The sequence below is a fragment of the Jiulongibacter sediminis genome, from assembly GCF_001306455.1.
Lineage (GTDB): Bacteria > Bacteroidota > Bacteroidia > Cytophagales > Spirosomataceae > Jiulongibacter > Jiulongibacter sediminis.
Map to the genome: position 1 here is coordinate 172,600 of NZ_LGTQ01000012.1, position 57,671 is coordinate 230,270.

Here is a 57,671-nt window from a genome sequence, read left to right on the forward strand (position 1 = left end):
ATTACGTCAAACCATGCTATTTTTTCTCGAAAAGTGCCACCTGCTTCTCCATCAAATCGCTGATTTTTGAGAGTAATTCAATGTCTTTTGGAGTAGGGACAGTAGTGTTTTCCGGGTCGTCGGCTTTCTTTTTGAGGGAATTCATGGCTTTTATCATTAGAAAAACCGTAAAAGCAATGATCAGAAAATCAATGCCGGATTCCAGCAAAGCTCCGTAACCGATGGCCACCTCTTCATGCAGTACTTCCTGACCTTGTAAAACAGCTTCACGGAGCACCCAGTTCTTGTTTTCCAGTTTGACGTCATCAGTGAGTAAACTAAGTGGCGGCATAAAAATCTGCTTCACCAGCGAGTCGATCACCCGGTTAAACGCCGCCCCAATAATCACCCCAATGGCGATATCGATCATATTGCCTTTGACAGCAAAGTCCTTGAAGTCTTTAAGAAATTTGAAAGTCATGAATGTCTTTTCTTTTAATATTCGTTTTTGATCAACTAAGGGATGAAGTAGTTCCTATACTTTTCATCAATGCTTTAATAAAACTCACATACCGGTCTGCAAGAAAGCAAGCAAATCCGCCAGCTCCTGCACAGAAAGCGAATTTTCAAGCCCCTCCATCATCAGAGAGGAGCCAGTAGATCGAAATGATTTCAAATTGCTTTTCTTCAAAGTCACTTTTTCACCCCCCATTTGGGTCAAAGTGATACTGATATCTGTTTCTCCCGAAACCACACCACTGTAAACCTCTCCGGTGGTCGATTCTGCGACATGATTAATGTATTTGGGATCTGCCGCGGCATTGGGGTCCAGAATATCATGAAGCAGCGTGGCTTTACTTTTTCGGCTGATTTCGGTCAAGATCGGTCCTACTTCCACGCCGTATTTGCCGTAGGTATGACAGCTACTGCAGGTGTTATTAAATACGGTCAAACCTTTCACTGAATTGCCTTCTAACTCCAAGGCCGGCTTCATTTGATCAATGGCTTCCTGGCGATTGGTTACCCCACTGTCAGTAAAAAGCTTTTCTGCCCGACGGCGGGTTTGCAGGTTGTCTGTCCACCAAAGTAGCGTTCGCCGACGCTCAAGGTCAAAATTCATCTCACCAATATTGATCTTTTTCTCTTCCAAAGCACTCAACAGAGCATCATGATGAATTTCATTATAAAGGAGTAGGTCTCCGGCGTACTTCCGAGTTTGCGGACTAAGCTCTGGCCAAAGCGATACCAGATTCTTCCCAATCTCTAACTCTTTAACTCCATTTAGTTGTCTTAACGCAGCTTCCTGAAGTTTAAGTGGCTGTGAGTTCTGGAGACAGGCAAAGAGCAAATCAGATTTTTCTTTGTAAGGGACAAACTCCATGATTTTCAGGTACTGAATTCTCAAAGAGTCCGGAAGAGTGGTATCCAAAATTTGAGAAGCAGCATCTTTGCTGTAAGCTATAAATTTGGCCGAGGTCGGCAATCCCAGTTTATTCCGAAGAGAAGCGAGTGAAGTGAGCAAACTGAGATCATCGGTTTCCTCCATTTTTTCAATGGCCACGATTGCTGCACTTGACACTGGCTTTTGAATATTTTGAGTCAATTGATCAATGATAAAGGCCTTATCAGCTATTTCTGACTCGGACAAGCTTTGCAGCATGTAGGCAGCTACTTCCTTATCGTCAGCATTGTGCAAGGCAAGGGTGGCCAAAAGCCTGGAATCTGCATCTTTCGTCTGGCAAAGCTTGTGAAACACCGTTTGGCTTTGACTCTGCACCGCCAAAGCCAATGCAGATACCGTGTAGGCATCATTCTTCAAATCGGAGGCTTCAAAGACTTTTTGTATCAAGTTTTCTTTCAATTGATCTGATAAAACGGCCGCTACCCCAGGTAATCCAAGACTCAAAGCCGCATGCATTCTTACCCGCTGATTTTGGTCTGTCAATAGATTTATCACCGTCCCGGCCAACTCTTCATTTCCGTCGATGTACTTTTCAGAGATTTGAAGAGCATTCTCACGCAATCCGGGATTCGGGTCAATCATAGCTTTCATTAAAGCTTCGCCAGACAGGTTTCCTGAATTTGACAAAACATGAAGGGCATGTAAACGGGCAAAAACGCGTTCACTCGACAGCAATTCTACTAATCGATCGATTGGAAGTTTTTCCGTCTTTTCAGAAAGCAAAATACGCTGAGCAGTCATTCGTACCCATTGGTTCGGGTGACCTAAGGCCTTTACCAATGATTCGGGGGTGCTGAAATCATAGGGTTCAGATTGCTTATTTCTACTGATTTTGTAAATCCGACCTTTGGTTTTGCCGGCATTCAAATCCATGGCCTCTTCCATTTCATCCGGAATCCACTCGGGATGCTCTATCACTTTACGTTGCATATCCAGCACATATAGAGCTCCATCTGGCCCAACCGTCATATTTACCGGCCGGAATGCCCGGTCTTCGCTGGCCAGAACATCTTGTTTTTCCAGAACTCTTTTGGCTTGAAAAGATGATCCATTTGGCTCCAAACGATCAGCATGCAGCAGATTTAACACCACATCTGCCACCCAAACTGTATTGTCGAATTCTGGCCCAAATGCTCCGCCTCCATAAAAAGTGATTCCGCAGGAACCGGAGAAATAGCCCGACTGCTCGGGGTGATTAACACGTTCTTCCTGCTCCCCAATAGGGTAAATGCGGGCGAGCCCGTTTTCCTCATGATCAGAAATATTTTCCAGGGTATGGTCCGTTAAAATCGGTCTGTCTTTCAAATACCGGCTTGCAAAAACCAGGTGTGAAATATGTTGAGTATTATGGGTTTCAAAGAAACGCCCGAAGGCATCCATGGCGAGTCCGAAACCACCGGAAGACTCTCCAAGGCGTTCCATTTCATGGGTTTTCAGATTAAACCGAAAATCCTGATTTCGTAAAGGAAGAGCATTGGCACTATCACCCCACCAATATGGATTTCCATCGTTGCCTCCGTTCGCTGCATAAATCCAACCATCCAGTCCAAGCGTTAAAGAGTTATAATTGTGTTGAAGATTTCCGGTGGCAAAACCACCCATCAAGGTATCAATCTTATCTGCTTTTTCATCATGATCTGTATCGTACAGCTGGAGCAGATAAGGTGGTGCGGCTACCAGCACACCTTCTTCATAGAGCATGAATGAATTCGCCAGTTGAAGTCCTTCGGCATAGACTGAACTTTGATCAAAGACACCATCCATATCGTTGTCTTTTAGGAGCATCAGACGACTTTTCGCATCCTCCTGAGGATAACCCGGCATTTCCAAAACAAGGGCATCACCATTCTTCCAGAAAGCCATATCCACGGGATCTTTGATCAGGGGCTCTGAAGCGACAAGGCTTAAATCGAGGTCGCCGGCTAACTCAAATCCATCCGGTAACTCATTTTTCCGACAAGCCAAAACAGACCAAAAGAGCAATAATGCAGCAGTAAAACGTATCATCTCAGACTAAGGTTGAATCTTAGGTAAATCTACATTTCTGAGGCGAGAGTGGCAAGGTGGGCTAGAAAGGGGACTTTGTGAAACTTCGTGTCTTGGTGACTTTGTGGCTGTTCTTTTGCCACGAAGGCTCGAAGACGCTAAGCTGCACGAAGGGGAGGTTTAGGAACAATAACCTACAAATGGTCTGAAGACCAACGGACGTTTTCCGCATAGTCGAAAATACGATGCGGAAAGGGGGATTTCCATCAATTCAAAAAAGACTATTTGGAGAGGACTTAGTTCAATTATTCATTTTGAGAAGAAGACTTATTTATTTCACTACCACTTTTTCCCGAACTGGATTGGTTAATAGGAATTGGATGAGTTATTTCAGGTAGAAGAGTATTGGTAAGTTTGGTTTGACCTGACCATACAAAACCTCCCCAAGTAAATAGAAGTATGAGTGCCATAAATAAGCCTCCCATAATGTTTGGCTCTTTATCCTTATCATCATTCCTTAGAAGATCTATTAGAACCGCTTTACCACAGAATATTAATACAATTATGCCTGAACCATAAAATATTAAATCATGAGCAGATGTGAAGGTTGATTGGCTGAAAGCTCTCGGAGGAGCTAGATAAATCATCAATACGGTAGAAAAATTAGTTAAAGATATAGCAATAACAGAAGTAAAAAATGCCGCCAGGCTATGTTTTCGGGCCACGAACCTAATAATTCTTGCTGTTAAAAATGTAATCGCCAAGAAATAGGCAACGATTAGTAAAAGATTCCTAACATTCATACCTCCCTCACTGATAAAATTGTTTACTGAAGGGTAAGTCGCTGAAGATTCCGAATGGAAACTAAACCAAGCTATAAATAGACTTGTTCCTGCAATCAGAACTCCAACTCCGCTAGAAATGGTAGCAATTGGTGAACGGTTGAACTCTTCTTTAGCTTGGTTCAGTATCGACATCAATTTTGTTTAAAAGTTTGAAGAAATGAAAGTTATGAATAATCTAAGTATCTTAATTAAAATAGATTACATAAGTAAAGAATACCTCAGTTTTTTTTCTTACTTCAAACTACTCCTCTTAGCCCCACTCAAAAACTCGGCTTTGGTTTCTATGCCTTCCATTTTTGTGTTTTGGATGCTGATGTCTTTTGAGCGGTCGCCGTTGACTTCTATGAAGACTTTTTTACCGGTGGTGTATTCCAACTGATCAATCGAAAGACCTGAAACATTATTCAGCTGAACCAGTTTGCTTTCATCTTTACTGAAGACACTCACATTTCTGAGAGAAATATCTTTGGCTTCGGTGATTGAAATGGCTTTATCACTATAGATTACCGCGTCTGTAATTTCAATATTCTCTACCTGAGATTCTGGGATACCCTTCATCATAATGGCCATAGCTGCACCTTTGCAGTAAATGCGTTCCATTTTGAAATTCCTGAAAACAGGAGTGCCAGCATCCACCGGCTTAAACTCCATCGCCGGCAATCCGCGAACCTCACCGGCCAAAGGAACCGGGTCCTTTTCTTCATAATACATATTGAAACGGATAGCGTCGCCCAGTATATTATTCATGTTAATATCCGAGATGTAAATGTCTTCCACTACCCCGCCACGCCCACGGGTCGTCTTAAACCGAAGCCCGATATCTGTGCCGAGGAAATTACAATTATTGACAAAGAGATTATTCACTCCGCCACTCATCTCTGAGCCAATCACAAAACCACCATGCCCATGAAAAACGGTGGTATTGGTCACAATAAACTGCGAAGTCGGTACGCCCCGCTCACGCCCCTGTTCATCCCGACCACTCTTAATGGTAATGGCATCATCACCGGTATCAAAAGTGCAACCATCCAGAATCCCGTAAGTGCAGGATTCCACATCGATAGCGTCATTGTTCTGGCCATACCACGGGTTTTTCACATTTACGTTTTTAATGGTAATATGCTTGCAAAGTAAAGGATGCAGCGTCCAGGCCGGAGAATTCAGAATGGTGATGCCTTCGAGCAATACATTCCGGCAGTTTGTCAAACTCACCATATTTGGTCGTAGAAAATCACGGATAGCTTCGTAATCGGCTTTCGCTTTGCCGGGTACTAATTTGTTCGTCCATTCTCGGTTTTCATTACCGAATTTAGAAGCCTCTGACGGGTACCAGGCGGTGCCTTTATCGTCAACCACTCCTCCGCTGGCAATCAGATTCTGCCATTGAGAGTTCGTCAATTTTTCTTTTTTAACCTGTTTCCAGACTTGCCCGGCTCCGTCCATAATGCCGTTTCCTGTGATGGCGACATTCACCAAATCCACACCCCAGATGGGAGCATGGCAACGGTAAGCGTCCTGTCCTTCCCAGGTGGTTAGTACCACAGGGTAATCTTCACGGTTATCTGAAAACTGGATGAAGGAACCATCTTCAAGATGCAGATTGACATTGCTTTTCAAATCTATGGGGCCACTGAGCCAGAAACCCGTAGGTACCAGCACCACACCTCCACCATTTTGCGAAGCCATGGCAATCGCTTGATTAATGGCCGTGTGACAAAGCACTTTTCCGCCGCTCACAGCTCCATAATTTCGGATATCAAAAGTATCCTTTTTAAAAACCGGAGTATTTACCGTAGGCAATTCGTATTCGTACTTACCGGGGTACACCGATTTCTTGAGGAAGTTTTTCAGCGGACTCGAAGTTTTTCGTAAACCTTCTGCGGCCAGCTTGGCCATTACATTGGCACCATAATTTGTGAAATGGGTATTGTCCGAAGCTCCTTCCGGATAACGAGCGAATAATCCCGGGTCAAGATTGAGGTATAAATCAGCTGAGGCTTCAATACCCAACTCATTAATTTTGTTCAAACTCAATGCATAATGGTCTATTAAGGGCACCTGCATTTCTTTAGCCAGGCTTCTGACAGCATCAGGGTACTCGCCATGTTGATCCACAAAGACACCGTTCTCATCAAATTTCCGGCGATTGACCGGTGTCAAAAGAATGGGATGTGCCCCCTTTGCTTTGGTTTCTTCCACATACCTTTTGAGATTGGCCTTATAAGCCCCATGCGGACCGGCATATCTCGAAGAGTCTTTTATTTTCTGATCATTATGACCGAATTGAATAAAGACAAAATCGCCGGGTTGCAATTGCCTCTCTACTGCATCCCACAAACCTTCTGACCGGAAGGACTTGGTACTCCTTCCGTTTTTAGCTTGGTTTTGAATCTTGACGACATCGGTAAAATATTGACCAAAAACCTGTCCCCAACCTGTCTCCGGAGCCGCCCATGCATCCTTATTAGCCATGGTGCTGTCTCCAATCATAAAAACCCGAACAGTCTTTTCTGAGCTTTTAAATGCCACCAGAAAAGAGATCAATAGAAGTGCAAGTACTGATTTCTTCATTTTTATATTGCTTTCGGCTGTCAGCTTTCTGCTTTCAGCTGTTGTTTTTTAAACCTATTCAGGATATGACACAATTCTCAATGGTCCTTTCTCTTTATGACTTAATTTCTTACCTCAAAAAATTAAGATTCACATGATCCATGTCTGTAAAATCCTTGTTCTCTCCGGCCATAGCCCAGATGAAAGAATAGTTCGCCGTACCACTTCCGGCATGAATTGACCAGGGTGGCGAAATGATGGCTTGTTCGTTTTGTACCCAAAGGTGCCGTGTTTCATCAGGCTTACCCATAAAATGCATTACACCCTGATTCTCAGGCACATCAAAATAACAGTAAATCTCACTTCTTCGATCATGAGTATGAGGTGGCATGGTATTCCAGACGCTACCCGTCTGTAAAACGGTTAGCCCCATCACCAGTTGGCAGCTCATGATACCATCGTTATGAATATATTTATAGATGGTTCGGCAGTTCGAGGTTTCCGAATCACCGAGCGTTACCGGCAAAGCCTGCTCTTTAGTATAAAGTGTATTTGGATACTCCTTATGTGCCGGTGTAGACAGCAAAAAGAACTTTGCCGGACTGCCTGCACTATCGGAAGAAAAACTGACACTTTGGGTACCTTTCCCCAAATAAACACAACCAAGTTTTTCCAACTCATAGGTTTCTCCATCGGCCACTATTGTACCAGAACCTCCTATATTGATAATTCCAAGTTCTCTTCTTTCCAAAAAGAAATTCGCCTTTAAATCTTCCGGATTCCCGAGCTCAACAGCTTTGCCGATCGGCATTACCCCACCAGTTACCATGCGGTCATAATGAGTATGGGTAAGTAAAACTTGATTTTCTTTAAACAGGGACGACACCAAAAATTCGGCTCTCATCTCTGTGGTGTTCATCCGTTCAAATTCTCTTGGACTGGTTTCGTATCTTGAGGTCATTGTTTTCTGGTTAATGGTTGAAAGTTACAGGCTATCGGTAGATTAATTTTTTGGGAAATTAGTGATTGGTTGACTGGTTTATTCGTGGTTGGTGAACTGGGAGTTGGTTTTTCTTCAATTGAACTTTTAAACATTTTTAGCAAAACTGATCGGTTCTTTATCATCCGTATCTGGCCCTAAAGCATCGGTCTTCGGTCACCGGTCTCCAGTCCTCAAACTCCAAACATCAAGCACCCTGCATCAAACAATACCCGCTAGTTGAGCTTGTCGAAACTAAATCACCTCCCCATCCAACCACCGTCCACAGTCAGGATTTCTCCATGAACATAATTGGCAAGATCAGAGGTCAGGAAAACAGTCGGGCCTTTGAAATCCTCAGGCTCACCCCATCTTCCGGCCGGGATTCGACTTAGAATAGAGGAACTCCGTCCTTCATCATTTCTTAAGGCTTCAGTGTTATCGGTTGCGATATAACCAGGGGCAATGCCATTCACATTGACTCCTTTACCAGCCCACTCATTGGCAAAAGCCTTAACTAAACTGCCTATGGCTCCTTTACTGGCCGCATACCCCGGAACCGTAATTCCACCCTGAAAGGTAAGTAGCGAGGCCGTGAAAACTATCTTACCCTTTCCTCTGGCCACCATTTCTTTTCCAATTTCGCGGGTAAGAATAAACTGTGCATTCAGATTGACATCAATGACCTGATCCCAATATTCATCCGGATGTTCAGCAGCAGGTTTCCTGAGAATGGTTCCTGCATTATTGACAAGAATATCAATGACCGAATGCTCAGTCTTTACTTTTTCTATAAAACTGTAAAGCGATTTCCGATCTGAAAAATCGGCCTGATAGGCATGAAACTTCCTTCCAAAAGACTCGACAGCTTTTTGAATTTCACTTCCCTCTGCTTCCAGACTCGCTGATACACCTATGATATCTGCCCCCACCTCTGCCAAACCAGCAGCCATGGCAAAGCCAATCCCACGTTTACAACCTGTTACCAGAGCCGTCTGCCCCTTTAAATCTATATTTATCATTGAAGAATTGCTTTTTTGACCTAATATTCAACTTTTCCAGATAGTAGGAATTAAATCTTGACAGCCTGGCGAGCAAAAAGAACCCAGCCTTTTTTCTGTTTTAGCCAAACCGTCATAATTCTTAGGTTTATACTAGTTGGTTTCCCTAAACTCAGGGCTTTGGCTTTCATATCATGCCTTACAATGGCGGTTTTATCAATAATCTCAATACTTTGATTGCTGATATCAATTTCCTGAAAGTCAAAATCCGCCTTTAATAAAGCTGCTATAAATTCATCCCGGTTCTCAACTAAACCGGATGAATGACCATAGCTTAGTTTAAAATGGCTTAATGACTGTAAATCTCCCTTATTGGGGTTAATCAGAAGTTCGGTAAGTTCTTCAACACTGGCTTCAAGACTTTTCAATTGTGCCTGACTGTTTAGTGTCGTCAAAAGGAGAATAACTGCAAAAAGGCGAAAGAATCGTTTCATACTACATTTAATTTTAAAATTTAGAGAAGAATAACACCTTTTACCAGATCGGGTTTTTCCCTGAGCGTGGCAAAAAAGGCGGGTGTTTCATCGAAAGTAACTTTATGGGTTATTACCTCTGAAAGCTCAAGTTTTCCAGACTCCATTAAGTTTATAATTCGGGTAAAATCAGCTGGCAAAGCATTCCTGCTCGACAATAGGGTGGTCTCTTTTTTATGAAAATACGGATCGTTAAAACTGTAATCTCCCTGAAATAAGCCGATAAATACAAGCCTGCCTCCATGTGCCAGATAATTCAAAGCCCTTTTCATACTCTGGGAATTTCCGGTGGCGTCAAAAACGACATCATATTCATTTTCCGGGGGGTCTTCTCTCAAAAAGACATCGCCTTTGAGATGAGTTTCACAAAAATCCAGACGGTTTTGACTCAGGTCGTAAACATGAACTTCAGCACCTTCAATTTTGGCAAAGTCAATGGCCGTAATACCGATAGGCCCTGCTCCGATAAGCAATACCTTATCCCCGGCTTTTACCCCTGCCCTGCTTACTGCATGGCAGCCTATGCCATAAGTTTCAACGATTGACAACTCTTCATAACCAAGTCCCTCGGCTTTGTGTAACTTATTCTCAGGCAAAACAAGGTACTCAGTCATTCCACCGTCAGTGTGCACACCTAAAACTTGCAGGCTTTCACAACAATTCGATTTCCCTTTCAAACATGCTTGGCAATTTCCACAGTTCAGATATGGCTCCACAGAGCACCGATCTCCGAGTTTCAAGTCTTTCACCGCAGACCCTGTTTCTATAACCTCCACGCCCAGCTCATGTCCTAAAATTCTCGGATAAGAAAAGAAAGGCTGATTACCGCCAAAGGCATGAATATCGGTCCCACAAATTCCGATAGCCTTGATTTTAACCAAAACCTGATCGGGTTGCTCCAACCGAGGTTTTTCAATTTCTGTCCAATTAAATTCACCCCGTTGGGTTAGTTGCAATGCTTTCATTAAAAGTTGTTTATTAATTCAATAAGGGCTTCATTACCCATAACCGCGGTGTCTGGCCTCGGATATTGTTCAGTATAGACACTTAAAAATTCAGGAGTTAATATGGTATTCCTTGTTTCATCCACTTCTCCGTTTACCAGAACAGTATCAATATCGAGCTCTAAATGTCTGGCAAGAAAATGATAGGCCGCCTGCCTTTTTGATGGACCATAATCATGTTTTTCCTCGGGGAAGTGAGCATTTTCAAATTGATCCCCGGCCTCAAAAAAAGAATAAATTCTTCGGATATGTGGAGCTTCCATTTCTGGGACAAAGCGTGTCCAGTCACCACCATCCGAAATCAACATCAAAGGCTTAGGGGCCATGCAAGCCGCAACTTCCACGTTGGTAGTGGCAGGTAAACAAGACGTATGTACCGGCATTCCGCTTTCACACTGACAGCCCCCAAAGAAATAACCCGAAACCATTACCGTAGGTACGGAAACGGCGATGCGATCATCAATTGCTGAAAGCATAAACGTTTGCGTACCGCCGCCAGACTCTCCCGTAATGGCTATACGCCCGGAATCAACCTCTTCCATTTGACTCAAAAAATCAACAATCCGAACTGAGTTTAACAGCTGAATTTTAAAGACATTTTCAATCTTATGATCAGCCTGTTTAAAATCACCATACCCTAACATATCATAAGCAAAAACCACAGCTCCCATTCTTGCCAACGTGGCACATCTTTGTTGGGTATATTCCATAAAGCGGTTGTTTTGATCACGTCCATGCCCGTGCGGGCAAAGAACCGCTGGAGCTTTTTCCGTCGGGTTAAGCGGTGTATATAAATTACCGGAAACATAAACACCCGGAATGGACTCAAAAAAAACATTCTCAACGCTATAGCCATCCATTACTTTTTTGCTGTGAATGGTAGCGTTTACAGGTAGACCAAACTGAATTTGTTTGATTCCCGCTCCATCAAGAATGCTTTGACGAATAGCAGCAGCTCTGTTTTGCCACTCTTCCTTTGAGTTGTAGAGTTGAGCCAGGTCCTTATGCTCTTCAATAGCTTGTTCAGGAGTAAAGAAATCGCTTTGGCGTAGGGGTTGGCCAAAAACCAACACGGGCAAAAAGAAAATAAGGATAAAATATTTCATAGTAGGGTTGAAAAGAGAATGCCCGAATTTAAAAATAAACCCGGGCATTCATTCCTTTATGGAAAGTAGATTTAATTACTCCAACTCCAGCATGACTACTGAAACGGCAGGCACTTTCAGGGTAATGCTGTTTTTATTCAGCTTTGCACCATTGAATACCGAAGCTTTAACCTTGTTCGGCTCATCAAATGTGTTGTGGTCTTGAACTTTACCTGACTTAAGAATTCTTCCACTTACAGATTTAAAATCTTCGCCTCTGAGGTCAATGGTAATCTCATGTTCTTTATTCAAGTCAATGTTGGTTAAAGACACATGTACTTTCCCATTCTCATCTTTTGATGCAGAAGCCGAAATAGCCGGAAGTTTTTTGCCATTATGCTCGTAGTCAGCCGTCTTTAGATTCATTGGAATCAAGGTAGCATCCTGATGTACCTTGTACATTTCCATCACATGATAGGTAGGTGTCAAAATAATACGTTCCTCATCAGTAAGAATTACGGCTTGCAATACATTCACTACCTGAGCCAGGTTCGCCATCTTTACCCGATCCGCATGATTGTTAAAGATGTTCAGGGTCATTCCGGCTAAAACTGCATCACGCATGGTATTTTGCTGATACAGAAAGCCACCATTGGTGCCCGGTTCTACATCATACCATCCACCCCACTCGTCGACCATCATCCCTACCTTCTTTTCAGGGTCATATTTATCCATGATGGCCTCATGACCACTTACAATTCGCTCCATATCCCAGGCACGGGTCATGGTGGTAAAGTATTGATCCTCGTTAAAATCTGTGGCAGATCCTTTATTGCTCCAGTCAATTACAGAATAATGGTGTACCCCTACACCATCAAGCATGTTGTGAGGAATATCTCTCATCAAAACTTCTGTCCAGTGGTAATCATCATCACTGGCTCCTGAAGCAATTTTAAAAACTCTTGAATCTTTCTCCCATGAAGTATTGATGTAAGTCGCATACTGGCGATAGACATTGGCATAATACTCAGCCGTCATATGACCTCCACAACCCCAGGCTTCATTACCCACGCCCCAGTATTTTACTTTAAATGGCTCGGGGTGACCGTTCTGTGCTCTCAGGTCAGACATTGGGCTTTTGCCTTCAAAATTCATGTACTGAACCCAGTCAGAAAACTCCTGAACAGTCCCACTACCTACATTTCCGGAAATGTAGGGCTCGGTATCAAGCTGTTTAATTAACTCCATAAATTCATGAGAGCCGAAAGAGTTATCCTCTGTTACATTGCCCCACCACGAGTTCACAATTGTCGGACGGTCTTCTTTCGGTCCGATACCATCCTTCCAGTGATACGTATCAGCAAAACATCCCCCCGGCCATCTCAGGTTAGGAATATCCAGTTTTTTCAGAGCTTCCACCACATCAGTACGCATTCCATTGATATGAGGTACAAGTTTAGTTTCTTCACCCACATACAAGCCGCCATAAATGCATCGGCCAAGGTGCTCTGAAAAGTGTCCGTAAATGTGACGACTGATTTGAGTTTCTCCCAGATCGGTGTTCAGAACTAACTTATTTTGAGCATTGACGGCCAAACTGACCATCATAAAGAACAGAAATATTCCTTTTTTCATAGTTTATTATTTTAACAGGCAATGGTTTTATTGTTTCAAACAAATATCGAAAATAATATTATTGTGTCAAATATACACAATCTTTCTTCATCAATAAATTCGACTAAATTTGAGTAAAACATCCCTGTATTGAAAATATGAGTGCAGTATTGTATGAACAAATAGACGAAAATATCGCTCTCGTTCGCCTTAACAGACCTGAGGCTTATAATGCTATAAATGGTGAAGTGACAGAGCAAATGGCAGAAATTGTAAGCAAAACTGAAGCCGATCCAAAAATCAGAGCAGTGATTTTGACCGGGAACGGTGAAAAGGCTTTCTGTGCAGGTGCCGATCTCAAACTCATTTCAGCTGGGAAAGGTGAGCTTCTGCAATCAGATCAATATGGTTTTGCCGGTTTTGTTTATGCCAAAAGAAACAAACCCTGGATAGCCGCCGTCAATGGTTTTGCTTTAGCTGGCGGAATGGAATTATGCCTGGCCTGCGATCTTATTCTGGCCTCTGCTGGTTCAAAGTTTGGTTTACCCGAGGTTACCAGAGGACTAATCGCAGGGGCTGGTGGACTCTTTCGTTTACCGAAAGCACTTCCGTCAAGAATTGCCACCGAGTTAATCCTTACCGGGCGGCAACTTACAGCTGAAGAAGCTCTTTCTTTTGGTATGATCAACAAACTGACCTCAAAAGAAGAACTGATAGAAGAAGCCATTATACTGGCCAAAATGATTGCCAAAAATTCGCCAAATTCTATCAAAGAGAGTCTAAGTTTCATGCGAAATGCTGAAGGAAAGACGGAAGATGAACTTATCCCAGTATCTGATGAGTTATTCAGAGCAATACAATTAACCGACGACGCCAAAGAAGGCACCCTGGCTTTTGTGGAAAAGAGGGCTCCGGTTTGGAAATAAAATCTTATGCAAAACATCAACGAACTCATTGACCTTCTTCATTTAGAAAAGGCAGAAACTAATGTTTACATCGGGCAGAACTATCAGGCACCCTGGAATCGCGTTTTTGGTGGACAGGTGCTGTCACAGGCTCTGAGTGCAGCCTATAAAACTGTTCCTTCGGACCGCTTTGTGCACTCCATGCACGCCTATTTTCTTCTTGCCGGTGATATCTCTATTCCCATCCGTTTTGAAGTTGATGACGTCAGAGATGGCGGAAGCTTTACGACCAGAAGAGTAGTTGCGAAGCAAAATGAGGCTGTCATTTTCATTACCTCAATCTCATTTCAGCTCAAACAGGAGGGCTTCGACCACCAGATTGATATGCCAAATGTTGTGGGACCAGAAGGCCTGAAATCTGACGAAGATATTGTCAATAAGTACAAACTCTTTGTTCCACAAAACATACTTCAGGGAATCAAATCACGCCCATTTGAATTCAGACCCGTAGAAAAAGTAAGTCTGATGGATAGAGGCACCAAGCCTCCTTTCAGGCATTATTGGTTTAAAGCGAAAGAAAAAGTAGAAGGTGACCTCAGCGTGCACCAGAAGCTGCTTACTTATGTATCAGATTACAACCTTTTGACCACCGCTACCCTGCCGCATGTCAAAGGACCTATCCCGAAAGGAATTTTCATGGCCAGCCTTGACCACGCCATGTGGTTTCACCGCGATTTCAGAATTGATGAATGGTTACTTTATGCCTTAGACAGTCCGAGTGCATCAAATACAAGAGGTTTTACCCGCGGAAATATTTTCACCCAGCACGGTAAGCTGGTGGCTTCAGTTGTTCAGGAAGGATTGATCAGAAAGAGTAAAAAGTGAGTGAAGAATTAGTTGTATCTTCAAACCACAATCAACAAAACCTATGAACCCATTTAAAGACTTAAAACTACCTCTGGTAGCAGCTCCTATGTTTCTGATTTCCGGCCCCGAGCTGGTGATTGAATGCTGTAAAAACGGAATTGTCGGCACCTTCCCCGCATTGAACCAGCGAAGCACTGAAGGCTTTGAAGAGTGGGTGGTCCAAATCAAAACGGAATTAGAAGCTTTTGAAAAAGAAACGGGCAAGAAAGCTGCTCCATTTGGTGTTAACCTCATCGTTCATCAGACCAATCCCAGAATAATGGCTGATCTTCAGGTGGTGATCAAGCATAAAGTACCTTTAGTAATTACCTCTCTTGGAGCTGTGTCAGATTTAGTGAATGCTGTTCATGCTTATGGTGGATTGGTTTTTCATGATGTCATCAAACGACGCCATGCAGAAAAAGCCGCCGAGGCCGGAGTAGATGGCTTGATTTTGGTTTCTGCCGGTGCAGGTGGCCATGGCGGTACACTCAATCCTATTCCATTTGTGCAGGAGGTCAGAAGCTTTTTTGACAAAACAATTCTTCTTTCGGGTACTTTAAGTAACGGTCAGGATATTGCCACAGCTATGCAAATGGGTGCCGACCTGGCCTATATGGGCACACGATTTATCAATACCAAAGAGGCCCTTGCAGAGGAAGACTATCAAAAAATGATCTCAGAAAGTGGCACTACGGATGTGGTCTATACCGCAGCGGTTTCAGGAGTTAATGCTAATTTCATGCAGAAATCGCTTGAGAACAATGGTATAACACAGGAGATGTGGGGTCAATCAAAGAAAATTGATGTTTCCACAGAACTGGATGCTGCAAAAGCTGAAGCAAAGGCCTGGAAAACCATTTGGTCTGCGGGGCAGGGTGTGGCCACTATTCATGACACGGTTGGGGTGAAAGACCTGGTTGACCGAATGAAAAAAGAGTTCATTGCGGCCATTAAAGAACAACAAAAACTACTTGAGAAATATGCATAGGTTGGCTATTCTGCTTTTATTTCTTGCCTCATGTAATAGCTCCGAATCCTCTACTAATAGTATTACTGAACAAACCGAGAATACGATTGAAATGGAAGCTCCTGAAAAAATTGAGGAGAAAAAACTTCCACTTGAATCCTTTACTGTTGAAGAGTTCCCGAAGGAAATAAACGGCTGTGCCTGTTACTACTGGCTGCCAGATCAAAGTGAGAAGTTCATTTATGTGGATGATTACGCCCGAACTGCTTTCGTTAAAATCAAAGGGCATTTTGAAGAGATGGAGATTTATGATGTCTATGCAGATGGCGACGTCATTCAGCAAAAATGCCGTGGGGAGCATTGGGGCTTAACGGTGGATTTGAAAAAAGTAAGTCAGATGGATGAAACTTCCCAGTATGCCGGAACATTGGAAATTGATGGAATTGACGGCACTAGTCAAACTCTGGATGTAAAAGGAGAGTGTGGTTGTTAATCCACACTCTCTTTCTATTTCAACTACATAATTTCATCTTTATCGATAACGCCACAGCCTACTCTGGCACCAGCTGCTCCTGAGGGTTGACTGGTGAAATCATCAGGTCCTGCATGTATGATGATGGCTTTGTTCAAGATGTTCTTGTTTTCATCATCACAGCTCAGGCACCACTCATCAGTTGTTAAACTTAAAACGGTAATGCTATCACCGGGAGACTCCAGATTTCCGATGTCTCCGGCATGATGAGGCTCCATTCCCCACTGACCGTGATCTACACCAGTTGGGTTCCAGTGCCCACCAGCACTTTTACCGTCTACAGCACTACAATCACCCGTTTCGTGAATATGAATTGCATGTTTCCCTTTTGGCAAGCCAATGATATTTGCTTCCATGGTAACCATACCATCTGCCTCTGTGAAAGCAACAGTTCCGCTAACATCCATGTCACTTTTCCCTTCAATATCGGCAACAGCGGTTTCCAAAGAAACTCCTTCCACCGCTTCTATTTCGGTTGGTACATTATCGTCATATTGTTCTTCAACTGTATTATTGCAAGCCATCATTATGCCTCCGGCCAAAACGATCATAAGTAACTTTTTCATTCTGTTTTATGGTTTTAGATTATTAACACTATTTTGTTCTTAAAGCTTAAAAGAACGTTCCGCAAAACCTTGTAGAGTCAAATCCACAAAAAAAGCCCGGCAAAACCGGGCTTTCAGATATCTAAGATTCGCTACTTCGTCGAGAATTTATACATCGTTGAGGTTGTATAAGTTTCCCCTGGTCTCAGTAAAGTACTTGCATACTCCGGCTTGTTTGGGGCATCTGGAAAATGCTCGGTCTCTAAACAAAAACCCCAGCGATTGTCATATTTAACATCATCATGTCCGACAAGACTTCCATTCAGGAAGTTACCTGTGTAAAATTGAACGGCCGGTTCCGTCGTATACATTTGCATAAAGCGACCCGTGGCAGGATGGTAAACTTCTGCTCCTAATTTCATTTCATCGGAACTATCGGTAAATACCCAGGCGTGGTCATACCCACCACCCGTAGCAATCTGAACATCGGTAGTGTCATTAATACGCTCACCTATTGCATGAGATGTTGTGAAATCAAATGGAGTACCCTCTACCGCCGCAGGCTCACCAAAAGGAATCAGGCCGCTGTCTACAGGCAAATACTTATCGGCATAAATGGTCACTTCATGATTAAGAACATTTTCTGACATACCACTCAAATTGAAATAAGCGTGATTAGTAAGGTTAACATGTGTTGCCTTGTCAGTTGTTGCTTTGTAATCAATTTTCAAAGCGTCATCAGCCTGAAGTGTGTAAACCACTTCAATACTCAAATTGCCCGGAAAACCACCGGCTCCGTCAGGAGAAACAGTCGTCAATTTCAAGGTTGGATTTTCCGCCTCTACGATTTCTGCTTCCCAGAGCTGGCCATCAATACCGGCTCCACTACTATGAAGACTATTTTCACCATCGTTAGCCACCAGATTATACTCCTCGCCATCGATTGTAAATTTGGCACCTCCTATTCGGTTTCCAAAACGACCAACAAGAGTTCCAAAGAAAGCTGCCCCGCTGAAATACTCCGGAAGTGTCTTCATACCAAGATTGATATTTTCGTAATTTCCATCTTTATCTGGGGCTGTCCAAGTCACAATTTTACCACCATAATTGGTGATGGTAACTGTCATGCCGTTGGCATTTTTGAGCGTAAATAAAGAAGCTTCGGAGCCATCTTCTAATTGACCCCAAACTTCTTCAGAAATACTTGAAGTCATTGAATCCGATTCCTCGGTTGTTGCATTTTTACAAGCCACGAAACCCATCGAAAGAGCAAGTAGCAGAACTAGTTTTTTCATTTCTATAGATGTTGAATATTAAAGAAAAGAGTCCCTTTGCAAAGCAAAAGGACTCCCATAATTTCTAACTAAAATAAGCCATCACATATATCACGATCGCCACAATAAACAAACTCGTGAAGATATCAATCATGTTAAAGCTTTGGTTATTCTCCTGACGCTGCTCCGGTGTTACAGTACTTATTGTCAAACCAGTTAACTGAGCCTTATCAGGTGCCGGTGAGAACAATGAAACCAAAATAGTAGCCGCCACACAGTACAGGAAGAAGAAAGCAGAGAACTTCAGGAAGTTCATGCTCGCAAACTCATAAAGGAAACTATCAGCTGGCAAAGAGTCTTCATAGACTTCGAGAATCAGACGGATAGCGGCAATAATTATACCCGTAAACAGGGTAAACAGGGCACCTTTTGAATTAATTCGGCTGGAGAAAATCCCCAATAAGAATACAGCAGTGATCGGCGGAGCTATATAAGACTGAACATTTTGAAGATATTCATACAGAGTACCTCCGGCTAGTCTTTCAATAATGGGCACCCAAAGAACACCAAGCAATACCACAACTCCGGTAGCGATTCTACCTACCTGAACCATACGAGCTTCGGAGGCATCTGGTCTTAGTTTTTTATAGATATCAATGGTGAATAAGGTTGAGCAGCTATTAAAAACTGATGCCAATGATGACATCAAAGCGGCCATCAAACCGGCAGCCACCAAACCTCTCAAACCTGCCGGCAAAATTGCCATCATTAAAGACGGGAACGCCTGATCAGGAGTATCCCACTGCAGTTCACCTCTCATTTTCAAAACCAGGGCAATGATCCCTGGAATTAGGAACAAAAACAAAGGCATCAATTTCAGGAAAGCACCGAAAATACTTCCTCTTCTACCCTCTTTGATATTTTTTGCGGTAAGTACACGCTGTACAATCACCTGATCAGTACACCAGTACCAGATCCCCACAATGGTAGAAGAAAGCACCAGCCAGTGCCACGGATAATCAGCATCATCCATATCACGCCACATATTCATATACTCCGGCCCTACTGTTTCGCGGATACTCTCCCAGCCACCGGCGGCATCAAGACCCATGAACGTCAAACAGGCCGCACCGACTACCAGAATAATAGCCTGTAGTGTCTCGGTATAAACCACCGCTCTCATACCGCCAAGAACTGTGTAAATACCCGTTAGAATCACCGTGGCCAAAGCCCCCTGCATAAACGTTACACCAAGCAAAGTAGAGATAACAATACCACCGGCGTATAGCGTTACAGACACCTTGGTCAATACATACGCAGCAAGACTGAATAAACTCAAAAACCATCTTGCTCTAGGGTCAAAACGCTTTTCAAGAAACTCAGGCATAGTGAAAACCCCGCTTCTCACGTAGAACGGAAGGAACAACCAACCAAGTAGCACTACTACCCATGCATGAAGTTCATAAATTAATAGGGGAAACTTATTTCCAGCCCCTGAACCTGCTAAACCTACAACATGCTCTGAACCGATGTTAGAGGCAAAAATGGAAGCACCTACCACAAACCAGCCCATGTTTCGGCCTGCCAGAAAATAGTCTTCACTATTACTTTGTTTTTGAGAAACCACCCACCAGGCTACACCCAGCAGCAGGGCAAAATAGCCCGCAATAACTACCCAATCCAGGGTAACTAACGACTCTTGCATTGTTTTTTAAGGTTAAGGTTTTGTACCCTGAAGGCACTTTACTTACAAATCAGACGCAAAAAAGTGAATTTTCTTCCGCTCACGCCTCAATTATTGTGATTAATTGAGAAATAATTGAATTCAACAATTTGTGTCTTTTCGACACAATTCTACAAAATTATTATTTCAATATTGACAAACCGAACACTTTTTCCTTTTCGGTATTCCTCATCAGCTTAAACCGAAACAAACATCTTTATCGCCGAAACAGCAATTACTACAATCAAAACTCTGTAAATCCAAACTTCTGAATTCGGGATTTTTGAAATAAACCGCACACCAAGCCAGGCACCAATGGATTGAAAAACACCCATGAGAATGCCATACGCGAAATGAACCTTGTCATAGTATATGAATAAGAGAAGAGCCGGAATGGTGAAACAAAGCACCATTAGCAACTTAATTCCATTAGCTTGCTTCAGATTATATTGTGAAACCAGAACCATGGCCGCCAATAAAAAAACACCAACACCTGCCTGAAGGAAACCGCCATAGACTCCGATTACGAAAAAGATCAAAATACTTTTCCAGCTTTTTCGATTAGATCCTCCCTCCCCTTCTGCTTTTAACCACCGTGAAGGCTTCAATAAAAGAACAATCAGCATAATGACCATCAGCGTACCAATGCTGTAGTTCATCAACTTTTCATTCAGATCAACCGCGATTTTAGACCCGATTAGGGCACCCACCACCGCGGGTATGGCCAGCCATTCGACTCCCTTAAAGAGACCAGGGAAGGTCTTATTGAAGCGTTGCGTAGCCACAGCTGATTGCATAAAAACACCAATACGATTTGTAGCATTTGCCACCGAAGGTGGCAGCCCGCAGATAAACATAAAAATGGGAAGTGTAATCAAAGAACCACTCCCGGCCAAGGTGTTAATAATACCCGTAAAAATACCGGCAAAAACAAAAAGGACGAACTCCCCGAGGCTAAGATCTATTTCCATAATTATGCTAAGTTAATGGAAATTATCATCCCTGATTTATACGATAACTCAGGGTCAGATTAAACTGTCTTCTTCTGAACTGACGGTTACTTTCTGTGTAAAAACCTTCGCCTGTATTGATGGTTCGCATCCAGCGGGTATTGAAAATATCTAGCACCGCAAAATTGACGGTTCCTTTGCGTTTCAGCACATCTTTTTTCAACGCGAAATCAAAGAAATAAATGGCCTTTCGACTGCCCTGAGCAATTTTTTGAGCAGCATCATAATTGGCTCTCAGCTGCAGATCAAGATTATCCGGCAACAAGAATCTTGTGGTATATCTGGCAAACCATGTATTGGTCTCTGTTTTATATTGTTCAGAAATGTTACTTCCGTCAATATTGGCATGAAAAAGATTGAAGTTAACATCCATTTTCCACCATTTATAGGGCGAGTAATTCGTAGTAAATTCTACGCCGTAGGCAGTTTCGCCATTCAGGTTTTGAGGTAAGGTAGTCGCAAATCCGTTTTCATCTACTTCGCGGATTCGCTCAATATTATCTGTGGTATTCCGATAGTAAACCGAAGAAGTCAATGAACCCTTTTCAAAGTTTTTGAGATGACCTATTTCGTAAACATCACTGTATTCAGGATTGAGATCAGGATTGCCACTGAAGAAATTCCGACTATCAGAAACCGTCATAAAAGGACTCAAATCATTATAAACCGGTCTTCTGATACGGCGGCTGTAACTTAATTGCAATGAATTGTCATTGCCCACATCATAAGTCAGGTGAGCACTCGGGAAGAAATTGAAGTAGTTTCTGGGGTTAACTTGATTCGTTTTCTCAAGTGTGGTTGACACATCCGTCCACTCAGCTCTGAGCCCCGCCTGATAGCTAAAGCGATTATTTTTGTTTCCTAAAATACCGTAAACCGCTGAGATGTTTTCATCATATAGAAAAACGTTATCCAACTCCGGAATTGGTGTTTCTATTCCTCCATCGCTAACATCATTCACCACATAGTCATTCTCCATGTCACGAAGAGAGATTCTTGCTCCCAGCTCTACTTTTCCTTCTTTTGAGAAAGGCTGAACATAGTCTAACTGATAAAGGAATTGTTTCTCAAACTCATCGTTAACCGAGTGCTGTACAAAGGTATTCACCTGATCCACAGAACCATCAGCTAAAGTACCTGCTTGTGTAAAAAGCTGGTCACTGTTCTCCCAATGGTCAAGGAAACGGAAGGTAGCATTAAGCTCATGGCCTTTTCGTTCAAACTGCCTTTTCCAGGTCACTACTGTTTCTGAAAGTGGTTCTACTTCATCTTCATCCTGGTTCCTGATAATTGTGGTCAGGGGATTTGAGAATGAATTGATATAATCGTTATAAACGTTCTCCGTTAATCGCTTTCCATCAGCCCGGCTGAGCATATAGGAGGCCGTTAAAATACTTTTCTCAGAGAAGTAAAAATCCAAGCCTCCACGAACGTTATTATTGAATCCAATAACATGGCCACTATTGGTTTGATCTAAAATTCGGGTTACACCTTCATCAAAAACTTCCTGGTATAAATCACCACGATAAGGTGTTTTATCATAGGTAAGAGCATAATTGACAAAGAAATTAATTTTCCTGTGGCGGTAATTCAAATTAACTGCTGCCCCATAATTTGCCGGCACGCCGGTAATCAATTGAAAAGAGCCGTTAAAACCCTGCCTGTTTTCCTTTTTAAGAATAATATTGATAATTCCAGCCATACCCTCGGCCTCATATCTGGCAGAAGGGTTCGTGATAATTTCTACTCTCTCTACCATACTGGCCTGTAAGGAGGCAAGTCCGGCACCACCTTTAAAGGTCACCAGACCGGATGGTTTTCCGTCGATCAGGATGCGGACGTTATTGCTCCCACGCAATTTCACTGTTCCGTCAGGGTCAACTGTCACCGAAGGTATATTAACCAATATTTGCTGAGCAGAGCCACCTGCATTGGCTAAATCTTTACCGACATTAAAAACACGTTTATCCAGGCTTAACTCCATTGAGCTTCGCTCAGCCTGAACTACGACTTCGTCAAGGTTTTGAGAGGATGAAGCTAATTCAAGGTCACCAAGATCGACCTCACTATTTTCTTCATTTATAACAAAGAAGGGCGTGTTCAACGGATTATAGCCAATGAACTCAATATTGGCGTAATACTGACCATACGGAACCTGGAGATTAAACTTCCCGGCTTCATCGGTAATATTGCCATCAACAAGGGTACTGTCACTAGTTTTAAAAATTCTGATACTGGAGAAAGCCAGGGGAGAATCACCCTCAGCATCTACCACCCGGCCAGTCACACGCCCGGTTTGAGCCAAAGATACCAGTGAGCAAAGAATGAGAATTAACGATTTTAATAGGGTTAAATACTTCATTGGTAAGATTAAATTCAAGCAAATAACGCAAGAAAGTCAGTCATAACCGTACTAAAGCAGCATATGGAGCCCTTATTATCGACGGGTGCAAACTTTAAGAAGATGATTTTACCAAGCTTATGATAAAACCTTTGGATTTACGCAGTGAATCATGGTGCCATTTTCAAGATACTGAAGAAGGTTGGCCGCCGCCAGTCGAGACATTTCATCACGAGCTTCCACAGTAGCTGACCCAATATGTGGCAAAACGCAGACATTTGGCATCTGAAGTAAAGGGTTATCTGGTTTCATTGGTTCAGGATCAGTAACATCTAAACCAGCACCCCAGATTTGTCCTTCTTTTAAGGCATTGATCAGGTCGGTTTCCTGATGCACTTTTCCCCGAGATGTATTGACAAAAATGGCCGTCTTTTTCATTTGAGTGAAAGCGGATTTATTGAAAATGTGCTTTGTTTCTTCACTCAGATTAGAATGAACAGAGATTACATCGCTTAATTCAAGCAACTCCTCAAAATTCACCTTTTGGGCACCTAAGTCCTTCTCAGCTTTAGCGTTGACAGATCGATTGCAATAGATAATATCCATCTGATAGGCTGCCTTACATTTTCTAGCCATTTCAAAACCGATGGCACCCAGTCCAAAAACGCCCAAGGTTTTACCATATAGCTCCTGCCCAAGATCAGCTCTGGGTCTGAAACCACCCCAGTTACTGGCTTCAATTTTCTTGTTCAACTGAAAAAAGTTTCTTGAAACAGCAATCATCAGCCCGAATGCAATGTCTGAGGTCGCCTTATTCATGGCCTGAGGAGTATGACCAACAGGTATTCCAAATTCATTGGCGGCTTGAATATCAATATGATCAAAGCCCGCAGAAAAGGTAGAAATAACCTTAAGTTGCCTGTTATTCTCCAGAAAATTCCGATCGATTTTATCTTTGCTGGATGGAATAATGTACTCAAAATCATGCGTCAATTTCAAAAGTTCCTCATAGGAGAATGGACTGGCAGAATCACCTACTGTCAGCTCAAACCTTGCGTTGCGAAGCATTTGAAGTCCTTTTTCAGGAATATCGAGAGTGACTAGTACTTTTTTTGACATTGGGAGGGTTGGTTTCTTTCAAAATTATCGATTAGGGTTTAACCATAACACTTAAATCGCTGCAAATGTCAGAACTTTGATTTTTTCTGATTTACTTGATTGCCTGATTTATTCACACTTATGATTGATAACCAATATAAATTCTCAGAAGAAACCTCAAAAATTATTGGCTCGGCAATGAAAGTTCATTCTGCCTTGGGTAACGGCTTCCAAGAAGTCATTTATCAAAGAGCCCTGGAAATCGAATTCACCTTTGATAAAATCCCTTTTCAACGGGAATTTGAAATGCCCATTTATTACCGAAACATTCAAATCGGCACTCAACGGGCTGATTTCTTAGTTTATGACAAAATTTCTGTAGAGCTCAAGGCTGTCATTCGATTAGAAGACGTTCACCTTGCCCAGGCCATTAATTATTTAGAGGCCTACAATCTTGAGGTCGGGCTGTTGATCAATTTTGGGGAGCGTAGCCTAAGTTTTAAACGGCTCTTAAATAAAAAATATCACCCTGAATAATCAGACCTATTCAAAAGAATCATTAAAATCAAGGTTTAGACTTGAACTTCATGAAAACCCTCTTTCAGAAAATAGGTCCAGGGCTGCTGGTTGCGGCGGCCGGAATCGGTGCGGGCGATATGATTATCAGCATTCAAACCGGCCTCGAATTTCGGTGGATTTATCCTTTGGTGGTAATTCTGGCTTGTGTATTAAAATACACTATTACTGAGGGCATTGCCAGGCATCAGCTGGCGTCAGGAAAATCGTTAATTGAAAGGTGGAACCTGATTATGCCCCTTTGGGCTCGACTCCTCTTCATGGCCTTCTTTATCGTTTGGTCATACATGGTGGGGGCTGCACTTATTTCCACAACAGGCCTTGCAGCTTCAACCATTTTCACCGGTCTCACGAAAGAATGGTGGGCAGCCTTGAGCAGTTTGTTAGCCTTCGTTTTAGTGTTTATTGGCAAGTATGATTTGATTGAGAAGCTCACCACCGCACTTATTTTGCTGATGTTCGGAATATTAGTGCCAGCGGCCGTTTATTATTTAATCGCAGACAAGATCACACTAGTTACCGAAAACCAATACGAACCTCTTACACTCATCATGTCAATGCTTGGCGGTGTGGGCGGTAGTGTAACCATGCTCAGTTATAGCTATTGGGCCAGCGAGAAGAAATGGTCTGCGGAAGAAGGAATTCAGAAAAGCCGCACAGATCTGAGACTCTCCTACATTATTACCGGGATCTTCATTCTTAGTCTGATGTGCATCACTTTTAAAATGCAAAAGACTGGCGAATTGAAAAGTGGAACTGACCTGATTTTAGGCCTTGCTTCGGCCTTTGAACGACTATACGGCAAGTCGGGAGACATACTACTTAAAGTATGTTTCTGGGGTGTTGCCTTTTCTTCATTACTAGCCGTCTGGAGCGGGGTTCCTTATCTTTTTGAGGATTTCTTAAATGGACTGAAAACCGGAAGCAACAACTCAGAACCTTCGAGAACTTCAAAGACTTATCGCCTCTTTCTTGCCTTTCTTTCTCTGGCCCCCTTGGCCACCGCTATTTTTCAAAGTGCCATTAGGTCAGTCATCAATTATACACTGATCTCTTCCTTTTTTGTGCTTGGTATTTCTCTAAGTCTGCTTATTATCAACAATAACAAAAATTGGATGGGCAAGTGGACCAATACAACTGCCAACAAGATAATCTTATCTCTTTCTTTGGTTGTTTTTGGAGGATTGTTGATTTGGCAGCTTCTTAAATAGAGATGGTCCTCTTCATCTTAAGGTATTAATCCATTTTGGGTGGGCAAAAGAATCACCAATTATCGATGTAAATGTTTTGATCAGAAAGGTAGACCTTTTGATTAACCTCTGAGACTTCATGCAATGCCAGTCGATAGAACCCCGCACTAACCGCCTCTTGAAAATACTTATCAGCCGAAATAAACATAGTCGGAACAACTTCTTGTGTAGCCGGATTGATAAAAAAACGATGGTCAATATTATACAGAACACCTATGAAGTAGCTTTCCAGTGTTTTTGTGTTTATCATACTTGCAAAATATTCGGTATCTGAATTTGAAGGGAGTATTTCTTCCTGGATAAATATTTCGATATAATCATGAGATACAGAATCCACTGTAAACATAGAATTAACCTTTACGGTGTCCCATTCGGAAATTTGATGCGAGGCAAGGTTAAATATCCCGTGGTCCACAAAATCATGAGTTATTTCATTGAATCTGTGATAATTCGACCAACCGATTTGTGAATCCATCAATGACCACTTATTGTTTTTTTGATAATTCATCAAATCAGCTTTTAAGCCAGAGCTGACATGACTTGCTCTTGGAATGTTACGTGTGTAGGATTTGTACAAGTTCTTCACTCCAATAAGAGCAAATAAGAGTAACAGAGCAATTTTGAACTTTGGACTTGTCTGACTGAAATTCTCGTATAGAAACAATAAAGTAATTACGAAAAAGAGCAACGAATACTGATTATACCATGAAGGAATGGAAAAGTTATGAATGGCCCGAACCAAGGCTACTTTAGACGCTGTACCACATACAAATAAAAAAGAACCAAGGAGAAAGTCGGAGTATTTGACGTTTTTGACCACCACTCTCAGCCACAAACTAACGTTCATGGCAATTAATAGAACGGTCAACCACCAGCGAATCATATGACTCTCAGCCTCGTAAAAACCACCTAAAAAATCAATTCCAAAGCTTATTGTGCTTAGATCCAGTGTTAGTTCACCAGTGTCAAACTCATAATTCTGGAAATAGGCGAAAATCGTAATAAGGCTCACGCCCAACACAATCAAAAACTTTTTCAAATACCCCCTTAAAAGATATAGGAAAGATAGAATCGGTAAAACAAGGAGTCCATTTCCATTACTGAAAGTGGCGGCTATGCCAACCAGTATGGCCGGAGTAAAATGATTTTTGTCTGCGAGGTAAAATGCAAGAAAAGAGAAGAATATTACGGCCATATTTGGCAAGCCGTAACTCAGGATACTGTTATGAAAAAATGAGAAATTGAAGAGCAGAAAATTCACCGGCACCAGTATAAAAATATCCATTTTACGACTGATACAGTAGTAATTCAAAAGACCGGCCAAAAGAAACAAACTAATATTCCCTACCCAAACATAGGTTCTGAAATTGATTTCACCGGTAAGCTTGAGCAGTGAAACCATTACTAGTTTTGAGTAAATAATACGATGCTGATTAAACTGCTGATAAATTAACTTCAATTGTTCAATAAAAGAATCAGCCTCCAGAAAATCATTTATAAAACCAAAAGACCAAAAAAAGTCGTCAAAGTATGGACTGTTGACAGCGAACCGATGAACAGAAATCACATAGATTGTGAAAGCGAAAAAACAAAGGAACGACACTACAAGGAGTTTGAGTAAACCCTCTTGATAGTGCAATTTCTTAGTAATCTGATCAGCCTTTTTCATTCCGCGATTGGCTCCCGAAAAAAGGGCGTTTGTAGTTCTCAATAACCGAAAGCGGATTAACTTTCGTTGATCCTAAAAAAATATCCAGAATGGAAATCTCAAAATCCTGAAGATTAGAAAACGATTAGATTTTGTCTGAAACAAAAAAAGACCCACCACTTGGCAGGTCTCTTGTCTCATGTCTTTCCGCAGGACTCTGTGAGAAATCTCATGTCTCGGTGACTGAGCTTGTCCGCAGAACTCAGTGAGTCGAAGTCACACCCTCTTCGAAATGTTATCGTACATCTGCGTCAAGGTCGTCTTCAGATCGTATTTCCAATCCCAGTTCGGGTAGTGCTCTTTGAATTTACTGAGGTCTGAGATATACCAGATATGATCACCGATACGATTTTCGTCAGACAGACTATAATTCATTTTGTTTCCGGTAATCTCTTCGCAAAGGGCTATCCCCTCTGTCATCGAGCAGTTTGAGAAACGACCTCCACCGGCATTATAAACTTCAGCAACACGCGGGTTTTGATAAAAATGCCAGAACATATTCACCAGATCCCAGCTATGGATATTATCCCGCACCTGCTTACCCTTATAACCAAAAATGGTATAATGATTTCCGGTAATGGCACATTTCATCAAATAGGCCAGGAAACCGTGTAGCTGAGCACCAGAGTGATTCGGACCCGTCAGACAACCGCCACGGAAAACCCCGGTTTTCATTCCGAAATAGCGTCCATACTCCTGCACCAGCACATCAGCAGCTACTTTTGAAGCTCCGAAAAGTGAGTGCTTGGTATGGTCAATGCTCATTTGCTCGTCAATACCATTCTTGAAATAGGCATGGTCTTCGGCGATTTCCCAACGGGTTTCTTTCTCAACCAATGGAAGGAAATTCGGGTTATCTCCGTACACTTTATTGGTTGAAGTAAAAATAAAAACCGCCTCAGGACAATGTTGACGAGTCATTTCTAACATCACAAGGGTTCCGTTAGCATTCACCGTAAAATCCATGAAAGGCTCACGGGCAGCCCAGTCATGAGATGGCTGAGCAGCAGTGTGAATTATCAGCTTGATATCTTTGCCGTATTCAGCAAAAATCTTCCCGATTTCCTCTTCAGAGCGAATGTCAGCCTGATAATGTCTGTAGTTGGCGTATTGATCTTCAATTCTTTTTTTGTTCCACTCTGTCGAAGCCTCGTCTCCGAAAAAATAAGCTCTGAGATTATTGTCAATCCCGATAACGAGATCAAACTTATCGGCCATAAAGGCAACTGATTCGCTTCCGATCAAACCGGCAGACCCGGTTACGATTGCTACGTTCATTTGATTGAAATGTAATTAAGCAAAAAAGCGAACGGCTGTATAAACCATTCGCACTTTAAAAATATTATTATTTAAATGCAGGATTAATTACCATAAAGCTTTTCCTTGATGGCCGTAGGTCTGGCAGCATCTTCAGGTGAAGCTTCATATTGTTGCTTTAATTGACGAGCTGGTGCATCAGGACCATCCCCGTAAATTCTTTCACTTCCGGCATTTACATCCTTCTGCTTAATCGTATTGTTCTTTTGATAATCACAAGAGCTTAGTGCTACCACGCCAGCCAGAAGGAATAAAAATCCTAATCGTTTCATTCGTATTTGTCTTAGTATAAATTTGCACAAATTTAAGTTCAGGGGTCTTAACAGCCAAAATTTATTGGACATAATCTTTAAAGTAAGATTTAAGACAAAAGACGTAAGACATTAGACAAAGGACTTAGGGCTGCTAAATGTCGGCCTTCTGAAAAATAACTTCTGACACCAGTTAATTGGCATCAGGCACCAAAAGAAATACATGAGATACGACGTTATTATCATCGGCGGTGGCATTGTAGGGTTAGCCACGGCATTGAAAATCAAAGAGCAAAAACCCAACACCCGCCTTCTGGTTCTTGAAAAAGAAGACGCTCCAGCCAAACACCAGACCGGCAATAACAGTGGTGTTATTCACTCTGGCCTCTATTATAAGCCGGGCAGTCTGAAAGCCAAAAACTGTATTGGCGGCTACCATATGTTACTCGATTTCTGTGATAAGGAAGGCATAGAGTATGATCTCTGTGGTAAAATAGTGGTGGCAACCAGAGAAGAGCAAATCCCTATTCTGGAGACACTTTATCAAAGAGGAAACGAAAATGGCTTGGAGAATCTGGAGTACCTCAATGTGGATCAAATGAGGGAAATTGAGCCCCACGTAGCCGGAATAAAAGGAATTAAAGTACCTCAAACTGGTATTATTGACTATACAGCCGTCACCAAAAAATACGCGGAGAAAGTACAGGAAATGGATGGGGAAATACGATTCAATGAACGTGTTTATTCTGTTTCTGAAGTAAACGGAGTTTCAACGGTGGTTACTTCAAAAGGCAGTTATGATACTACTTTGGTGGTCAATTGCGGAGGACTTTATTCAGATAAAGTAGCTCAAATGACGCAGCAGGATAAAATAGATGTGAAAATAGTACCTTTCAGAGGCGAGTATTACGAACTCAAAGCTGAAAAGCAGCATTTGGTAAAACATCTCATTTACCCTGTACCAGACCCTAATTTCCCGTTTTTAGGGGTGCATTTTACCCGAATGATTAACGGAGGTGTTGAAGCCGGACCAAATGCAGTTCTGGCTTTCAGGCGTGAAGGTTATAAGAAAACAGATTTTAAGTTTTCAGAGCTTAAGGAAACACTTCTTTGGCCTGGTTTTCAAAAAGTAGCAGCAAAATATTGGCGTACCGGCTTGGGCGAATACTACCGCTCTTTTTCAAAAGCAGCCTTCACCAAAGCGTTGCAGGAACTGATTCCTGAAATAAAAGAGGATGACTTAATTCCAGGAGGTGCCGGTGTGCGGGCACAAGCCTGTGATTATTCCGGTGGTTTGCTTGACGATTTTGCTATAATAGAAAACACCCAGGCTATCAATGTCTGCAATGCTCCTTCTCCAGCGGCTACCAGTTCGTTATCCATTGGTCAGTCGGTTAGTGAAATGGTTTTAAAACGTCTAAACTGATACAGACAGAATTTGATGGCCATTTGACCTCAAAATCTGTAAATTGCCCACGAAACGAAAACAATACTCTACTAAATTGGTAGAGTAATAACAAACAGCTTACTTTGCGTCGTCAAAAAAAGCGTTATGCAGGCAGCTCAGCTCATTTTTAGTAATCTCACCGCGTACCTTCTTGGTTTTGCCTTGCTGATACTTTTCAGAAATAAGCTTAGCGAGACACTCACCAATCTCCTCAGTATTTTCATTAATCTGGCAGGTCTTATCCTCTCTATACTGCTGATTCTAGGTTTCCAAAATGATCAGGTTCTGCGTTTTGATTGGGTTAAAATGGGTCAATCGTCATTTGAAGTGAGTTTACTGGTCAACCGGCTAACCATTCTAATGTTTACATTAGTGCAATTCATAGCCTTGCTGGTACAGGTATTCTCTACTAAATACATGAAGGGTGAGCTCCGCTTTAGTAACTATTTCAGCTATCTCAACCTTTTTGTTTTCTCCATGCTCGGGCTGGTTGTCTCAGGCAATCTCCTGTTCCTTTTTGTTTTTTGGGAGCTCGTAGGTTTCTGTTCATACCTGTTGATCGGCTTCTGGTTTGAGAAAAAGTCGGCCACAGACGCTTCATTGAAAGCTTTCCTGATGAACAGAATTGGCGATGCCGGTTTTCTTATCGGAATAGGACTAGTCTATTTCCAATTCCAAACACTTGACCTTACCGAGCTATCTGCTTTAAATGCCACCAATAATTCGTTACTCACCATAACGGCATTGACTCTTTTTTGCGGATGCATGGGTAAGTCAGCTCAGTTTCCGCTTCAGGTTTGGTTACCTGATGCCATGGAAGGCCCCACACCCGTTTCGGCCCTGATTCATGCGGCAACCATGGTGGCAGCTGGTATTTTTTTGTTGGCCAGAATTGATTTCATCATTACACCTGATGCGGGTATTGTCATCGCTACCATTGGTGCAGTCACATCCGTTTTGGCAGCGTACTCGGCCATTTTTCAGTTTGATATTAAAAAGGTTTTAGCCTACTCCACAGTTTCACAGTTAGGTCTTTTGGTGATGGCCATGGGAGTGGGAGCTACAAACGTGGCCATCTTTCACTTATTTACTCATGCTTTCTTTAAAGCCGGTTTATTTCTGATTGCGGGTGCTGTGATTCACCATTTTCATCATAAGCAAGATATGCGTGAGATGGGCGGACTTTTGAAATCAAAACCCTGGCTGGCTGTAGCCTACATTATTTTCGGGGCGGCTTTAGCCGGACTTCCGTTAAGCTCAGGTTTTCTTTCAAAAGACGCCGTTATTCTATCTGTATATAATTGGGCTGCCGGACAAAGCAACCCTCTGCTTATGCTGATTCCATTAATGGGAATTGTTGCCTCTGTGATGACTGCCTTTTATGTGGCTCGCCAATTTACCATGGTATTTTTAAGAGGAGACGATCAGAAAATTCAATGGAAACTTCCTGACCTTTTTGAGCTTACGCTAATTCCCTTACTGCTGGCTTCTTTCTGGTTTATGCATTCCGCCAACCCATTGAGTTTTGAGGATAGTTATTTCTCAAGCTGGTTTGCCATTGAGCATCAGCAAAATCATTGGGTGGCTTACACTTTGCTAGCCTTTGCTGTTTTGGCAATGCTGTTGGCCTATTTGAGATTCAAAAAAGAGAAAACCTTCCCCCTTTCTTTATGGCAAAAAATTGGTCTTGAACATTTTGGAATCGATCATTTCTATGTCAAAAAAGTGGCTCCAGCTCTGGTTGGCAATCATTGTCCCGCAGATGAATTGTGCTTAGAACCGGAGTCAAAAGGCATCGCTGATGTAGTCAGTAGTTTTGATACTAAAGCTCTTGATGGCATAGTCAATGAAATAGGTGTGAGTCAAAAAAACCTTTCAAAGGGACTTCATAATTTTGATAACGGTATCGTCGATGGCTCTGTGAATCTATTGATCAAAGGAGTGATTGGTTTAGGTAAAACTGGCTCATTTATGGATACCAAACTGGTGGATGGTTTAATCAAATTCATTAGTGGCCTGGTAGAGCAAACCGGCAAACAATTACGCAAAATCCAAAGCGGACAGATACAATCATATTTGATGGTATTAATCATCATCTTTGTGGCATTATTGATATTTTTGGCAAGTTTATGACAGACTATTTGTTATCGATTCTCATATTTCTGCCGCTTTTGGCTGGCTTTATAGTGGTTTTACTGCCCAAAAGTCTGGAGCCAAAATCCAAATTTATCGCTCTTGCAGTCTCCATTATTAATTTGCTGATCAGCATCTATCTTTTCCGTGCTTTTGACGGCAGTGCTACCGGCTATCAGTTTATGGAGCAAAAACCCTGGATCAATCTTGATCTCGGCAATTTTGGCACTTTTTCTATTCAATACCTACTGGGCGTAGACGGAATCAGCTTGCCCATGGTGCTTCTGGCTGGCATTGTAATGCTGGCAGGAGCGGTTTCTTCCATGAGCATTGACCGAAGACCTAAAGCGTTTTATACGTTTTTTCTGCTTCTCACCAGCTCTATATTCGGTTGTTTCGTATCGCTTGACTTCTTCCTTTTCTTCCTGTTTTTTGAGTTTATGCTATTGCCAATGTACTTTCTCATTGGTATCTGGGGTGGTGAGCGGCGTGAGTATGCCGCCATGAAATTTATCATTTACACGCTGGTAGGCTCGGTATTCATCTTGGTAGTGATGCTGGCTATGGGACTATCAGTAAATGCTCCGATGAATTCTGAAACGCCAACTTTTACTTTTGATTTCAGACATTTGGCTGATGCCAAAAACTATATTTCAGGCTCTGTTCTTGATCAGTCTTCTTCCATTGAATGGCTTGGCTGGCCAGTGAGAAGTATTCTTTTCATTCTCTTGCTGGTAGGCTTCGGCATCAAATTACCTGCGGTACCATTTCACACCTGGCTACCTGACGCCCACGTAGAAGCCCCGACTTCCATTTCGGTGGTTTTGGCAGGTATTCTTTTGAAAGTGGGAGGTTACGGATTTTTGAGAATCGGAATCGGCTTTTTCCCCGAAGAAGCTCTGAATTTTGCTCCCTGGATAGCAGGTCTGGGAGTAGTTTCCATCATTTATGGGGCTTTTAATGCCATTGCACAGGATGATTTAAAGAAACTCATTGCCTACTCTTCGGTATCTCACATGGGCTTTGTATTCCTCGGTTTTGCCGCCTTTAATAATGAAGGTTTCAATGGTGCCATTTACCAAATGTTTAGTCACGGTCTGCTGTCATCAATGCTTTTCCTTGTGGTGGGTGTCATTTATGATCGTACACACAATCGCTTGATCCAAAACTACCGAGGGTTGGCAGGAAAAATGCCACTCTACACCGGAGCAGTGATTATTGCCTTTTTTGGCTCGCTTGGTTTACCTGGAATTTCAGGTTTCATTGGAGAATTTTTCTCATTGCTGGGAGGTTTTAGCAGTCCGCACCTATCCAAGTGGTTTCCAAGCATAGCTGTTTTGGGAATTGTTTTATCGGCGGTCTATTTATTATGGGCTTTACAACGTATGTTTTTCGGGAATTTCTGGGTCAATCGGGACCTAAAAGATCAAATGCATGACCTGAACATCAAAGAAAGCATTCTGCTATACGGCCTTGGTGCACTAGCAATTCTTTATGGTGTATGGCCGGCACTTTTATTAGACGTTACCAATAAGAGCGTGGAGTTCTTTCTTCAATCCATAGGTCAATAAATGCAGCAGCAGCTCTCACATATCCTGGAAAGCGGAAGCAAGCTTAGTGTAGAACTCCTACTTTTTGCCGGCCTCATCTCGCTTATACTTCTTATTTCATTTCTTAAAAAAAACGAAAAGGCCCGAAATGTCATCTGGCTCGTCAGCCTTATCGTGACAGTGGTTTCATTCTTTGCTCTAACACAGACTTTTGTCTCAGATGCACTTCTTTTTAATGGTCTGATACAAAACAGTAGTTTTAGCCATTTTGGTAAAAGCCTTGTTCTCATCTCTACGGCTATCATTTTGCTCCATATTAAAGTCATGAAATATGACCTTGAAGGTGAGTATTATGTTCTCATTCTGGGTATTGCGTTTAGTTTGAGTTTTCTACTGATGTCCAGTCATCTGCTCAGCATGTTTGTGGCCATGGAGGCCGTGTCTTTATCGTCTTATATGTTGGTGGCCTTCCGTCAAAAGGCTCACAACCTGGAAGCCGGCATTAAGTACCTGATTTTTGGAGCCACCTCCACAGCTCTAATGCTTTATGGAGCATCCTTTTTGTATGGTATAACGGGCAGTCTAAGTTTTGCAGGTATTCAACAAGGGCTTACCTCTGGAACTTCTGATGGTAATATGGTGCAAATCGCTCTGCTAATGACCTTAGCCGGTCCACTATTTAAACTCTCTGCCGCACCTTTCCATATCTGGGCACCAGATGTTTACGAGGCCACACCTACCCCATTAATTTCTTATCTGGCTATTGCACCTAAAATCGGTGGTCTGTATATCGCTTTCAGATTGTTGGAAACAGTTCCTTATGATCATACAATCATCCTTTCCATAATTATTCTACTCTCCATTCTGATTGGCAACTTCTCTGCGTTGACACAAAAGAATGCCAAGAGAATGATGGGTTACTCAGGAATTGCACAGTCTGGCTTTCTACTGGTTGGGTTACTCGGACTTGAAATTACCGGATTGAGGGCATCAGGGTTTTATATGGCTGTGTATATCTTTATGACTTCAGGGGCCTTTTTGCTGCTGGATATGGTGGAGAAACAAACCAAAAGCTTCCAATTTTCAGACATGTCCGGGCTGAGTCAAAAGTTCGTTTTCTTTGGAATCATAGGTCTTATTTTCATGGTCGGACTTACCGGCTTACCGCCAACGGCTGGCTTTACGGCCAAGTTTCTCGTATTCACTAATGTTTGGGAACAATACAGTGGTGGAGGGCACAAAATTCTGCTTTGGGTCCTGCTTTTCGGTCTTATCAATACGGCCATATCGATCTACTATTATTTCAAGATTCCGTATTTCATGTTCTTAAAAACCCCTCCGGAAAACAAGTCAGAAAACTCGTTGAATATGACTCAACTGAGTCTTTTGACCATACTGGCATTTGCGGTTTTAGCTCTTTTCTTTGCACCGCAATGGGTGCAAAACCAGTTATTCTGATTGCTTTGCTACGTATTTAAAGAAAGAGGCGTCAGCCGGAGCGAGATATTGTTCTATAGGCCAATCATTTTCCTTAGCTGCATGAGGCATTGATTTCACATCTTCAATTTTCAAAGGATTAAAGCCCAGAATTCCTTTTGATTCTTTAAGACCCGTTATCCAATAGGTCAATGAATCTGCCGAAGAAACGGCAATCAAAAGTATGGCAATATATTTCAAATAGGATTTTGACTCCTTAATTCCACGTATAAGCCAAATCCACAACAGGAAAAGAGAAGGCATAGAAACCCGCTGCACCCAGTCGTTATATTTACCCAGTTTATAGAGAGGAAGAGCCATTAATACGAGAAGTGAAAGCCCGAACCAAATTCGATGCTCCCTGAGAAACATTGAATTTTTGAGCAATAAATAGACAATAACAAACCAGATCAACACCTCAAAGAGTACAAACCAACTGTAGTTAAAGACGACCTGAAGAAACTGCCCTTTTGAAGCAATGCTCCGAAAGATATTCCCCTGATCGAGCTCAGCGACTCCAACTGAAGTCACAAACCAAACCAAAAGAAAAGTGGGAATCAGGAGTAAAAAGTTGTCAATTTTAAGAAGACTTCTAAAATTCCCAATGACAGCTTTCAAAGCAAAATAAGGCAATAAGCCCACCAGAATAAAAGGCGTCCAGAACACCAATGGAAATAAATAGACCGGTGACCAACTGATCTCTTTTTGCTTAAATAAATCATAGAAAAAAACACCTGAAGCCACCCAGGCAGGCAGGGCATGCGGAGCTGCCCAGAACAAAAGGTTACTGCTTCCATGATACAGCAAATAGTCGTTCGAATTGAGTGAATTCCACCAGTAGAATTGCGGCATTCCCTCAGAAAAACTTAAGCCATTTCTGAAAATGTAACCGGCAACATCAAAACCTCCGACAAAGATGAAAATGACAACGGCCCAGAAAGCCCTTACTCCTGTTAAAACCATAAGCCATAGTAACCCTATTATCAGAGCCAAAAAACCATATAGAAACAGGAAAATATGAATCGCTTTGTAAGATATCCAACCCACTAAAACTGGGGCTGATATAAAGTAGCCCAGATAAGAAGAAAGGAAATAGTTTTTACCCTCAAACTGATAGCTCACCGGCCAGGCGTTTTCACTGATATCCTTGGCCAGACAATAGATTTTGTAATGATCATGTATTTTAATCCCAAAGCCTCCTACCCCCGAGTACGAGAGCCAAAGCAAAGCGAGCAGTAAGACTCCGAAAAAATGAAACCGGTTAATCTCGAAAGCTTTCTCTTCGGTAAGACTTTGTGAATAACGAAAAGAAACATAGAAAAGAAGAAGAACTACCGGAAGCCCAATCCAGACTTTCACCCAGGTCAAAAAGAACACGAATACCGGCAGGATCAGATAGCACAAACTGACCAGTTTAAGCAGCCTTATGTTGAGTTTTATCATTGGGCTTTTTCTTTGGCCAAATATTTAAAAAAGAACGTGTCGTCAGGAGCTACAAACTGTGTTATCGGATAACCCACACAAATCTCAGGCAAAGATAAAACCTGCTGCTCTTCAGGGCTCAAAAAGTTGGGCCTGTAACCTGCATGCTTTGCAGACCCGCCAATAGCGACCAAAGAAGCTTTGCCCCCCATAATAAGGATAACAAAAAGAGCTACCTTCTTATAACCATTCCCTGAAATCAGAGCTTTGTACCCAAACAGTGCCAGCGTCAAAAGGCATCCCATTGACACCCTGGTGCACCAGTCATTCCAAAGACCGAACCGGTAAAGCGGAATAACAGAAAGCATGAAAACGACGTAGAACAGTAGTTTGAGCTCAACCTTTTCAAGTTGATTTCTCAAAATCAAATAAACCGGAACAGCCCAAATGAAGACCTCAAAAAACAGAAAATAGAGATATATCCCCACCTGCTTCAAAATACTTACTCCTTCAGCAGACATATCGGTAAAAATGAAATTTTTCACCAATTCCTCGGATTCTATAGAAAGGAGGTATGAAGCCTGTACCAGAAAAAGAACTGGAGCTATCAGAAGGTTATTGTAATTCCAAAAGCCTGAAAACTTAAATTTCAACAAAACAAAAACCAGCAATGGAAACAGCCCGACAAGCACCATTGGCGACCACATGGCCAGAAGCGATAATACAAAAGGCAAATAGCGAATATCGTCATCGACAAAACCATCATTCAGAATCAGGCCGACACCCAAAAAAGCCGCCAAAGCATGTTGTGGGGTCCAGTAAAGCATGTCTGTCACAGACATAAAATTGAGCGGGATCGTCTCCCAACTATTCAACCAGAATAAGTAGCCGTGGTTTAGAATCTTATCCTTCAAAACCTCGAAGACACCAGTATCCTGCGACAACAATATAGAGAGTGTGGTCACACCGCCAAATACGATCAGGAAGAAAGAAAAACCAATGAGATTTCCTTTAACAAAACGATACATCCAGAAAAAACTCAACACTACTCCCAAATAGGTGTAGAAAAATAAGGCGAACTGTGCCGCTTTAAAACCCAGAAAGCCAAACAGCGTTGGCGTAGCGATATAATAGGATAAGTAATGTGCGAGATACATTGTATTTCCATCCACATCATAATCCAGCGGCCAGCTTCTATTGGTTAGTTCTTTTACCAGAGTATTACTCTTATAAAGGTCAGAAACCTGGTAGCCCATACCGCCTGAACCGGAGAAACTAACCCATAAAAACAGAATAAGTAGAAATCCAATAAGTTGTTTAGTTGGATAAAACTCTCTTTTCGTAAAATCGAGATCTTTGAAATGCTGATACAAACCCCATACTAGTAAAAGGCTTAGCGGTATTCCATAAACCGGGCGTACCCAACCCAGAAAAAAGGGAAAAAGCGAAAAAGAAATATAAAGAACCGTTATCACCCGTATCAGGGAAATCGGAATTCGCATAACAGTGAATAATTTCTGCGAATATAATACATATCACCTCCTGAAAGCTAAACCTTATTTTACGGCAGTCTCTATCTTTTGAAGTAGGTAGGCGTCAATTTTTTCAAACGGAAAATCCAAATACTGCACCGGTTTAGGTGCATAAAAGCGGTCAACCTGATCAGGAACAATACCCAAACGAAGGCCTAACAATTTCAAAGCAGCTTTTATTAAGTACATGGTCACCTTTGGGATAGGAAGCAAAATCGGCTTTTGACCTGTATAAGAAGCAATTTTTCGAATGAGCTCCTGGTAAGTAAAACCGTCTGGCCCATTGACTGTAATAATTTCACCAAAGCATCTTTTCTCAAAAGTCCATTCATATATCACACGAGCCGTATCATTCAAACTCACAGGATACATTTGGCTTTTTCCGCCGGGGTAAACCACAAATTTCTTTTGAATGGCGTCATCGATCAAAGATTCAATTCCTTCAGACTTTATACCTCCAAAGATTTCACCCGGTTTAAAAACTATCCAATTTTTGAAGGACTTCTGAACGTACTTCTCAGCTGCTAGTTTTGACTCTCCATACCCTCCTGAACCCTCAACAGCCGCACGACTACTGATAAGGACAAACTGCTTAACTCCATATTTCAAGGCCTCATTAACAAGCAGCTTTGTCCCTTCAAAATTGACTTTGTAGTAATCTTCCTCTTTGGTTGTATGAGTAAGAGCCGCACCATGGATTACAAAAGAAACACCCGCTAAACTTTGAGAATAACTTGCAGGGTTCTCCAGTTGTCCTTTGACCCACTTTACATTCTTTACCTGAGGAGGCAGGTCTTTTCTTGTAAGTCCAATGATTTCATACTGATCTTCAGACAGAAAATCAGCTACTTTTTGAAGCAAAGAAGACGAGAGCCCGGTTATAAAAACTTTAAGCTTCGCTGACATCTTTACTTAAATCTATATTTGAAGAGGTTTTTCAAAAACTCGATAATGGCACTTGGCTTAACGAAAGACTGTCGACCGGCCAGCTTCTCAAACTCAACCGGCAACTCGGCAATTTTTACTCCCTGTTTACCGATATTGATCATGATCTCCGCATCGATAAACCAATCATCTGATTTCAAATTAAGTTTTGAGTAGCACTCTCTGGTCAGAATCTTTGGCTTTGAATTGATATCCTTTGCTCTGATGTGAGGAAATAAGATTTTGAAGAGCGTATTGTAAATTTTTGAAATGACCGTTCTGTATAAACCATCACCACGGGTGGTTCTGTAGGTTTTCACTAATCCGTAACCACCTTCTTTTATTTTTTCAAAACAACGCGAGATACTGTCAATTGGAAACTGGCCATCGCCATCCATAACGCAAATATATTCGCCACGGGAATGCTCAAGCCCCTTTCGCATATCCCAACCCATCATTCCTTCTTTGGGCAAGCAAATCCCTCTGTAAACGGCGTCTTCTTTTTCAAGTTGAGAAATGTAATCTTTGGTTCTGTCGTCGGAGTTCTCAAAATAATTACCCACCAGAACGATCTCGAAACTATCAGTCAGGGAAGAAATGAGTTGTTTGGTTTGACGTGCAAAATCCAAAATGGACTCACCGGAACGGTAACAAAGGATTACAATGGATAACTCAGGGATTGTCTTATCAGTCATTCGAAAATAATAATGCGGTGATATCAGATGTTCACCTTTGAGGCCAAAATTACATGATTAATCAGACATATAGCCATTCTTTAAATCACAATTTGACAGGGATTTCTGATTCCCAACGGATTAATGGTCTAAACATTTGATTAAAAGCCCTGTTAATGACTAGAATAATTCGTTACCGCTTCTTTTGCCTGAGTAGAAAAACCTCTTCCTAAAAAAAGAACTTTTCCTTGCCACAGGCACTTATTATCCTGACCTTTGTTCTTTAAAATCTCAATAGAACTTTTACGTTCTTCTTACAGGTTTTTACTAATATGAGTGACGCTATAAAACATGAATGTGGCATTGCCCTCATTCGTCTCAGAAAGCCGTTAGATTATTATATCGAAAAGTACGGCACTCCCCTCTACCCCATCAACAAGATGTATATCTTAATGGAAAAGCAGTCAAACCGCGGACAAGACGGTGCCGGGCTTGCTAACGTTAAGATTGATGTTCCTGCCGGAAACAGGTATATATCGAGGTACAGGTCAGTGGAAAACAGACCTATTGTTGACATTTTCAGCAGGGTGAACGAAAAATACAGGTCGGTTCTGAAAAGTGATCCCGACAAGTTCACGGATGCGGATTGGCTTCAAAAAAACCTTGCATTTACGGGTGAAGTATGGCTTGGCCACCTACGATACGGTACGCACGGCAAAAATGAAATTGAAAACTGCCACCCGATGCTTCGCCAAAGCAATTGGCGTAGCCGAAATCTGGTATGTGCAGGTAATTTCAACATGACCAATGCCGATGAACTCTTTCGCAAATTGGTTACACTTGGACAGCACCCGAAAGATCAGGGTGACACGGTAACTGTCATGGAGAAAATAGGGCACTTTTTGGACGAAGAAAACCAACGAGTGTTTGAGCGTTTCAAAGGCATATACGACAATCCGGCCCTATCAGATATCATTGAAGACAACATGGATCTTCAACGTGTTCTTCACAGAGCCTGCCGCGATTTTGATGGCGGTTATGCTCTAGCGGGTATTACAGGTTACGGTTCTTCCTTCGTGGTGAGAGACCCGGCCGGAATCAGACCTGCCTATTACTGGGCTGACGACGAAGTGGTGGTAGTTGCCTCAGAAAGACCTCCGCTAAAGGCCGCCTTCGGAGCCAAATTTGAAGACATCAAGGAGCTTCAGCCGGGCAACGCTGTATTGATTGACAAATACGGAGAATACGGCGAGTTTAATATTATTGAACCAACCGAGCGAAAAGCCTGTAGTTTTGAACGTATCTACTTCTCAAGAGGTGCTGACGACGAGATTTATCAGGAGAGAAAACAGCTCGGCAAATTACTCGTCCCTCAGATTCTGGAAGAGATAGATCACGATTTAGAAAATACCATCTTCTCCTATATCCCAAATACGGCTGAAGCCTCTTTCTTCGGTCTTATGGAAGGGATGGAAGAGCATTTGACCAAGTGGCGTAAAGAACAACTGAAGGGCAACGATATTTCAGATGAGCGAATTGAGAAAATCCTCAACTTCAAGCCTCGTTTTGAGAAATTAGTCTCTAAAGATGTTAAACTGAGAACTTTCATCACCAATGATAATGACAGAGGTGAGATGGTATCCCATGTTTATGAAATGACTCAGGGCGTGGTTAGAAAAGGAAAGGATACGATTGTGGTGATTGACGACTCTATTGTCCGGGGTACAACCTTGGAAAAGTCTATTCTTAAGTTGCTGGATAAATTAGAACCGAAAAAGATTGTTGTAGTTTCTTCTGCTCCGCAGATTCGTTATCCTGATTGTTATGGCATTGATATGTCAAAGGTGAAGGAGTTTGTGGCCTACAGAGCCATGCTGGCTCTTCTGAAAGAGAAAGGCCTTGAGTACATGAAAGAGGAAGTGTATAACGAAACAATGCGAAGCTTCTCGAATAAGAAAGCTCATAAAAAGAATTTTGTTCAAACGCTATACAATACGTTTGACTACCATGAGGTTTCGGCAAAGATTGCAGAAATTTTAAAACCGGAAGATTTGAAAGCAGAGTTGGCTGTGATTTATCAGACCGTAGAAAACCTCCACAAGGCATGTCCGAAAAACCTTGGTGACTGGTATTTCACTGGAAATTACCCAACCAAAGGTGGTAATAAGGTTGTAAATAAAGCCTTTATCAATTTTATGGAAGGTAAAGAGGTCAGAGCTTATTAGGCTTAGCTTTTTCTGATATGAGTTGAGTAAACGTTTGCCGTTATCTCTTTCATACCAATCAGCTTAAGACAATCATGAATGGTAAGCTCATCAGAAACGTCTTTTACTTTCCCCTTGTTTGAATTCTTGTTCATAATTGAAACTATTTTGGTGTTCGTTGATTCATTGAAATAAAAGTAGGAATTGCCTTGTGGACCAGAAAATGCGTCTGACTCAATTTATTTTACGGTAGATTTACCTTCTGAAACTCTAAGCAAAAATGAGAAAAGTCCAAATTTTACTTCTTTTAATTATTCCAATCTTCAAAAGCCATGCCCAAAATATGGATGAGCAATCTCAAAACCTCATCAAAAGAGCTGAGATGGCTATGGGTGGACAGGAAGCTTTTGATAATATTCAACATATCAGCTGGAACTTCTTCGGGGTAAGGAACTTAACATGGGATAAATACTCCGGCGATGTCAGAATTGACCTGAATAATGAAAACACCGTTTATTTTGTAAATACCCAGACCAAAGAGGGTCGGGTCTTTAAAAACGGTGAAGAATACACCCAACCAGACTCGCTTCAAAAGTACCTGAAGACCGCCTATGAAATCTGGATCAACGACTCTTACTGGCTTGTTATGCCTTTTAAAATGGATGACCCGGGGGTAAGCAGCAAATATTTGAAAGAAAAGGCCACCCAAAATGGAGAAGCCGCTGATGTTATTGAATTAACCTTTAATGAAACCGGTGTAACGCCTGACAATAAGTATCATATCTATTTTGATAAAAACACGGGCCTCGTTACACAATGGGATTTTTTCAGAAACTATTCTGATGAAAAACCGATGTTCTCTTTGCCGTGGCAAAACTATGTTCGTTACGGTTCGGTTTTACTTAGTGGCGACCGTGGTGAGCGAAAACTATCTAATATTAAAGTATTCAAAAAACTTCCGAAAACGGTTTACACCGAATTCAAAAGACCTTTTTACCTGAAATAAATGAAGCATTTTAAGACCGGGGTTTTACTGGTAAATCTTGGTACACCTGACAGCCCGGAGACTCCTGACGTTCGAAAATACCTTCGTGAATTCCTGATGGATGGCCGGGTAATTGATTATCCATTTATTCCAAGATGGATGCTGGTTAACCTAATTATAGCCCCTTTCAGATCACCAAAATCTGCGAAAGTATATAAAGAGCTATGGACAGAACAGGGCTCTCCACTTAAGATATATGGCGAAAAGAATGAAAGGCAGCTCCAGGAAGCACTTGGTAATGAGTATGTGGTAAAACTTGCCATGCGGTACCAGAGCCCTTCCATTGAGTCAAAACTGGATGAACTGAAAAAAGCAGGTGTTTCCAGAATAACCGTAATCCCTTTCTTCCCGCAATACGCTTCAGCTACCACAGGTTCTGTATATGAAGAAGTAAATAGAGTAATTAATACCTGGCAGACAATCCCTGAAATCAGGATGGTTAATAATTTTTATGCACATCCTTTATTTATCAAAGGCTTTGTGGAGAATGGTCGCAAATACCTTGAGAAAGAGAAATTTGATCATGTTATCTTCTCCTATCATGGCGTACCCGCCAGGCAAATAAAAAAAGGAGATCATACCGGAAATTACTGTAAACTGGGAAGCTGCTGCAATCAAATCAGTAAAGTAAACCAATTCTGTTACAGAGCCCAGTGTTTTGAAACCACCAGATTACTGGTAAAAGAATTGGGATTGCAAGAAGGCACATATACTACCTGTTTTCAGTCAAGATTAGGCCGGGAGGAATGGATTCAGCCCTATACAGAGCAAACCATAAAAGACCTTGCCGGTAAAGGAATCAAAAAAGTTTTGGCCTTCTCGCCAGCTTTTGTAGCTGACTGTCTTGAAACCACTATTGAAGTAGGCGACGAGTATAAGGAATTATTTGAAGAGAATGGTGGCCAGCACTGGCAATTGGTGGAAAGCCTGAATGATTCAGAGAACTGGATTAACCTTTTGAAAGACTTAGTAGAAAACGGTCAGCTTATCGCGAGTAAATAATCTGAAGGCCGGAATCCAGCTTTTTGTCAATTAACTTCAGACTCACACTCTCTTCGTCATTGAGGTTCCATATTTCAACAGAGTCTTTGACAGACTGGCCATATTTCATGGTAAAATAATTCCGGATTCCATTGGCTACATCAGAACTCAAGCTGTCGGAATTGAGATAAATATCAACCAGTATTTCATTCAGTTCCCCATTTTCGCCGGAATAGTAGATGTCTACGACCTCATCGTTTTGAGTTTCAAAGGTATAACCTAGTTCATCCTCACTTTGCTGAAATTGCTCCAGCGTTTCAATTTGCTCAATTTCCAGAAGACTTTGCCCCAAATCAAATCCTCTGAAAGTCGCTTCTCCACCCAGAATTTCATTAATCAGGCTATTGGAATAAGCAGATACCTCCTGAACTTCATTTGAGACATCATCTCCGGCTGTTTCACCAGAAGTGGAATTACAAGAGAAGGCCACAGAAACAAGCACAACAAAAAGAATAGGACGTTTAATCTGGAACATTGGATTAGCTTATAAATATCTCTGAATCCCGAAATATACACGATTAAATCCGGTCTGATTCACAGAATAGTTAAGATTAAAAACGGTGTCATAAAAAGTACTCAAATCAAAGCCAACACCGTAGCCATAAAGCAGCTTGTTTGACAACGAGCTATTACTGAATTGAGGATTGAAATTCCGGATATAGCCGGTATCAAAAAACACCCTTCCATAAATACCAACAGGCACTGAGTTGAATTGTTTGAGCTTCAAAAACTTACTAATATTGAAGGTCTTATTGAGTATTTGATATTTGAGATCAGTTTGTACAAGTCCAAAATGTTGCCCGTCGATTACATTGAGCTCATACCCTCTTACCAGGGAATTACGATAACCTAGCCCCAAAACAAAAGGATAAAGTTGTTTTTTAGGAAATGAAAGCTGTCCCCTGGCTTTTACTCCGGCATAAAATCTTCCCGCAAGCGGATAGAATCCGAAGTACTCGGCATTAAGACGTAAGTAATTGACTTCTTTAGAGGAGGCCATTCCGAAATAAGTCAAACCAGCATTAAAAAGATGCCCGTCGAGCGGGTAGATATAATTATCCCGCTTATCAAAACGGTAATCATATTTAAATGTACCATAGGATAATCTTTGGCCAGCATCGCCGAAATAGTTAGGGTTAATGGCTGTTACACTATCACTGACACTGGTTTGAGTATAACCCAAATAGATGGTATGGAAATGATAAAGGGCATTTCTTAAATTATATTCCACAAAAGCACCCTTTCTCTGGCGACTTCTGGCCTCGGTATCTATAAAATCAAGTTTATCTTCCCATGTTCTTACCGGAAAGCTTTTCTGAGTAGAATAGAAAACTCCACCACTGAGGCCCATCCGCTGTCTTTTGTCAATGTAAGGTCGACTGTATGAAAGCTCAAAATAGGGTATAAATCCACCGTAGGTTTTGAGTTTTAAAACATCACCGTTGCCTGAGAGGTTTGAATGATTGAGCTGAAGACCATAAATTACACGTTTGAGATCATGATCCTGGTTATACCACCACTCATTAAAACTTCGATCTGCCAGATAGAGAATAGGTAAAGGCAACAAATAAAGTCGCTCTTTCATCTTAATGGTGACAAACGCACTGTCTGCCCTGGTTTCCAGATCAGCATCTACAGAAATGAAAAGGTTCGTATTAAAAATGTTACGCCTTGAACGCTCAAGCTCACTGACCAGCTCTGCCTGCGGCCTACTCTCACCCTCGGCAAAACTTAGTTCCCGGTAAATTATTGCAGATTTTGTTCTTTCATTACCTTCCAAAGAGATAGAAGCCACAAAAAGCTCTCTTTCAAACTCTGCCTGCTGAGAAACAGCTTTACTGCTATACAGAAAGCTTAATAGAAATAAAATGAAAATTCCGGGGCTTCTCATAGAGGAGTTTCCTGAAAAAGTCTGCAAGATAATTGTTTGCAGTTTTAACCTTTAGCTGCCTCTTTCAAATTTTTGACCGAGTCCAGCTCCACTAATTCACATTCGATACGAACATCCTGAACAGAAGGTTCATTTGATTTCATTTGTTCGAACAAAATAGTGGCAGCCCTACGGCCAATTTCGGTAGGAGAATGATAAAAATGTGTGATTTTTGGGTGTATTAAAAATGGCAAAGTACCATCAGAAATGCTTAAAACTGAAATGTCTTCAGGTATACGGTAACCATTTTTATTCAGAAAATAGTAGACTTTCATGGCCACTTCATCAGACATGAGGTAGAGAGCAGTAGTTTCAGGGTTTTCCTTCAGTATTTTACTCAAAACATTTTCCACATCATCATCTGCTTCAATGATCAAAGCCTTCCCTTTCACCTTTTGATCAAAATCTTTCAAGCCATCCAGAAAGCCTTTATGGCGGGTTTTTGTAATTGTGAGATCCATACTACCAAAAACACCAATAATATGCTGATGACCCATATCTGAGAGATATTTGACTGCCCTTTCACTTATTTTTTCACCTTCTATACTTACATGGCTGATTCGCTCATTAGGCCATACTCTATCTAGCAGAACAATAGGTGCACCTCCTGTAGATAGCTCCATAAGATCTTTTTTATGATCAAACCCCGTGCCTATGGATAGTAATATGCCGTCAACTGATATTTGATTACAGTATTCAATAATATCAAGCTCTTTTTCATAGGAGTCATCTGATTGAAAAATTAGCAGCGAATAGTTTTGCTCATTTACCACATCAGAAATAGCCTTCATCAAGGCCGGGATAAAGAACATATTATATTCCGGCAAGATAAGGGCTACTAAACCAGAACTTTTGGTTCTAAGATAACGGGCTCTTAGATTAGGAGTATAATTATAAAGAACGCTGGCCTCCTTCACCTTCTTTTTGGTGCCCTCACTGATATCAGGGTGATCTGACAGAGCTCTGGAGACTGTGGAAACTGACATATTCAGGACTTCTGCCAGTTCTTTGAGGGTTATTTTTTTCATAAGTTTGGTCTACAGAATTCGGTCTTAAGGTACTCTTTCCTTTCTTTTCAGAGTCTATTTCACCCTTAATAATAAAACTTACCCACCGAAAACGATTGCACAATCGATTTCAAGTTGATAAAATTTTCAATTATAATAAAGTAAGATTTACTTTGATTATGTAAAGTTAGTGAAGGTTCGGGAAAAGGTTGATAACCCGTTCCTTTTGAATGACTTTCCAAGACGAAATGGTTTAACGAATTAAAAATCTGCGGGGGTTCCTGCAGATTTTTTTCCTGTTTGAAAAGTAAGTCGAGTTGTTGACCAAAAATTTCGAATCGACTTCCAAGACTGTATTAAATATTTTAACCCGAGATAAACCCCCTTTTTTAAATTCCGAAACCTTTGAACCATCAAAGGTTTTCGGAATACCACTTTTAAAATCAGAAGCAATAATTGTATCGAACATCTGGTATCTTCAAGAGATTATTTTTAGGAATGTAGCGTCATGAAAGAAGAAATACACATTAAATCTGACTACTACGAGCTCAGTAAGAGGCTCATTGAATTATTGGGCATTAAACTGGAGAAAGATAAACCCGGCCAACTGGTGATTGGTATCGGGGGAGAATCTGGCAGTGGAAAATCGGTTACCGCAGTTTGCCTTTCTGAATATCTCAAAGACCTTGGTATCCAAAATACGGTGCTTCACATGGATGATTACTTTCATCTGCCAGCCGCCGACAATCATCAAAACAGACTTAAGACTCTTGATAACGTGGGTCCGCATGAGGTTAATCTGGAGCTTTTAGCTGCCCATGTAGATGCCTTCATAGGACATGAGAAAACAGAGGGCCCCGTTTCGGATTTTCACGGCAACCGGTTTATAAGTAAGACTCTTGACTTCTCTAAAACGCAAGTCTTGCTGGTGGAAGGCACTTACACGTTGGAAATTAAAAACCTGGATAAAAGGGTTTTTCTGACCCGAAGTTATAATGACACTTTAAAGGATCGAATGGCCAGAGGAAGGGAAGGTTTTGACCCGTTTATAGAAAGTGTTTTAGAAATTGAACATCAGATTATAAGTCAATATGAAGATATTGCTGACATTGTGATTGATGAAAACTTCAGACCCTTTGAAAAACAAAGAAAACTATGAGAAAACCGAAGCTCTCCTTTTGGCAAATTATCAATATGAATGTTGGATTCTTTGGGATTCAATATAGCTTCGGTCTACAGCAAAGTGCGGTCAATCCGATCTATGATATGCTCGGTGCATCACCTGAAGATATCCCTATTTTAAACCTCGCCGGTCCGATGACCGGCCTTTTAGTTCAGCCCATCATCGGAGCTTTAAGTGACAAAACATGGTCGCCAAGGTGGGGACGAAGAAAGCCGTTTTTTCTTATTGGTGCCCTCATGTGCAGCTTTGCGTTGCTGGTGTATCCATTTAGCTCAAGCCTTTGGATGGCCGCGGGCCTTCTGTGGATTCTCGATGCCGGCAATAACACTGCAATGGAGCCCTACAGAGCTTTTATTGCGGATACCCTGGACGCAGAGCAGCAACCAACAGGCTTTCAGGCTCAAAGTTTTTTCACGGGTTTTGGTCAGACACTCGCCAATCTTTCCCTTTTCATTTTTCCTTTGTTGATTATTGGAAGAACCGGCTCATTGCCAAATTGGGTCTACGCTTCATTCTTTTTGGGAGCGATTTGTAGTATCGGATCCATTTGGTGGAGTGTTAGAACTACACCTGAAATCCCCCCAACACCAGAAGAGCTTGAAAAAATCAGAAATGCTGAAGGAGGATTATTTGCCCCGTTCAAAGAAATTTTGGGAGCCATTAGCGATATGCCTAAAGTAATGTGGCTTCTGGCATTGGTTTATCTGTTTCAATGGTATGCCTTGTTTTGTTATTGGCAGAACTCATCAAAAAGTATAGCTCTGTCTGTTTGGGACGCTACCCCGCTGGAGAACCCAAAACTTTATGAAGAAGCTGTTGGGTGGACAGGCCTTGTCAACGGCTGGTATAATATTATCACTTTCCTCTCCGCCTTTGGGCTGGTTTGGTTTGCAAGAAAAATCGGGCCGAAGTATGTTCATTTATTCTGTCTTATTCTGGCAGCTGCAGGATTTCTGGCTTTTCCGCAGATTGAAAACAAATACCTCCTTTTTGTAGCCATCACCGGTTTTGGAATTGGCTGGGCAAGCATGATGGGCATCCCTTACCTGATGGTGGTAAACGATATTCCAAAAGAAAGGTATGGGGTATATATGGGTATCATCAACATGATGATCGTTATTCCAATGATTCTACAAACTCTCACTTTTGGTTATGTTTTGAAGAATTTCCTCGGTAATGATCCCCGAAATGCTATCACTTTTGCAGGAGCATTACTCGTTGTGGCGGCACTTGGCGTTCTATTCATCAAACCTTCAAAACCAATCTCAAGTGAATTCGTAAGTCCGCCAATGGGACACTAAGTTTTAAGCAATGCCAATTCACCTTTGGGCTCGGAAGTGTTTCTGCTTCAAAACGCATTCGTTTTTGAAATCGAAAATGAGTCTATTTCTTCGGCATCTTCAGAATTATCGCCTGGTAAAGTCTTATCCTATTTTTCTATCAGTTTGGATTATTGAATAACTATTAAGAATCATAAGCCGGTAAATTGTTGTGATCTTAAAAAATTCCTATTTTTGGCACTTCTTTCTAAAACCCCGTAATCAATAATATTACATGAATTACGACTTAGATTTGGTGCCGGAGCGTACCCTTAAACCTCGCGAAGCCGGCCTTACCATGGTCATGGATAAAGGCCTTAGTGTTCGTGAAATTGAAGACCTCCTCACCACTTCGTCCGATTATATGGACATTGTGAAATTTGGCTGGGCCACTTCTTTTGTGACTCCCAACATTCAGGATAAAATCAAAGTATATAAAGACGCCGGCATCCCGGTTTATTTTGGCGGAACGCTCTTTGAGGCCTTCACTGTAAGAGGCCAGTTTGAAGACTACCTTCGTGTACTTGACAAGTTTGGCCTGGAGCACGCCGAAGTTTCTGATGGCTCCATCACCTTACCACATGATGAAAAGTGTGAGTACATCAGTAGATTGGCTAAACATGTAAAAGTACTTTCAGAAGTAGGTTCTAAAGACGCCGAGAAGATTTTTGCTCCATATAAATGGATAGAAATGATGCAGGCCGAGCTTGACGCCGGAGCCTGGAAAGTCATTGGTGAAGCCAGAGAAGGTGGAAACATCGGTCTTTACAGAAGCAGCGGCGAAGTACGTCAGGGACTTGTGGATGAAATTATCCACGCCATTTCTCCTGAGAATATTATCTGGGAAGCTCCTCAAAAAGGCCAACAGGTTTATTTTGTCAAACTGGTTGGTTCAAACGTTAACCTTGGAAACATCGCACCAAACGAATTAATACCGTTAGAAACGATCAGACTAGGTCTAAGAGGGGATACTTTCTCTACTTTTTTACCCGACGACATCAAGAAAAAATACAAATTAGGCAAGTATTATCAGGACGACAGAATTCGTCAGGATGACTAATCGATAAAACAAATATGGAAATTATACATTTCCTTCTTGACTTTTTGAAAGACCCTCTAGCCATGCTACAGGGTTTTCTTAATGAATATGACACCCTCACCTACGCCATCCTTTTCATGGTGATTTTTGTGGAGACAGGCTTCATCGTTATGCCTTTATTGCCAGGCGATTCATTGCTTTTCGCAACAGGCCTTCTGGCATCTACCACAGGTCAACTTGATGTTAAAATCATTATCCCTCTCCTGATATTGGCCGCCTTAATGGGTGATAATGTCAACTATTTTGTTGGCAGAAAATTCAGTGCATTTATCAAGTCAAAAGAGAAAATACTTTTCCTTAAGCGAGAGTACATCACTCAAACTGAGGAATTTTACGAAAAACATGGCGGCAAGGCCGTAATTCTTGCCCGTTTCATGCCTATTATCCGAACTATTGCTCCTTTTGTGGCCGGTGCAGGAAGCATGAAATACGGAAAGTACATTACTTTCTGTGTTTTAGGAGCCGTGCTTTGGGTAACCTCAATTACCCTCTTAGGTTACTTCCTTGGCAACAACGAGTTTGTCAAAGCGAACTTTGAGAAGGTGGTTCTTGGTATCGTGTTCGTCAGTATCGCCCCTATGATCATAGGTCTAATCAGAGCTAAACTTCTACCCAAACGTAATGCCTGAGACAAAAAACTTGTATGGACTGATCGGCTACCCCCTCACGCATTCTTTTTCGAAGAAGTACTTCACCGAAAAGTTTGAGAAAATGGGCATTTCTGCCGAGCACCGTTATGAGCTTTTTGAGATGGAAGATGCCGCTGAATTTCCTGAGCTTTTTGAGAAGTACCCAAATCTAAGAGGTATTAATATCACTATCCCTCACAAACAAAGCGTTTTTCAATTTCTCGACGAACTTGATCATTCTGCGAGCAATGTGGGTGCAGTGAATGTGGTAAAAAGAGAAGGCACAAAACTCATTGGTTACAATTCTGATTTTTACGGTTTTCAGCGTTCATTGATCGAGTTTATGGGAAGCGTTCCGCAAGGCTTAAAAGCTCTGGTTTTAGGAAACGGTGGTGCTGCAAAAGCTGTTGTCGCCGCTCTGAAAGATCTCAGCGTTCAAATTCAATTGGTTAGCAGAAAAGCTTCAGAGAAAGCAATTGATTACGATCAGGCAAAATCGGCGATTGAAGACCACCTGCTGATTGTCAATTGCACGCCTTTGGGCACTTACCCGAAAACAGATGCCTCTCCAGATTTGGCCTATGAGAAACTAACCAGCGAGCATTACTTGTTTGATCTGGTGTATAATCCGGCTGAAACTCAATTCATGAAAAAAGGAATTGAGCAAAATGCCAACGTAAAAAACGGATACGATATGCTGGTTTATCAGGCCGAAAAATCCTGGGAAATCTGGCAGTCTTAAATAAAAAACTATGAAATATAAAAAGCACGTTTTCATCTGTACTAACGATAAGCCAGCTCCAAAGAAATGCTGCGGCAGTGAGAAAGGTATGGAGCTCGTCGAGGCCTTCAAAGCAAGTCTGACTGAGAAAGGTTTACAAAAAGAAATCAGAGCTCAGCGAGCCGGCTGTCTGGATACCTGTGCTTTCGGACCTTCGGTAGTGGTTTATCCTGAGGGTATTTTCTACGGAAAAGTTACACCTGAAGATGTTGAGGAGATTGTAAACGAGCATTTGATTAATGACAAGCCCGTTGATCGTCTAAAACTCGATTTCTGATTTGTTCAAACACAAAAAACATCTCTTTTTTGATCTGGATCACACTCTTTGGGATTTTGAAACTAATGCTAAAGAGTGTCTTCTTGAGATTTTTGAACACCACTCTTTTCACAATTTCGGTTTAGAGTTTGAAACTTTCTTCAACTGTTTCTCTCAAATAAACCGTGAACTTTGGACCCAACTGGAACAAAATAAAATTACTCATGATACCATTCGTCTTCAGCGTTTCAAGATGACCTTAGACCAGCTCGGAGCCGAAAGTGATTTGACCCAATCAGAAGAGTACAACCAGCATTTTCTTGATCTTTTACCGAATAAAAAAGGCTTAATTGAAAACTGCGTTGAGGTCCTGGATCAATTGAAAAATAATTATCACCTTCATATTTTGAGCAATGGTTACCATGAAATCCAACTCAAAAAGTTAAAAAATAGTGGAATTGATCACTATTTCGGCGAAATCATCACCAATGACAGGGCGGGTGCCCGAAAACCCGATAGGGCCATTTTTGATTTTGCGATTACCACTGCCAAAGCTAAAAAAGAGGATGCCCTGATGATCGGCGACAGTCTGGATGCCGACATTGATGGAGCTGAAAAAGCCGGCATGAATGCTATTCATTTTGATGAATACGATCGTCACAAAGCCAAACCGGGTGTCCCGAAAATAAAGCAATTGACTGAGCTACTTCATTATTTGTAAGCCGGTCGTGACTATCTTTATCTTTTCTAAAGAAATCAATGAACTACTTTGAAGCAACTATAGAAGTCAATGCCGACTTTGCAGAAATTTTGATAGCAGAGCTGGCAGAAATTGGCTTTGACACCTTTCTGGAAAACGATAACGGTTTGCAAGCCTATATCACCGAGGAGCTTTTTGACGATCAGGCTTTCAAACTTTTAATGGAAGACTATTCCACTAAAACTTCTCTCTTCTATTCTATAAAAGGTATTGAAAAGCAAAACTGGAACGCCGAATGGGAGAAAAGTTTTGATCCGATTGAAGTCAACGACCAAATAAGAGTGAGAGCCACCTTTCATGAAGCTAAAGAGGGTGTTCCGTACGAGATTATCATTACTCCAAAAATGTCCTTTGGCACGGGCCACCACGAAACCACTGCTCAGGTGATGCAGCTTCAGCTGGAAGTAGATCATCAGAAAAAGAAAGTCCTTGATGTAGGTACCGGAACTGGTATTCTGGCCATTCTTGCTGAAAAACTGGGTGCAGGTTCAATCAGAGCTTTTGACATTGACGAGTGGTCAGTAGAAAACACACTTGAGAACATAGAACTTAATAATTGTTACAACATTTCCGTTGGCCAAGGTACTATCAAAGACGAAACAAAAGAGGAGTATGATATCGTCATCGCCAATATCAACCGAAATATCCTTTTAGAGGAATTGAGCATTTACTCCACCTTCCTAAAAAAAGGAGGAATTCTGATGCTCAGCGGCTTTTATGAAAAAGACGGTCCGGATATTGAAGCAGAGTGTAATAATTACAGTCTCAAAAAAGTGAAACTTATAAGTAAGAAGGACTGGGCTGCAGTCGTTTATACCAAGCAGTAAGAATATTCGCATAAATGCCTTTTCAAACAGGAAAAAGACTACTTCGCAATTTCATCCTAATTTTTGGGCTTTTAATCAGCTCTTTTCTGGTTAATGCTCAGGTGATCAGACTTGAAAACAGTCCTGAAACATTTCTTGAAAGTTTTGAAAAGGTTTTTACTGATGCAAAGAACGAAACCTCCATTGCTGAATTTAGTCAATTTAAGCCTCATTTTGAAAATGAAATGAGCCCGGCCGAGCGGCAACAGTTTATTCAGCTATGCCAAACAATGGCCGGCAGAAACCACAAAATGCCGGAGTATTACTACCTCCTGGTTTTTCTCAATAATGCTTTCAATCCTGAATATTTTGATGCTCAGGCACGTGCAGACCTCCTTTCGTATTTCACAAAATTGTCAGCAGATCAGCCAAAAAACCGGGTAACAGAAATTGTGAAACAACTCACCGGTTTCCTGACAGACAGAATCGTTTATGAGGCTAAATTCAATAAACTCTATGCTTTCGGAGGTCAGTTTAGGCTAGGCTATTTTGATCAGGAACAAGACTATCTCAAAGAAGAAATTCCTCAGAGCACACAAAAATCAAGCCCTGAGGAAGACTTCGGCCTGTTTGACGATTGGGATAAGGAGGAAGAATATGATCCATGGGATGATCCCTCGCTGTCTATTGACCCTGATGAGTTTTACAGGCTTATTCCGCTTCCCAAAATCAAGGGTTTAGTGCTTTATCTTGAGAATGTTGATCTGGTGATGGTGAGCCCTTCAGATTCGGCCATTTTTCAGAATACTACCGGTGCGGTGGATTTAATGGCGAATAATTTCGTGGGCGAAAAAGGAAGTTTTGACTGGTCAATGGTCAATATACCCGAGGCAAAAGTTAATTTTTCTGAATACACTTTCAATATCTCAAAACCTTACCTCAAGGCCGAAAAGGTAGTTTTTGAATACCCCTCTTACCTCGCTGACACCGTTGAAGGTGTTTTTGAATTCAGAGGAGAAAACAGAAGAACCGGAGAAGCCATTACTTATCCAAGGTTCAAGTCTTATGAAAACAATGCTCAGTTTAAGAATCTTGAGGCTAGCCTTAGTTATAAGGGTGGATTTTCGTTGATCGGTAACCGCCACTTTTCCAGCTCGCTTTATCATAATATTTCAACACTTTTTGTGAACAAGGGTCTGCCCAATTCATTCAAAGTGGAAGGAAGAAGAATAGAGTTCACTGACTCTCTGATTACCTCAGATCAGATAAGTTTTACCAGCTATATCCGTGAAGACTCTATTTATCACCCGGCAGTACGTTTACGATACGATATTGAGAATAAGTTTTTGAACCTCTATAAAGTTTTCAGGGGCGGGTTCAGAAATACCATGTATTCAGATACTTTTCATGAGATGGACATCCGATCTGACGCCATGAAGTGGGATTTGAAAACTAATAAAATGGATTTCTATATCATTGCCGGCAAAGAAGAGGTCCCCGCCATTTTTCAGGGTTTCAATTATTATAATCAGGCTCATTTACGTGAGTTAAGTAATATTGCCGGCTGGAATCCACTGGTTTTTCTGGGAAATTACGTTTACCGAAAAAAAGTAAATCGCTTCACCCTTTTTGAGATTGAAGATAAAATTCAGCTTTCCCCGCGGCGAATCAAAGACGGGGTAATCATTGCCACTCAAATGGGCTTTTTAGATTATGACCCTCACTCAGACTCGTACAGTTTAAGCAGAAAAGGCCTTCATTACTTTAAATCATCTATCGGTCGGGGTGATTACGACGACCTGGTTTTCCAGTCTTATTCTGAAGAAGGTCAGAATAACGCCAGTATTGACCTAAACTCCAACGCCCTTGATATCGGAGGCACTTCTGAGTTCAGGCTTTCAGATTCCCTGGGAATCCGATTTCTTCCCAAAGACAAATCCCTTAAAATGGAGGGCAGCAAGTCTTTCAAGTTTGCAGGTGAAATCAGTGTAAAAAATTATCGTTTCTTTGGAGATTTTGAGGTGGATTATGAGCGTTTTTTGGTCAATCTAAATAGAATCGATTCTATTACCTTCACTCCGGTCAAGGTTTATAATAGCGGTCATATCAGTAACATCGGCGGTCAGGTGGTTTACGGAAAATCAGGGATACTCTACCTGAATGCCCCGGATAATAAATCAGGTCGTAGAAAGCTTCCTCAATATCCTCGTCTGGTCATTGAAGAAGGAGCTATTGTTCGTTTTGATGATTCCTTAAGACGCGAATTCACTTACCCGGAAGACGTTTTCTTTAAAATCGAAAGCATTGACCATGACAGCCTCAACAGTGTTGACATGGCCTATAAGGGCGTTTTTAATTCAGGCGGAATCATCCGGCCCATTCAGGAGACCTTGATCGTAATGCCGGATACCTCAATCGGGTTTAATCACCTACCGAAGGGAAACTACAAGCTCTATGGCACAAACTCCTCGTTTGATTTCGAAGAGAACCTGAGAATGACGAAGAAAGGTCTGACCTCAAAAGGAAAGCTAACTCACCTTGCTGCCCTGGCCAATGCCGAAAAAGCTCGCTTTGGCTCTGACGAACTTACATTCAACGGAAAGTCGGCCCTCATAAAAGAGGCCTTCCTTGGTCAGAATGTTTACTTCCCTGATGTCAAAATCAACGAATATGAAGCTACTTGGAAACCTGAAGTGGATAGCCTGTCAATAGCTTCTGATGAAACTTTCAGCTTTTATCAAGCCAGTACCGAACTTTCAGGAAACCTTGTAGTAAGAAATAGTGGACTTTACGGGCAGGGAAAACTCACCCGAAAGGACTCTGAGGCCAATTCCGATGCCATTAAGTTCAATAAGGCGGGTTTCCTTGCTGAGAATTCGGAGTTTATTGTGAAGTCAGAAGCTAATGCCGGCAGCCCGATTTTGAAGGGTCAAAAAGTACAACTTGACTTTAATGTAGATCGGCAAATTGTAAACATTTCACCGGAAGAGAGTGATTTCAACGACACCC

The 57,671-nt window shown here is 41.7% G+C and carries 49 protein-coding genes (1 of these 49 running past the window's edge); 22 read left to right on the plus strand and 27 right to left on the minus strand.

The genetic code is table 11. The annotated features are described in order from the left end of the window. Positions 1–16: 16 nt before the first annotated feature. The 10 genes from mscL to AFM12_RS15770 all read right to left on the minus strand — a co-directional run bounded on the left by mscL (position 17) and on the right by AFM12_RS15770 (position 13,059). The gene (gene mscL, locus AFM12_RS15725) at positions 17–460 is read right to left on the minus strand and encodes a large conductance mechanosensitive channel protein MscL (RefSeq protein ID WP_055150012.1); all 444 of its coding nucleotides are present in this window, start codon (positions 458–460) and stop codon (positions 17–19) included. Positions 461–544: 84 nt separating this feature from the next. Beyond that, complete coding sequence (locus AFM12_RS15730; protein WP_055150015.1) at positions 545–3,448, minus strand: PVC-type heme-binding CxxCH protein; 2,904 nt, start codon at positions 3,446–3,448, stop codon at positions 545–547. A gap of 284 nt (positions 3,449–3,732) precedes the next feature. Next, positions 3,733–4,404 carry a hypothetical protein gene (locus AFM12_RS15735; RefSeq protein ID WP_055150018.1) on the minus strand — a complete coding sequence of 224 codons (672 nt, stop codon included), beginning with the start codon at positions 4,402–4,404 and terminating at the stop codon, positions 3,733–3,735. A gap of 99 nt (positions 4,405–4,503) precedes the next feature. Beyond that, complete coding sequence (locus AFM12_RS15740; protein WP_055150021.1) at positions 4,504–6,843, minus strand: glycosyl hydrolase family 28 protein; 2,340 nt, start codon at positions 6,841–6,843, stop codon at positions 4,504–4,506. A 109-nt stretch (positions 6,844–6,952) separates the two neighbouring features. Next, the gene (gene kduI, locus AFM12_RS15745; RefSeq protein ID WP_055150024.1) at positions 6,953–7,783 is read right to left on the minus strand and encodes a 5-dehydro-4-deoxy-D-glucuronate isomerase; all 831 of its coding nucleotides are present in this window, start codon (positions 7,781–7,783) and stop codon (positions 6,953–6,955) included. Positions 7,784–8,061: 278 nt separating this feature from the next. Then, positions 8,062–8,823, minus strand: coding sequence for an SDR family oxidoreductase (locus AFM12_RS15750; protein WP_055150027.1), 762 nt, complete (start codon positions 8,821–8,823; stop codon positions 8,062–8,064). Between the two features lie 50 nt (positions 8,824–8,873). Continuing rightward, positions 8,874–9,296: a nuclear transport factor 2 family protein gene (locus tag AFM12_RS15755; protein WP_055150030.1), complete on the minus strand. Its 423-nt coding sequence runs from the start codon at positions 9,294–9,296 to the stop codon at positions 8,874–8,876. A 20-nt stretch (positions 9,297–9,316) separates the two neighbouring features. Next, a complete protein-coding gene (locus AFM12_RS15760) occupies positions 9,317–10,300 on the minus strand; it encodes a zinc-binding alcohol dehydrogenase family protein (RefSeq protein WP_055150033.1) in 984 nt (327 codons plus the stop codon). Next, positions 10,300–11,445 (minus strand): alpha/beta hydrolase family protein, encoded by a 1,146-nt coding sequence (locus AFM12_RS15765; RefSeq protein ID WP_055150364.1) that lies wholly within the window; start codon positions 11,443–11,445, stop codon positions 10,300–10,302. The genes AFM12_RS15760 and AFM12_RS15765 overlap by 1 nt, the downstream gene beginning before the upstream one ends. Before the next feature lie 75 nt (positions 11,446–11,520). Further along, positions 11,521–13,059, minus strand: coding sequence for an alpha-N-arabinofuranosidase (locus tag AFM12_RS15770; RefSeq protein WP_055150036.1), 1,539 nt, complete (start codon positions 13,057–13,059; stop codon positions 11,521–11,523). Positions 13,060–13,196: 137 nt separating this feature from the next. Between AFM12_RS15770 and AFM12_RS15775 the strand changes: the two genes are divergently transcribed. The 4 genes from AFM12_RS15775 to AFM12_RS15790 are packed head-to-tail and all read left to right on the plus strand — an operon-like array spanning position 13,197 to position 16,312. Next, complete coding sequence (locus AFM12_RS15775; protein ID WP_055150039.1) at positions 13,197–13,964, plus strand: enoyl-CoA hydratase-related protein; 768 nt, start codon at positions 13,197–13,199, stop codon at positions 13,962–13,964. 6 nt (positions 13,965–13,970) lie between these two features. Continuing rightward, a complete protein-coding gene (locus AFM12_RS15780; protein ID WP_055150042.1) occupies positions 13,971–14,828 on the plus strand; it encodes an acyl-CoA thioesterase in 858 nt (285 codons plus the stop codon). A 43-nt stretch (positions 14,829–14,871) separates the two neighbouring features. After that, entirely contained in the window at positions 14,872–15,840 is a 969-nt protein-coding gene (locus tag AFM12_RS15785; protein WP_055150046.1) for an NAD(P)H-dependent flavin oxidoreductase, read from the plus strand. After that, positions 15,833–16,312 (plus strand): hypothetical protein, encoded by a 480-nt coding sequence (locus tag AFM12_RS15790; RefSeq protein ID WP_055150049.1) that lies wholly within the window; start codon positions 15,833–15,835, stop codon positions 16,310–16,312. Before AFM12_RS15785 ends, AFM12_RS15790 begins: the two co-directional genes overlap by 8 nt. A 23-nt stretch (positions 16,313–16,335) precedes the next feature. Here AFM12_RS15790 and AFM12_RS15795 read toward each other — a convergent pair whose 3' ends face one another. From AFM12_RS15795 to AFM12_RS15820, 6 genes are all read right to left on the minus strand, one after another. Beyond that, the gene (locus AFM12_RS15795; RefSeq protein ID WP_055150052.1) at positions 16,336–16,917 is read right to left on the minus strand and encodes a superoxide dismutase family protein; all 582 of its coding nucleotides are present in this window, start codon (positions 16,915–16,917) and stop codon (positions 16,336–16,338) included. Positions 16,918–17,048: 131 nt separating this feature from the next. Next, complete coding sequence (locus AFM12_RS15800) at positions 17,049–18,191, minus strand: aldose epimerase family protein (RefSeq protein ID WP_055150055.1); 1,143 nt, start codon at positions 18,189–18,191, stop codon at positions 17,049–17,051. A 64-nt stretch (positions 18,192–18,255) separates the two neighbouring features. After that, positions 18,256–19,875: a sodium:solute symporter gene (locus tag AFM12_RS15805; RefSeq protein WP_055150058.1), complete on the minus strand. Its 1,620-nt coding sequence runs from the start codon at positions 19,873–19,875 to the stop codon at positions 18,256–18,258. 215 nt (positions 19,876–20,090) lie between these two features. Then, the gene (locus tag AFM12_RS15810; RefSeq protein WP_055150061.1) at positions 20,091–20,864 is read right to left on the minus strand and encodes a sulfite exporter TauE/SafE family protein; all 774 of its coding nucleotides are present in this window, start codon (positions 20,862–20,864) and stop codon (positions 20,091–20,093) included. Between the two features lie 25 nt (positions 20,865–20,889). Further along, the gene (locus AFM12_RS15815) at positions 20,890–23,265 is read right to left on the minus strand and encodes a TonB-dependent receptor (RefSeq protein ID WP_055150064.1); all 2,376 of its coding nucleotides are present in this window, start codon (positions 23,263–23,265) and stop codon (positions 20,890–20,892) included. A 117-nt stretch (positions 23,266–23,382) separates the two neighbouring features. Further along, entirely contained in the window at positions 23,383–24,363 is a 981-nt protein-coding gene (locus AFM12_RS15820; protein WP_055150067.1) for a 2-hydroxyacid dehydrogenase, read from the minus strand. Between the two features lie 120 nt (positions 24,364–24,483). Between AFM12_RS15820 and AFM12_RS15825 the strand changes: the two genes are divergently transcribed. After that, positions 24,484–24,879 (plus strand): GxxExxY protein, encoded by a 396-nt coding sequence (locus AFM12_RS15825; RefSeq protein WP_055150070.1) that lies wholly within the window; start codon positions 24,484–24,486, stop codon positions 24,877–24,879. A 50-nt stretch (positions 24,880–24,929) separates the two neighbouring features. After that, entirely contained in the window at positions 24,930–26,129 is a 1,200-nt protein-coding gene (locus AFM12_RS15830) for an Nramp family divalent metal transporter (RefSeq protein ID WP_055150072.1), read from the plus strand. Positions 26,130–26,181: 52 nt separating this feature from the next. On the opposite strand, the gene AFM12_RS15835 is transcribed toward AFM12_RS15830, so the two are convergent. From AFM12_RS15835 to AFM12_RS15845, 3 genes are all read right to left on the minus strand, one after another. After that, complete coding sequence (locus AFM12_RS15835; RefSeq protein WP_131458407.1) at positions 26,182–27,879, minus strand: hypothetical protein; 1,698 nt, start codon at positions 27,877–27,879, stop codon at positions 26,182–26,184. Positions 27,880–28,092: 213 nt separating this feature from the next. Next, complete coding sequence (locus AFM12_RS15840; protein ID WP_055150076.1) at positions 28,093–29,154, minus strand: NAD-dependent epimerase/dehydratase family protein; 1,062 nt, start codon at positions 29,152–29,154, stop codon at positions 28,093–28,095. Between the two features lie 83 nt (positions 29,155–29,237). Continuing rightward, positions 29,238–29,465, minus strand: a complete 228-nt coding sequence (locus AFM12_RS15845) for a hypothetical protein (RefSeq protein ID WP_055150078.1) — start codon at positions 29,463–29,465, stop codon at positions 29,238–29,240. Positions 29,466–29,667: 202 nt separating this feature from the next. Between AFM12_RS15845 and lhgD the strand changes: the two genes are divergently transcribed. The 4 genes from lhgD (at position 29,668) to AFM12_RS15865 (ending at position 36,032) form a co-directional block, all read left to right on the plus strand. Further along, positions 29,668–30,870 (plus strand): L-2-hydroxyglutarate dehydrogenase, encoded by a 1,203-nt coding sequence (gene lhgD / locus AFM12_RS15850; RefSeq protein WP_055150081.1) that lies wholly within the window; start codon positions 29,668–29,670, stop codon positions 30,868–30,870. 126 nt (positions 30,871–30,996) lie between these two features. Then, complete coding sequence (locus AFM12_RS15855; RefSeq protein ID WP_055150083.1) at positions 30,997–33,024, plus strand: NADH-quinone oxidoreductase subunit 5 family protein; 2,028 nt, start codon at positions 30,997–30,999, stop codon at positions 33,022–33,024. Beyond that, on the plus strand, positions 33,021–34,595 hold the full coding sequence (locus AFM12_RS15860) for a complex I subunit 4 family protein (RefSeq protein ID WP_055150085.1): 1,575 nt from the start codon (positions 33,021–33,023) through the stop codon (positions 34,593–34,595). Before AFM12_RS15855 ends, AFM12_RS15860 begins: the two co-directional genes overlap by 4 nt. Then, on the plus strand, positions 34,596–36,032 hold the full coding sequence (locus tag AFM12_RS15865) for an NADH-quinone oxidoreductase subunit N (protein ID WP_055150087.1): 1,437 nt from the start codon (positions 34,596–34,598) through the stop codon (positions 36,030–36,032). It abuts the gene before it with no gap. On the opposite strand, the gene AFM12_RS15870 is transcribed toward AFM12_RS15865, so the two are convergent. From AFM12_RS15870 to AFM12_RS15885, 4 genes are read right to left on the minus strand one after another with little or no spacing between them, the layout of a single operon-like run. Further along, on the minus strand, positions 36,024–37,493 hold the full coding sequence (locus tag AFM12_RS15870; RefSeq protein ID WP_055150090.1) for a hypothetical protein: 1,470 nt from the start codon (positions 37,491–37,493) through the stop codon (positions 36,024–36,026). The two genes, AFM12_RS15865 and AFM12_RS15870, sit on opposite strands and share 9 nt — an antisense overlap. Further along, positions 37,490–38,974 carry a hypothetical protein gene (locus AFM12_RS15875; RefSeq protein WP_055150093.1) on the minus strand — a complete coding sequence of 495 codons (1,485 nt, stop codon included), beginning with the start codon at positions 38,972–38,974 and terminating at the stop codon, positions 37,490–37,492. Before AFM12_RS15875 ends, AFM12_RS15870 begins: the two co-directional genes overlap by 4 nt. A 54-nt stretch (positions 38,975–39,028) precedes the next feature. Then, entirely contained in the window at positions 39,029–39,910 is an 882-nt protein-coding gene (locus AFM12_RS15880) for an NAD-dependent epimerase/dehydratase family protein (protein ID WP_055150095.1), read from the minus strand. Between the two features lie 2 nt (positions 39,911–39,912). Next, positions 39,913–40,623, minus strand: a complete 711-nt coding sequence (locus tag AFM12_RS15885) for a glycosyltransferase family 2 protein (RefSeq protein ID WP_055150098.1) — start codon at positions 40,621–40,623, stop codon at positions 39,913–39,915. Positions 40,624–40,934: 311 nt separating this feature from the next. On the opposite strand from AFM12_RS15885, the gene AFM12_RS15890 reads away from it, so the two are divergent. Then, positions 40,935–42,827 carry an amidophosphoribosyltransferase gene (locus tag AFM12_RS15890; protein WP_055150101.1) on the plus strand — a complete coding sequence of 631 codons (1,893 nt, stop codon included), beginning with the start codon at positions 40,935–40,937 and terminating at the stop codon, positions 42,825–42,827. Between the two features lie 2 nt (positions 42,828–42,829). Here the strand turns inward: AFM12_RS15890 and AFM12_RS20000 are convergent, their stop codons facing one another. Continuing rightward, positions 42,830–42,961 (minus strand): hypothetical protein, encoded by a 132-nt coding sequence (locus tag AFM12_RS20000; RefSeq protein WP_262489877.1) that lies wholly within the window; start codon positions 42,959–42,961, stop codon positions 42,830–42,832. A 125-nt stretch (positions 42,962–43,086) separates the two neighbouring features. On the opposite strand from AFM12_RS20000, the gene AFM12_RS15895 reads away from it, so the two are divergent. Beyond that, on the plus strand, positions 43,087–43,812 hold the full coding sequence (locus tag AFM12_RS15895) for a hypothetical protein (RefSeq protein ID WP_229308520.1): 726 nt from the start codon (positions 43,087–43,089) through the stop codon (positions 43,810–43,812). Then, a complete protein-coding gene (gene hemH / locus AFM12_RS15900; RefSeq protein ID WP_055150106.1) occupies positions 43,813–44,853 on the plus strand; it encodes a ferrochelatase in 1,041 nt (346 codons plus the stop codon). It abuts the gene before it with no gap. On the opposite strand, the gene AFM12_RS15905 is transcribed toward hemH, so the two are convergent. The 3 genes from AFM12_RS15905 to AFM12_RS15915 are packed head-to-tail and all read right to left on the minus strand — an operon-like array spanning position 44,837 to position 47,850. After that, on the minus strand, positions 44,837–45,367 hold the full coding sequence (locus AFM12_RS15905; RefSeq protein WP_055150108.1) for a hypothetical protein: 531 nt from the start codon (positions 45,365–45,367) through the stop codon (positions 44,837–44,839). The genes hemH and AFM12_RS15905 overlap by 17 nt on opposite strands. A gap of 9 nt (positions 45,368–45,376) precedes the next feature. Beyond that, positions 45,377–46,783, minus strand: a complete 1,407-nt coding sequence (locus tag AFM12_RS15910; protein WP_055150110.1) for a BamA/TamA family outer membrane protein — start codon at positions 46,781–46,783, stop codon at positions 45,377–45,379. Between the two features lie 44 nt (positions 46,784–46,827). Next, positions 46,828–47,850 (minus strand): LacI family DNA-binding transcriptional regulator, encoded by a 1,023-nt coding sequence (locus AFM12_RS15915; RefSeq protein WP_055150113.1) that lies wholly within the window; start codon positions 47,848–47,850, stop codon positions 46,828–46,830. A 487-nt stretch (positions 47,851–48,337) separates the two neighbouring features. On the opposite strand from AFM12_RS15915, the gene AFM12_RS15925 reads away from it, so the two are divergent. The 9 genes from AFM12_RS15925 to AFM12_RS15965 form a co-directional block, all read left to right on the plus strand. After that, positions 48,338–48,988 (plus strand): nucleoside/nucleotide kinase family protein, encoded by a 651-nt coding sequence (locus AFM12_RS15925; protein WP_055150120.1) that lies wholly within the window; start codon positions 48,338–48,340, stop codon positions 48,986–48,988. Continuing rightward, on the plus strand, positions 48,985–50,313 hold the full coding sequence (locus AFM12_RS15930; RefSeq protein ID WP_055150122.1) for an MFS transporter: 1,329 nt from the start codon (positions 48,985–48,987) through the stop codon (positions 50,311–50,313). Before AFM12_RS15925 ends, AFM12_RS15930 begins: the two co-directional genes overlap by 4 nt. A gap of 253 nt (positions 50,314–50,566) precedes the next feature. Continuing rightward, complete coding sequence (locus AFM12_RS15935; RefSeq protein WP_055150125.1) at positions 50,567–51,391, plus strand: phosphosulfolactate synthase; 825 nt, start codon at positions 50,567–50,569, stop codon at positions 51,389–51,391. A gap of 14 nt (positions 51,392–51,405) precedes the next feature. Continuing rightward, the gene (locus AFM12_RS15940; protein WP_055150128.1) at positions 51,406–52,059 is read left to right on the plus strand and encodes a VTT domain-containing protein; all 654 of its coding nucleotides are present in this window, start codon (positions 51,406–51,408) and stop codon (positions 52,057–52,059) included. Further along, complete coding sequence (locus AFM12_RS15945) at positions 52,052–52,801, plus strand: shikimate dehydrogenase family protein (protein WP_055150129.1); 750 nt, start codon at positions 52,052–52,054, stop codon at positions 52,799–52,801. Before AFM12_RS15940 ends, AFM12_RS15945 begins: the two co-directional genes overlap by 8 nt. Before the next feature lie 10 nt (positions 52,802–52,811). Further along, positions 52,812–53,117, plus strand: a complete 306-nt coding sequence (locus AFM12_RS15950; RefSeq protein WP_055150132.1) for a (2Fe-2S) ferredoxin domain-containing protein — start codon at positions 52,812–52,814, stop codon at positions 53,115–53,117. 1 nt (position 53,118) lies between these two features. After that, positions 53,119–53,817: a YjjG family noncanonical pyrimidine nucleotidase gene (locus AFM12_RS15955; protein WP_055150135.1), complete on the plus strand. Its 699-nt coding sequence runs from the start codon at positions 53,119–53,121 to the stop codon at positions 53,815–53,817. Between the two features lie 38 nt (positions 53,818–53,855). Next, positions 53,856–54,683: a 50S ribosomal protein L11 methyltransferase gene (gene prmA, locus AFM12_RS15960; protein WP_055150138.1), complete on the plus strand. Its 828-nt coding sequence runs from the start codon at positions 53,856–53,858 to the stop codon at positions 54,681–54,683. Positions 54,684–54,697: 14 nt separating this feature from the next. Then, on the plus strand, positions 54,698–57,671 hold the 5' portion of the coding sequence (locus tag AFM12_RS15965) for a hypothetical protein (RefSeq protein WP_055150141.1). 1,814 nt of this gene lie beyond the right edge of the window; only the first 2,974 of its 4,788 coding nucleotides appear in the window; its start codon is at positions 54,698–54,700; the stop codon falls past the right edge of the window.

Excerpts from the sequence above, each read along its gene's own strand:
- lhgD (WP_055150081.1), top strand. The coding sequence starts at position 29,668 with ATGAGATACGACGTTATTATCATCGGCGGTGGCATTGTAGGGTTAGCC.
- AFM12_RS15820 (WP_055150067.1), bottom strand. The coding sequence starts at position 24,363 with ATGTCAAAAAAAGTACTAGTCACTCTCGATATTCCTGAAAAAGGACTT.
- AFM12_RS15770 (WP_055150036.1), bottom strand. The coding sequence starts at position 13,059 with ATGAAAAAAGGAATATTTCTGTTCTTTATGATGGTCAGTTTGGCCGTC.
- AFM12_RS15830 (WP_055150072.1), top strand. The coding sequence starts at position 24,930 with ATGAAAACCCTCTTTCAGAAAATAGGTCCAGGGCTGCTGGTTGCGGCG.
- AFM12_RS15940 (WP_055150128.1), top strand. The coding sequence starts at position 51,406 with ATGGAAATTATACATTTCCTTCTTGACTTTTTGAAAGACCCTCTAGCC.
- AFM12_RS15905 (WP_055150108.1), bottom strand. The coding sequence starts at position 45,367 with ATGTTCCAGATTAAACGTCCTATTCTTTTTGTTGTGCTTGTTTCTGTG.
- AFM12_RS15910 (WP_055150110.1), bottom strand. The coding sequence starts at position 46,783 with ATGAGAAGCCCCGGAATTTTCATTTTATTTCTATTAAGCTTTCTGTAT.
- mscL (WP_055150012.1), bottom strand. The coding sequence starts at position 460 with ATGACTTTCAAATTTCTTAAAGACTTCAAGGACTTTGCTGTCAAAGGC.
- AFM12_RS15785 (WP_055150046.1), top strand. The coding sequence starts at position 14,872 with ATGAACCCATTTAAAGACTTAAAACTACCTCTGGTAGCAGCTCCTATG.
- AFM12_RS15915 (WP_055150113.1), bottom strand. The coding sequence starts at position 47,850 with ATGAAAAAAATAACCCTCAAAGAACTGGCAGAAGTCCTGAATATGTCA.
- AFM12_RS15885 (WP_055150098.1), bottom strand. The coding sequence starts at position 40,623 with ATGACTGATAAGACAATCCCTGAGTTATCCATTGTAATCCTTTGTTAC.
- AFM12_RS15925 (WP_055150120.1), top strand. The coding sequence starts at position 48,338 with ATGAAAGAAGAAATACACATTAAATCTGACTACTACGAGCTCAGTAAG.
- AFM12_RS15810 (WP_055150061.1), bottom strand. The coding sequence starts at position 20,864 with ATGGAAATAGATCTTAGCCTCGGGGAGTTCGTCCTTTTTGTTTTTGCC.
- AFM12_RS15870 (WP_055150090.1), bottom strand. The coding sequence starts at position 37,493 with ATGATAAAACTCAACATAAGGCTGCTTAAACTGGTCAGTTTGTGCTAT.
- AFM12_RS15775 (WP_055150039.1), top strand. The coding sequence starts at position 13,197 with ATGAGTGCAGTATTGTATGAACAAATAGACGAAAATATCGCTCTCGTT.
- AFM12_RS15740 (WP_055150021.1), bottom strand. The coding sequence starts at position 6,843 with ATGAAGAAATCAGTACTTGCACTTCTATTGATCTCTTTTCTGGTGGCA.
- kduI (WP_055150024.1), bottom strand. The coding sequence starts at position 7,783 with ATGACCTCAAGATACGAAACCAGTCCAAGAGAATTTGAACGGATGAAC.
- AFM12_RS15880 (WP_055150095.1), bottom strand. The coding sequence starts at position 39,910 with ATGTCAGCGAAGCTTAAAGTTTTTATAACCGGGCTCTCGTCTTCTTTG.
- AFM12_RS15935 (WP_055150125.1), top strand. The coding sequence starts at position 50,567 with ATGAATTACGACTTAGATTTGGTGCCGGAGCGTACCCTTAAACCTCGC.
- AFM12_RS15780 (WP_055150042.1), top strand. The coding sequence starts at position 13,971 with ATGCAAAACATCAACGAACTCATTGACCTTCTTCATTTAGAAAAGGCA.
- AFM12_RS15815 (WP_055150064.1), bottom strand. The coding sequence starts at position 23,265 with ATGAAGTATTTAACCCTATTAAAATCGTTAATTCTCATTCTTTGCTCA.
- AFM12_RS15790 (WP_055150049.1), top strand. The coding sequence starts at position 15,833 with ATGCATAGGTTGGCTATTCTGCTTTTATTTCTTGCCTCATGTAATAGC.
- AFM12_RS15950 (WP_055150132.1), top strand. The coding sequence starts at position 52,812 with ATGAAATATAAAAAGCACGTTTTCATCTGTACTAACGATAAGCCAGCT.
- AFM12_RS15755 (WP_055150030.1), bottom strand. The coding sequence starts at position 9,296 with ATGAAACGATTCTTTCGCCTTTTTGCAGTTATTCTCCTTTTGACGACA.
- AFM12_RS15840 (WP_055150076.1), bottom strand. The coding sequence starts at position 29,154 with ATGAACGTAGCAATCGTAACCGGGTCTGCCGGTTTGATCGGAAGCGAA.
- AFM12_RS15860 (WP_055150085.1), top strand. The coding sequence starts at position 33,021 with ATGACAGACTATTTGTTATCGATTCTCATATTTCTGCCGCTTTTGGCT.
- AFM12_RS15845 (WP_055150078.1), bottom strand. The coding sequence starts at position 29,465 with ATGAAACGATTAGGATTTTTATTCCTTCTGGCTGGCGTGGTAGCACTA.
- AFM12_RS15865 (WP_055150087.1), top strand. The coding sequence starts at position 34,596 with ATGCAGCAGCAGCTCTCACATATCCTGGAAAGCGGAAGCAAGCTTAGT.
- AFM12_RS15930 (WP_055150122.1), top strand. The coding sequence starts at position 48,985 with ATGAGAAAACCGAAGCTCTCCTTTTGGCAAATTATCAATATGAATGTT.
- AFM12_RS15890 (WP_055150101.1), top strand. The coding sequence starts at position 40,935 with ATGAGTGACGCTATAAAACATGAATGTGGCATTGCCCTCATTCGTCTC.
- AFM12_RS15875 (WP_055150093.1), bottom strand. The coding sequence starts at position 38,974 with ATGCGAATTCCGATTTCCCTGATACGGGTGATAACGGTTCTTTATATT.
- AFM12_RS15855 (WP_055150083.1), top strand. The coding sequence starts at position 30,997 with ATGCAGGCAGCTCAGCTCATTTTTAGTAATCTCACCGCGTACCTTCTT.
- AFM12_RS15825 (WP_055150070.1), top strand. The coding sequence starts at position 24,484 with ATGATTGATAACCAATATAAATTCTCAGAAGAAACCTCAAAAATTATT.
- AFM12_RS15735 (WP_055150018.1), bottom strand. The coding sequence starts at position 4,404 with ATGTCGATACTGAACCAAGCTAAAGAAGAGTTCAACCGTTCACCAATT.
- AFM12_RS15945 (WP_055150129.1), top strand. The coding sequence starts at position 52,052 with ATGCCTGAGACAAAAAACTTGTATGGACTGATCGGCTACCCCCTCACG.
- AFM12_RS15765 (WP_055150364.1), bottom strand. The coding sequence starts at position 11,445 with ATGAAATATTTTATCCTTATTTTCTTTTTGCCCGTGTTGGTTTTTGGC.
- AFM12_RS15760 (WP_055150033.1), bottom strand. The coding sequence starts at position 10,300 with ATGAAAGCATTGCAACTAACCCAACGGGGTGAATTTAATTGGACAGAA.
- AFM12_RS15730 (WP_055150015.1), bottom strand. The coding sequence starts at position 3,448 with ATGATACGTTTTACTGCTGCATTATTGCTCTTTTGGTCTGTTTTGGCT.
- prmA (WP_055150138.1), top strand. The coding sequence starts at position 53,856 with ATGAACTACTTTGAAGCAACTATAGAAGTCAATGCCGACTTTGCAGAA.
- hemH (WP_055150106.1), top strand. The coding sequence starts at position 43,813 with ATGAAGCATTTTAAGACCGGGGTTTTACTGGTAAATCTTGGTACACCT.
- AFM12_RS20000 (WP_262489877.1), bottom strand. The coding sequence starts at position 42,961 with ATGAACAAGAATTCAAACAAGGGGAAAGTAAAAGACGTTTCTGATGAG.
- AFM12_RS15805 (WP_055150058.1), bottom strand. The coding sequence starts at position 19,875 with ATGCAAGAGTCGTTAGTTACCCTGGATTGGGTAGTTATTGCGGGCTAT.
- AFM12_RS15800 (WP_055150055.1), bottom strand. The coding sequence starts at position 18,191 with ATGAAAAAACTAGTTCTGCTACTTGCTCTTTCGATGGGTTTCGTGGCT.
- AFM12_RS15795 (WP_055150052.1), bottom strand. The coding sequence starts at position 16,917 with ATGAAAAAGTTACTTATGATCGTTTTGGCCGGAGGCATAATGATGGCT.
- AFM12_RS15750 (WP_055150027.1), bottom strand. The coding sequence starts at position 8,823 with ATGATAAATATAGATTTAAAGGGGCAGACGGCTCTGGTAACAGGTTGT.
- AFM12_RS15895 (WP_229308520.1), top strand. The coding sequence starts at position 43,087 with ATGAGAAAAGTCCAAATTTTACTTCTTTTAATTATTCCAATCTTCAAA.